The 49829-nt window shown below is 62.8% G+C and carries 48 protein-coding genes and 1 tRNA gene; 30 read left to right on the top strand and 19 right to left on the bottom strand.

The window, feature by feature from the left end; genetic code table 11:
- Positions 1 to 65: 65 nt before the first annotated feature.
- Positions 66 to 380, bottom strand: coding sequence for a MocE family 2Fe-2S type ferredoxin (locus tag EOA13_RS02790; RefSeq protein ID WP_027161041.1), 315 nt, complete (start codon positions 378 to 380; stop codon positions 66 to 68).
- A gap of 97 nt (positions 381 to 477) precedes the next feature.
- Positions 478 to 1569 carry a fatty acid desaturase family protein gene (locus EOA13_RS02785; protein ID WP_127289518.1) on the bottom strand — a complete coding sequence of 364 codons (1092 nt, stop codon included), beginning with the start codon at positions 1567 to 1569 and terminating at the stop codon, positions 478 to 480.
- Positions 1570 to 1738: 169 nt separating this feature from the next.
- Between EOA13_RS02785 and EOA13_RS02780 the strand changes: the two genes are divergently transcribed.
- The 7 genes from EOA13_RS02780 to EOA13_RS02740 all read left to right on the top strand — a co-directional run bounded on the left by EOA13_RS02780 (position 1739) and on the right by EOA13_RS02740 (position 9507).
- Entirely contained in the window at positions 1739 to 2770 is a 1032-nt protein-coding gene (locus EOA13_RS02780; protein ID WP_127289516.1) for a LacI family DNA-binding transcriptional regulator, read from the top strand.
- Between the two features lie 301 nt (positions 2771 to 3071).
- Positions 3072 to 4013: a sugar ABC transporter substrate-binding protein gene (locus EOA13_RS02775; RefSeq protein ID WP_024502009.1), complete on the top strand. Its 942-nt coding sequence runs from the start codon at positions 3072 to 3074 to the stop codon at positions 4011 to 4013.
- Positions 4014 to 4127: 114 nt separating this feature from the next.
- A complete protein-coding gene (locus tag EOA13_RS02770; RefSeq protein WP_023810654.1) occupies positions 4128 to 5204 on the top strand; it encodes an ABC transporter permease in 1077 nt (358 codons plus the stop codon).
- 2 nt (positions 5205 to 5206) lie between these two features.
- Positions 5207 to 5974 (top strand): ATP-binding cassette domain-containing protein, encoded by a 768-nt coding sequence (locus tag EOA13_RS02765; RefSeq protein WP_127289514.1) that lies wholly within the window; start codon positions 5207 to 5209, stop codon positions 5972 to 5974.
- 116 nt (positions 5975 to 6090) lie between these two features.
- Positions 6091 to 7086 carry an inositol 2-dehydrogenase gene (iolG, locus tag EOA13_RS02760; RefSeq protein ID WP_027039991.1) on the top strand — a complete coding sequence of 332 codons (996 nt, stop codon included), beginning with the start codon at positions 6091 to 6093 and terminating at the stop codon, positions 7084 to 7086.
- A gap of 33 nt (positions 7087 to 7119) precedes the next feature.
- A complete protein-coding gene (locus tag EOA13_RS02755; protein ID WP_127289512.1) occupies positions 7120 to 7914 on the top strand; it encodes an SDR family oxidoreductase in 795 nt (264 codons plus the stop codon).
- Between the two features lie 501 nt (positions 7915 to 8415).
- Positions 8416 to 9507, top strand: a complete 1092-nt coding sequence (locus EOA13_RS02740) for a 3-deoxy-7-phosphoheptulonate synthase (RefSeq protein WP_127289506.1) — start codon at positions 8416 to 8418, stop codon at positions 9505 to 9507.
- 266 nt (positions 9508 to 9773) lie between these two features.
- Here the strand turns inward: EOA13_RS02740 and EOA13_RS02735 are convergent, their stop codons facing one another.
- Positions 9774 to 10409 (bottom strand): LysE family translocator, encoded by a 636-nt coding sequence (locus EOA13_RS02735; RefSeq protein WP_127289504.1) that lies wholly within the window; start codon positions 10407 to 10409, stop codon positions 9774 to 9776.
- A gap of 129 nt (positions 10410 to 10538) precedes the next feature.
- Here EOA13_RS02735 and EOA13_RS02730 point away from each other — a divergent pair, with 129 nt between their 5' ends.
- Positions 10539 to 11237 carry a YafY family protein gene (locus tag EOA13_RS02730; RefSeq protein ID WP_127289502.1) on the top strand — a complete coding sequence of 233 codons (699 nt, stop codon included), beginning with the start codon at positions 10539 to 10541 and terminating at the stop codon, positions 11235 to 11237.
- A gap of 44 nt (positions 11238 to 11281) precedes the next feature.
- Here EOA13_RS02730 and EOA13_RS02725 read toward each other — a convergent pair whose 3' ends face one another.
- On the bottom strand, positions 11282 to 12391 hold the full coding sequence (locus EOA13_RS02725; RefSeq protein WP_127289500.1) for a Gfo/Idh/MocA family oxidoreductase: 1110 nt from the start codon (positions 12389 to 12391) through the stop codon (positions 11282 to 11284).
- Positions 12392 to 12547: 156 nt separating this feature from the next.
- Here EOA13_RS02725 and EOA13_RS02720 point away from each other — a divergent pair, with 156 nt between their 5' ends.
- From EOA13_RS02720 to phnN, 9 genes are all read left to right on the top strand, one after another.
- Entirely contained in the window at positions 12548 to 13393 is an 846-nt protein-coding gene (locus EOA13_RS02720; RefSeq protein ID WP_164779972.1) for a MurR/RpiR family transcriptional regulator, read from the top strand.
- Positions 13394 to 13534: 141 nt separating this feature from the next.
- Entirely contained in the window at positions 13535 to 15469 is a 1935-nt protein-coding gene (gene iolC / locus EOA13_RS02715; protein ID WP_127289496.1) for a 5-dehydro-2-deoxygluconokinase, read from the top strand.
- 50 nt (positions 15470 to 15519) lie between these two features.
- A complete protein-coding gene (gene iolD / locus EOA13_RS02710; protein ID WP_127289494.1) occupies positions 15520 to 17370 on the top strand; it encodes a 3D-(3,5/4)-trihydroxycyclohexane-1,2-dione acylhydrolase (decyclizing) in 1851 nt (616 codons plus the stop codon).
- Between the two features lie 113 nt (positions 17371 to 17483).
- Positions 17484 to 18401: a myo-inosose-2 dehydratase gene (iolE, locus tag EOA13_RS02705; RefSeq protein WP_127289492.1), complete on the top strand. Its 918-nt coding sequence runs from the start codon at positions 17484 to 17486 to the stop codon at positions 18399 to 18401.
- Between the two features lie 58 nt (positions 18402 to 18459).
- Positions 18460 to 18672: a DUF3329 domain-containing protein gene (locus EOA13_RS02700; protein WP_127289490.1), complete on the top strand. Its 213-nt coding sequence runs from the start codon at positions 18460 to 18462 to the stop codon at positions 18670 to 18672.
- A gap of 383 nt (positions 18673 to 19055) precedes the next feature.
- A complete protein-coding gene (iolB, locus tag EOA13_RS02695) occupies positions 19056 to 19868 on the top strand; it encodes a 5-deoxy-glucuronate isomerase (RefSeq protein WP_127289488.1) in 813 nt (270 codons plus the stop codon).
- A gap of 153 nt (positions 19869 to 20021) precedes the next feature.
- Positions 20022 to 20729: a DUF1045 domain-containing protein gene (locus EOA13_RS02690; RefSeq protein ID WP_127289486.1), complete on the top strand. Its 708-nt coding sequence runs from the start codon at positions 20022 to 20024 to the stop codon at positions 20727 to 20729.
- A 14-nt stretch (positions 20730 to 20743) separates the two neighbouring features.
- A complete protein-coding gene (locus EOA13_RS02685) occupies positions 20744 to 21883 on the top strand; it encodes an alpha-D-ribose 1-methylphosphonate 5-triphosphate diphosphatase (protein WP_127289484.1) in 1140 nt (379 codons plus the stop codon).
- Complete coding sequence (phnN, locus tag EOA13_RS02680) at positions 21880 to 22509, top strand: phosphonate metabolism protein/1,5-bisphosphokinase (PRPP-forming) PhnN (RefSeq protein WP_164779961.1); 630 nt, start codon at positions 21880 to 21882, stop codon at positions 22507 to 22509. Before EOA13_RS02685 ends, phnN begins: the two co-directional genes overlap by 4 nt.
- A 1-nt stretch (position 22510) precedes the next feature.
- Here phnN and EOA13_RS02675 read toward each other — a convergent pair whose 3' ends face one another.
- The 4 genes from EOA13_RS02675 to EOA13_RS02660 form a co-directional block, all read right to left on the bottom strand.
- Positions 22511 to 23410: an aldose 1-epimerase gene (locus EOA13_RS02675; RefSeq protein ID WP_127289482.1), complete on the bottom strand. Its 900-nt coding sequence runs from the start codon at positions 23408 to 23410 to the stop codon at positions 22511 to 22513.
- Between the two features lie 134 nt (positions 23411 to 23544).
- Entirely contained in the window at positions 23545 to 24540 is a 996-nt protein-coding gene (locus tag EOA13_RS02670; protein ID WP_127289480.1) for an ABC transporter permease, read from the bottom strand.
- A 60-nt stretch (positions 24541 to 24600) separates the two neighbouring features.
- On the bottom strand, positions 24601 to 26139 hold the full coding sequence (locus EOA13_RS02665) for a sugar ABC transporter ATP-binding protein (RefSeq protein WP_127290095.1): 1539 nt from the start codon (positions 26137 to 26139) through the stop codon (positions 24601 to 24603).
- A gap of 212 nt (positions 26140 to 26351) precedes the next feature.
- Positions 26352 to 27314 carry a sugar-binding protein gene (locus EOA13_RS02660; protein ID WP_127289478.1) on the bottom strand — a complete coding sequence of 321 codons (963 nt, stop codon included), beginning with the start codon at positions 27312 to 27314 and terminating at the stop codon, positions 26352 to 26354.
- Positions 27315 to 27873: 559 nt separating this feature from the next.
- Here EOA13_RS02660 and EOA13_RS02650 point away from each other — a divergent pair.
- A complete protein-coding gene (locus EOA13_RS02650) occupies positions 27874 to 28995 on the top strand; it encodes a LacI family DNA-binding transcriptional regulator (RefSeq protein WP_164779960.1) in 1122 nt (373 codons plus the stop codon).
- A gap of 206 nt (positions 28996 to 29201) precedes the next feature.
- Entirely contained in the window at positions 29202 to 29813 is a 612-nt protein-coding gene (locus EOA13_RS02645) for an HAD family hydrolase (protein ID WP_245490291.1), read from the top strand.
- Between the two features lie 133 nt (positions 29814 to 29946).
- Here the strand turns inward: EOA13_RS02645 and EOA13_RS02640 are convergent, their stop codons facing one another.
- The 6 genes from EOA13_RS02640 to EOA13_RS02615 form a co-directional block, all read right to left on the bottom strand.
- Positions 29947 to 30840: a BREX system ATP-binding domain-containing protein gene (locus tag EOA13_RS02640; RefSeq protein ID WP_164779959.1), complete on the bottom strand. Its 894-nt coding sequence runs from the start codon at positions 30838 to 30840 to the stop codon at positions 29947 to 29949.
- A gap of 293 nt (positions 30841 to 31133) precedes the next feature.
- Positions 31134 to 33182, bottom strand: coding sequence for a hypothetical protein (locus EOA13_RS02635; RefSeq protein WP_127289472.1), 2049 nt, complete (start codon positions 33180 to 33182; stop codon positions 31134 to 31136).
- Positions 33182 to 33550, bottom strand: coding sequence for a hypothetical protein (locus EOA13_RS02630; protein ID WP_127289470.1), 369 nt, complete (start codon positions 33548 to 33550; stop codon positions 33182 to 33184). Before EOA13_RS02630 ends, EOA13_RS02635 begins: the two co-directional genes overlap by 1 nt.
- Before the next feature lie 156 nt (positions 33551 to 33706).
- A tRNA-Arg gene (locus tag EOA13_RS02625) sits at positions 33707 to 33783 on the bottom strand.
- Between the two features lie 217 nt (positions 33784 to 34000).
- Entirely contained in the window at positions 34001 to 34921 is a 921-nt protein-coding gene (locus EOA13_RS02620; protein ID WP_127289468.1) for a DUF1003 domain-containing protein, read from the bottom strand.
- 634 nt (positions 34922 to 35555) lie between these two features.
- The gene (locus EOA13_RS02615; protein ID WP_127289466.1) at positions 35556 to 36443 is read right to left on the bottom strand and encodes a D-alanyl-D-alanine carboxypeptidase family protein; all 888 of its coding nucleotides are present in this window, start codon (positions 36441 to 36443) and stop codon (positions 35556 to 35558) included.
- Positions 36444 to 36650: 207 nt separating this feature from the next.
- Here EOA13_RS02615 and EOA13_RS02610 point away from each other — a divergent pair, with 207 nt between their 5' ends.
- From EOA13_RS02610 to EOA13_RS02590, 4 genes are all read left to right on the top strand, one after another.
- Positions 36651 to 38465 (top strand): methyl-accepting chemotaxis protein, encoded by a 1815-nt coding sequence (locus EOA13_RS02610; protein WP_127289464.1) that lies wholly within the window; start codon positions 36651 to 36653, stop codon positions 38463 to 38465.
- A gap of 346 nt (positions 38466 to 38811) precedes the next feature.
- Entirely contained in the window at positions 38812 to 39912 is a 1101-nt protein-coding gene (locus EOA13_RS02600) for a hypothetical protein (protein WP_127289462.1), read from the top strand.
- Positions 39913 to 40023: 111 nt separating this feature from the next.
- The gene (locus EOA13_RS02595) at positions 40024 to 40644 is read left to right on the top strand and encodes a nucleoside triphosphate hydrolase (protein WP_127289460.1); all 621 of its coding nucleotides are present in this window, start codon (positions 40024 to 40026) and stop codon (positions 40642 to 40644) included.
- Between the two features lie 84 nt (positions 40645 to 40728).
- A complete protein-coding gene (locus EOA13_RS02590; RefSeq protein WP_127289458.1) occupies positions 40729 to 41076 on the top strand; it encodes a hypothetical protein in 348 nt (115 codons plus the stop codon).
- 22 nt (positions 41077 to 41098) lie between these two features.
- Here EOA13_RS02590 and EOA13_RS02585 read toward each other — a convergent pair whose 3' ends face one another.
- From EOA13_RS02585 to EOA13_RS02575, 3 genes are all read right to left on the bottom strand, one after another.
- The gene (locus EOA13_RS02585) at positions 41099 to 41803 is read right to left on the bottom strand and encodes a glutathione S-transferase N-terminal domain-containing protein (RefSeq protein ID WP_127289456.1); all 705 of its coding nucleotides are present in this window, start codon (positions 41801 to 41803) and stop codon (positions 41099 to 41101) included.
- Positions 41804 to 41967: 164 nt separating this feature from the next.
- Complete coding sequence (locus tag EOA13_RS02580; protein WP_127289454.1) at positions 41968 to 43176, bottom strand: beta-ketoacyl-[acyl-carrier-protein] synthase family protein; 1209 nt, start codon at positions 43174 to 43176, stop codon at positions 41968 to 41970.
- A 5-nt stretch (positions 43177 to 43181) separates the two neighbouring features.
- Positions 43182 to 43436, bottom strand: coding sequence for an acyl carrier protein (locus EOA13_RS02575; RefSeq protein ID WP_013528393.1), 255 nt, complete (start codon positions 43434 to 43436; stop codon positions 43182 to 43184).
- A 221-nt stretch (positions 43437 to 43657) separates the two neighbouring features.
- Here EOA13_RS02575 and EOA13_RS02570 point away from each other — a divergent pair, with 221 nt between their 5' ends.
- Genes EOA13_RS02570 through EOA13_RS02550 form a run of 5 tightly spaced genes read left to right on the top strand, consistent with a single transcriptional unit; the run spans position 43658 to position 46027 of the window.
- A complete protein-coding gene (locus EOA13_RS02570) occupies positions 43658 to 44497 on the top strand; it encodes an urease accessory protein UreD (protein WP_127289452.1) in 840 nt (279 codons plus the stop codon).
- A 28-nt stretch (positions 44498 to 44525) separates the two neighbouring features.
- A complete protein-coding gene (locus tag EOA13_RS02565; RefSeq protein ID WP_015314510.1) occupies positions 44526 to 44828 on the top strand; it encodes an urease subunit gamma in 303 nt (100 codons plus the stop codon).
- A gap of 10 nt (positions 44829 to 44838) precedes the next feature.
- On the top strand, positions 44839 to 45093 hold the full coding sequence (locus EOA13_RS02560) for a DUF1272 domain-containing protein (protein ID WP_127289450.1): 255 nt from the start codon (positions 44839 to 44841) through the stop codon (positions 45091 to 45093).
- Between the two features lie 32 nt (positions 45094 to 45125).
- Complete coding sequence (locus EOA13_RS02555) at positions 45126 to 45713, top strand: HupE/UreJ family protein (protein WP_127289448.1); 588 nt, start codon at positions 45126 to 45128, stop codon at positions 45711 to 45713.
- Between the two features lie 8 nt (positions 45714 to 45721).
- On the top strand, positions 45722 to 46027 hold the full coding sequence (locus EOA13_RS02550; protein WP_127289446.1) for an urease subunit beta: 306 nt from the start codon (positions 45722 to 45724) through the stop codon (positions 46025 to 46027).
- A gap of 20 nt (positions 46028 to 46047) precedes the next feature.
- Here the strand turns inward: EOA13_RS02550 and EOA13_RS02545 are convergent, their stop codons facing one another.
- Together EOA13_RS02545 and EOA13_RS02540 are read right to left on the bottom strand one after the other, a co-directional pair.
- On the bottom strand, positions 46048 to 46536 hold the full coding sequence (locus tag EOA13_RS02545; protein WP_127289444.1) for a hypothetical protein: 489 nt from the start codon (positions 46534 to 46536) through the stop codon (positions 46048 to 46050).
- Positions 46537 to 46665: 129 nt separating this feature from the next.
- On the bottom strand, positions 46666 to 47049 hold the full coding sequence (locus tag EOA13_RS02540; RefSeq protein ID WP_127289442.1) for a hypothetical protein: 384 nt from the start codon (positions 47047 to 47049) through the stop codon (positions 46666 to 46668).
- 179 nt (positions 47050 to 47228) lie between these two features.
- Between EOA13_RS02540 and ureC the strand changes: the two genes are divergently transcribed.
- Positions 47229 to 48944 carry an urease subunit alpha gene (gene ureC, locus EOA13_RS02535; RefSeq protein WP_164779971.1) on the top strand — a complete coding sequence of 572 codons (1716 nt, stop codon included), beginning with the start codon at positions 47229 to 47231 and terminating at the stop codon, positions 48942 to 48944.
- 226 nt (positions 48945 to 49170) lie between these two features.
- Positions 49171 to 49659 carry a DUF29 domain-containing protein gene (locus tag EOA13_RS02530; RefSeq protein ID WP_127289438.1) on the top strand — a complete coding sequence of 163 codons (489 nt, stop codon included), beginning with the start codon at positions 49171 to 49173 and terminating at the stop codon, positions 49657 to 49659.
- The last annotated feature ends 170 nt before the right edge of the window (positions 49660 to 49829 follow it).

Genomic DNA, 49829 nt, shown 5'->3' with positions numbered 1-49829 from the left:
CGCCAAGCCCGCCCCCCCGCCGCATTCGCCGGCGCCGATGATGACCATTCCCCTCGCCATATCAGTCATCCGATCTGAATCAGGACTTTGCCGGCATCGACCTTGACCGGATAGGTCTTCAGGTTGACGCAGACCGGCGCGCCGCGGGCGTCACCCGTCTTGTAGTTGAAGCGGCCATTGTGCTTGGGGCATTCGATGATGTCGTCCATCACCAGCCCGTCGGCCAGGTGCACCTTTTCATGCGTGCAGAGGCCGTCGGTGGCGAAGAACTCGTCGTCGGGGCTGCGATAGATGGCGAAGGTACGGCCGCCATGATCGAAGCGCATCACATCCTCCTCGTCTATGTCGCCGGTGGCGCAGGCCTCGACCCAGTCGCTCATTCAAGTCCTCCCCAAAAGCAAATCCAGGAAAATTGCGCAGCGGTTTTCCGCCCGGAATTGCGTTAAAATAAACAGTCCAGATCTGATGGAAGCACGATCATTCCGCCGCGGCGGCGATAGTGTCGTTGTGGAATTCTTCGCGATATGGCCGTGCGGTCGGCGGCAGCTCGCGCTTGAGGAAATAGTCCTCGTTGCGCAGCTGGCGCAGGAAGACCGGGATCATCTCGCGGTAGCCGGCCAGGATCGACGGTGTCGGTTCCGGCAGATCGTGCTTGATCAGTTCGTGCAGCCTCGGCAGCGCATGGTACGGCACCATCGGGAACATGTGATGCTCGACATGGTAGTTCATGTTCCAGTAGATGAAGCGGCTGATCGGGTTCATGTAGACGGTGCGGCTGTTCAGCCTGTGGTCGGTGACGTTATCGGCCAGGCCGCCATGCTGCAGCAGCCCGACCATGACATGGTGCCAGGCGCCATAGAGCCTGGGCAGGCCGACCAGCATCAGCGGCAGGAACGAACCGGTGTAGAGCGCCAGCCCGACGGTGGCGGCATAGATCGCCGTCCAGATGTGGGCGACGCGGATCGCCTTGGGCTGTTCCTGTTCGGGAATAAAGGTCTTTTCGGCGGCGCTGACGGTGCCGGCGGCGTTGCGCAGCATGTCTGACATCGCATGCCAGGCATCGAGCACACCGACGAAGCCCAGCATGGCGCGAACCAGATCAGGCGGCCGCATGACCGAGATTTCCGGGTCGCGGCCGACGATGACGGTGTCGGTGTGGTGGCGCGTGTGGCTCCAGCGCCAGGTCACCGGATTGCGCATGATCATGAAGCAGGCGACCTGATAGACCGCATCGTTCATCCACTGCGTCCGGAAGGCGGTGCCATGACCGCATTCGTGCCAGCGCGAATCCGTCGAGGAGCCGTAGAGGACGCCATAGACGAAGAAGAACGGCACGCACCACCAACTGCCCCAGAACCAGGCGCCGCCGGCGCCGCTGACGATCAGCGCGGCGAACCAGATTGCCGTATCGCGGATCGCCGGCCCGTCGGAGCGCTGCATCAGCTCCTTCATCTGCTTGCGGGACACGTCGGTATGATACCACTCGGCGGCCGACAGGCCGGTCTCGACGGCGAGCCTGGCGTCGCGGCCGATCAGGCTGTAGTCACGCCGGGACGGCGCAGTGGACATGATTGCCTCCCTCGGCAAAGGCATCCGCCAGAGCGAATGCCATGAAATCCTTTGGCTTCGAGCATCAAAGTAACGCCGACTGATGATAGACTCAACATCACAAAGATAGTTTCTATCATTTCCCATCAGCATGATGTACGAAGGCTCAGGCAAATCCGACGAGGCAAGCATGGTGAAGCGGCCGACAATATCAGATCTGGCGCGCATCTCGGGCGTCAGTGTCGCCACCGTCGACCGCGTGCTGAACAACCGGCTGCCGGTGCGTGAAGAGACAGCGCGCCGCGTCTACGAGACCGCTACCGATATCGGCTACCACGCCGCCGGCCTTATCAAGCAGCGCATGCGCCAGGAATTGCCGGAGTACCGGCTGGGCTTCCTGCTGCTGCGGGGCAATGATGCCTTTTACGGCGACTTCGCGCGGGAACTTGAACTGGCCATCTCGCAATCGCAACGCTTCCGCGGCGTTGCGACCATCGATTTCGCCAGTTCCCTGGCTCCCGACGAAATCGCCTCCCAGATGCGCAGGCTGGCGGCGAAATCGAGGGCCATCGCCGTTGTCGGTCCGGACCATCCGACCCTGACAGCGGTCGTGGAAACCTTGAAGGCGAGAGGGCAGCCGGTCTTTTCGGTGCTGTCCGACTTTGCCGCCGGCATCCGGGAGGGCTATATCGGCCTCGACAACCGCAAGGTCGGGCGCACCGCCGCATGGATGATCTCCAAAGCAGCCAGGCGGCCCGGCAAGGTCGCCCTCTTCGTCGGCAGCCACCGCTTCCACGGCCATGAGCTGCGCGAGATCGGCTTTCGCTCCTTCTTCCGCGAGCATGCGCCGGAGTTCAGCGTGCTTGAAACGCTGGTCAATCTGGAAGCCAACCAGGTGACCCATGACGCGATGATCGATCTTCTGGCACGTTATCCGGATCTTGCCGGCTGCTACGTCGCGGGCGGCGGCATGGAAGGCGCGGTCTCGGCGCTGCGGGCAGCGAAGCCCGCGACCATGCCGGTGGTCGTCTGCAACGAGATCAACGCCGAGTCGCGCGCGGCACTCGCCGACAACATCCTCACCATGGTGATCTCGACCCCGCTCGCCGCCTTGTGCCGTGAGCTTGTCGACCTGATGGCGCATGCCATCGAAACCGGCGCCGCCAACGCTCCGGGCCAGACCTTCCTGCCCTTTGACATCTACCTGCCGGAAAACATCTAGCCCGCCGCCGCGCAAGGCCGCCGAGGCAAATGATAGAATCCATCAGAGCGATGCGTAAATCGGCCGGCAGGCCGCGGAATCGCCCTTGACGCCCCGATGTGAAATGGAATAAATATTTCATCATCTGTGTATTTTGGTTCTTTCGTTCCGGAACATCTGTTTCAAACAGAGGGTTTGACGTTCCAGCCAGGAGGCAAGCGTCATCCGGAATAGAAAAATATCAGGGAGAGATTCCCCGGGGAGATCGGGGATTCCGGATAAATCGGTGAAACCGGACACCAATATGTGGAGGAGAAACACAATGAAGAAATTGATTTTGGGCGTCGCCTTCGCGGCGCTGATGAGCTCATCCGCCCTGGCCGCCAAGGTTGGCGTGTCGATGGCCAAGTTCGACGACAACTTCCTGACCGTGCTGCGCAACGGCATGATCGAGCAGGCCAAGGGCATGAGCGGCGTCGAGCTGCAGGTCGAGGACGCGCAGAACGACGTTGCCAAGCAGCTTGACCAGATCAAGAACTTCGCCGCCTCGGGCGTCGATGCCATCATCGTCAACCCGGTCGACACTTCGGCCACGCAGGCGATGTCGGACGCAGCCGCGGCAGCCAAGATCCCGCTGGTCTATGTCAACCGCGAGCCGGTCAATGTCGACACGCTGCCCGACAACCAGGCCTTCGTCGCCTCGAACGAAGCCGATTCCGGCACGCTCGAGACCAAGGAAGTCTGCCGCCTGTTCAAGGAAGCCGGCAAGAAGGAAGCCAATGTCTATGTGATCATGGGCGAGCTTTCCAACCAGGCCGCCGTGCAGCGCACCAAGGACATCGACGATGTGATCGCGACGCCGGATTGCAGCTTCATCAAGATCATCGACAAGCAGACGTCGAACTGGAACCGCGACGAGGCGCAGAACCTGATGACCAACTGGCTGTCGACCGGCAAGCCGTTCGACGGCGTCATCGCCAACAATGACGAAAGCGCCATCGGCGCCATCCAGGCGATGAAGGCCGGCAACATCGACATGAAGGCGGTTGTCGTCGGCGGCGTCGATGCCACCCAGGACGCGCTGGCGGCAATGCAGGCGGGCGACCTCGACGTAACCGTGTTCCAGGACGCGGCCGGCCAGGGCGCCGGCGCTCTCGATGCGGCGCTCAAGCTCTCCAAGGGCGAGAAGGTCGAGCACAAGGTCTACGTGCCCTTCCAGCTGGTGACGCCGGCCAACATCGACAAGTTCCTGAAGAAGAACTGAGCCGCCAACGGTTCGATACGGAGCGGCGCTCTCGATCGCGACAGCGCCGCTCCCCTCTCTCCCTCAGCGCCGGCACGGCGCGAGGGCGACCGCGGCTGATGGAGGACAGGATACGTGGCACAGACATCTCATGGCGTCGGCGGCGTCGGCTATGATGCGAGGAAGCGCACATGGCCGGCCGAGTTCAATGTTTTCCTGGCATTGGTCATTCTCGTCGTCATCTTCGAACTGATCGGCCGCGTCTTTCTCGGCGACAGCTTCCTGTTCAACACACGCAGCGATGTCGGCGGCATCTTCAACGAAGCGCGCCTGCAGATCATCATCCTGCAGGTGTCGATCGTCGGCATCATCGCCATCGGCGTGACGCAAGTGATCATCACCGGCGGCATCGACCTGTCCTCGGGCTCGATCGTCGGCGCGACCGCCATGATCGCCATGAGCTTCGCCCAGGTGGCGACGGTCAACGGCAACCCCAATCCCAAGGCGATGTTCCTGGCGCAAGGCTGGACGGACCTGCCTGTCATCGTGCCGCTGCTGGTGGCGATCGCCTGCGGCCTGTTTGCCGGGCTGGTCAATGGCGCGCTGATCGCCTACACGCGCATTCCGCCGTTCATCGCCACGCTCGGCATGATGGTGACCGCGCGCGGCATCGCCAAATGGTGGTCCAAGGGCCAGCCGATCTCGTTTCCCACCGAGAGTTTCGCCGGCATCGGCAAAGGCCTGATGCCCGTCGTCATCTTCCTGTCGCTGGCCATCCTGTTCCAGCTGATCATGACCTACACCAGGTACGGCAAGCACTGTTACGCGATCGGCTCCAACGAAGACGCCGCGCGCATGTCCGGCATCAAGATCGCCAACCACAAGATCCTGGTCTACGTCATCGCCGGCATTCTCGCAGCGCTCGCCGCCGTGGTGCTGAGCTCCAAGAACCTGACCGCGCAGTCCGGCATGGGCGTAATGTACGAACTCGACGCCATCGCCATGGCGGTCATCGGCGGCGTCTCCCTGTCGGGCGGCCGCGGCTCGATCATCGGCACGGTGATCGGCTCGCTGATCTTCGGCGTCATCATCTCGGGCTTCACCTTCCTGCGCCTAGACGCCTACTACCAGGAGATGGTCAAGGGCGTGATCATCGTCGGTGCGGTGGTTCTCGACCAGTGGCGCCAACGCCTGCGGGCAATGAGGGCATGACCATGTCAGACATCGTCCTGAAGACCGAAAACCTGACCAAGCGCTATGGCGGCGTGCACGCGCTGGAAGGCGCGAATTTCGAGCTGCGCAAGGGCGAGCATGTCGCCATCATGGGCGACAACGGCGCCGGCAAATCGACCTTCGTGCGCCAGATCACCGGCGTCGAGCAGCGCACCAGCGGCCAGATCTGGTTCGACGGCAAGGAAGTGAATTTTGCCGGACCGATCGAGGCCCGCACGGCGGGCATCGAGACCGTGTTCCAGAACCTGGCGCTGGCCGACGATCTCGACGTGCCTTCGAACCTGTTCCTCGGCCGCGAGAAGGTTTTGTTCAACCTCGGCCCGTTCTCGATCCTCGACCGCAAATACATGCGCAAGGCGACCGAGGCGGCGCTCGTCCGCACGGCGGTGAAGATCCCCAATCTGTCCAACACCATCCGCCACATGTCGGGCGGCCAGCGCCAGTGCGTGGCGATCGCCCGGACGGCGACCTTCGCCTCCAAGCTGATCATCATGGACGAGCCAACGGCCGCCCTTGGCGTACAGGAGACCGCGCAGGTCGAAAACATCGTCCGCACGCTCAAGGACAATGGCGAGCCGCTGATCCTGATCAGCCACAATATGCGCCAGGTGTTCGATCTCTGCGACCGCATCGTCGTGTTCCGGCGCGGCCGCATCGTCGCCAATCTGCGCAGGGAGAACACCGACGGAAACGATATCGTCTCCTACATCACCGGCGCCAAGACCGGGGAGGCGGAACTCGCAGCCTAAAACAGGACGACCACCCTGTTTTAAGGACGATATGCATGCTTGAAGCAATCTTGCCCCTTCCTCAGGGAAGGTGCGGACACAACTCTCTCTAACCCATCCCCCCAGAGGAAATACCCATGACCGTTCGCTTCGCTCTCCTCGGTGCCGGCCGCATCGGCAAGGTCCACGCCCGCGCCGTCGGCTCCAATCCGCAGGCCAAACTCGTTGCCGTTGCCGATGCGTTCGAAAAGGCCGCCAAAGAGCTGGCGAGCGCCTATGGCGCCGAGGTGCGCAGCATCGAGGATATCGAGAAAGCCGGGGATATCGACGCCGTCGTCATCTGCACGCCGACCGACACCCATGCCGATCTGATCGAGCGCTTCGCCAAGGCCGGCAAGGCGATCTTCTGCGAGAAGCCGATCGACCTCAACGTCAAGCGCGTCGAGAAGTGCCTGGCCGTGGTCGAGAAGACCAAGGCGACGCTTATGGTCGGCTTCAACAGGCGCTTCGATCCGCATTTCGCCGCCGTGCGCAAGGCGATCGACGACGGCGCCATCGGCACCGTCGAGATGGTCACCATCACCTCGCGCGATCCCGGCGCGCCGCCGATCGACTACATCAAGCGCTCGGGCGGCATTTTTCGCGACATGACCATCCATGATTTCGACATGGCGCGCTTCCTGCTCGGCGAAGAGGTCGTGGCGGTCAGCGCCCATGCCTCGGTGCTGGTCGACAAGAAGATCGGTGCTGCCGGCGATTTCGATAGCGTCAGCGTCATCCTGGAAACCGCTTCCGGCAAGCAGGCCGTCATCTCCAACTCGCGCCGCGCCACCTATGGCTACGACCAGCGCATCGAGGTGCATGGCTCGAAAGGCATGGTTGCCGCCGAGAACCAGCGCCCGGTGTCGATCGAACTGGCCAACGAGAAGGGTTATACGCGCCCGCCGCTGCACGACTTCTTCATGACCCGCTACCTCGACGCCTATGCCATTGAGATCGCCGCGTTCATCACAGCCGCGACCTCGGGCAAGAAAGCGTCGCCGAGCGGCGCTGACGGCCTCGTCGCGCTGAAGCTGGCGGATGCGGCGCTGAAATCAGCAACGACCGGCAAGACCGTCCGTCTCGACAAGTAAGAAACCTTAGGAAGAAACCACAGGAGCAGAGCGATGAGCGCATCAGCCGATCGCAATTCACAGACACGCGCCATCGTCACCGGCGGCGCCCAGGGGATCGGCTTTGCCGTTGCCGAAGCGCTGGCCGACGAGGGCTGCCGGGCACTGGCGCTCATCGGCCGCTCGCAGGAGAAGGGCGACAAGGCCGTCGCCCATTTCAAGAAAGCGGGCGTCGACGCGATCTTCATCAGCGCCGACGTCTCTAAAGTGGCCGACTGCAAGCGCGCCGTTGCCAACGCGATCTCGCATTTCGGCACCATCAACGCCTTGGTCAATGCCGCCGCGACATCGGCGCGCGGTTCGCTGGTCGAAACCAGTGAAGAGCTTTTCGACACCATCTTCGATACCAATGTGCGCGGCCCGTTTTTCCTGATGCAAGGCGTGGTGGCGCATCTCTTGGAAAAGAAGGCACCCGGCTCGATGGTCAATGTGCTGTCGATGTCTGCGCATACCGGCCAGTCGTTCCTGACGCCCTATTCGACCAGCAAGGGCGCGCTGATGACGCTGACCAAGAACGTCGCCAATGCCTATCGCTACAACCGCATCCGCTGCAACGCGGTGCTGCCCGGCTGGATGGACACAGAGGGCGAGGACATCGTGCAGAAGAAGTGGCACGACGCGCCGGACGACTGGCTGGCAAAGGCCGAAGCGGCGCAGCCGATGGGCCAGTTGGTGAAGCCGGACCAGCTTGCACGGCTGATCAGCTACATGGTGAGCCCGCAGTCAGGCGTCATGACCGGATCGCTGGTCGACTACGACCAGAGCATTGCGGGAGCGTCGCCGGAATAAGGAGCCAGCGCCGCGGCCGGCCCCTTTCTCCCCGTCACTATACGGGGAGAAATGCCCGGCAGGGCAATGAGGGGCAGCACCGACTTTGACAGCTACAGGGTCGATTGAAGTCAGCGCTTTTCGCCCCTGTCCTATCCTCCGACGCAAGTGCCGCCCCTCACCTGCCTGCCGGCATCCTCTCCCCGTATAGTGACGGGGAGAGGGGCGCTCTCTCCAGCGATTTCGCCAACTCATTCATGGCACGTGACAAACGCTTCGGCTTCGACTATATGAGCCTCATGATCAACCTGACCGCCACGTATTGGTACTTTAGGAGCTCGCTGGCGGCGGGAGGATTGCGCTCGATCTGAAGATTGCAGCAACAAGTCCGAACAGCCGCCATACCTGGCGGCTTTTTTGTTTTCAGCCGGCAGGTTCCCTCTAAATCAAAGAGGAGCATGATGTCGTCCGAAAACCGCTTCACACTTTTCGGCATCATGCTCTCGACAGGAGCAGAAAGCCGTGTTGACCACCACAGACGACCTCCGGGTCAAGGAAATCCGAGAACTGAGTACGCCGGACGAGGTGATGCGGGAGATCCCGCGCACTTTGACCGCGACGCGCACCGTCAGCGCGTCTCGCAACGCAACCCATGCCATCTTGAACGGGACCGACGACCGGCTGCTCGTCATTGTCGGCCCGTGTTCGATCCACGATCCGGTCGCAGCCGTCGACTATGCCAGCCGTCTGGCGGCGCTGCGCGAGAGCCTGTCGGACCGGCTGGAGATCGTGATGCGGGTCTATTTCGAGAAACCGCGCACGACGGTCGGCTGGAAAGGCCTGATCAACGATCCCGACCTCGACGGCAGCTTCAACATCGACAAGGGGCTGCGGATGGCGCGCAACGTGCTGTCGGCCGTCAACAATCTCGGCCTCCCGGCAGCGACCGAGTTCCTCGACATGACCACGCCGCAATACATTGCCGACCTGGTTGCCTGGGGCGCGATCGGCGCGCGCACGACCGAGAGCCAGATCCACCGCGAACTGGCCTCGGGCCTCTCCTGCCCGGTCGGCTTCAAGAACGGCACCGACGGCAATCTTCGCATAGCCGCCGAGGCGGTGAAATCCGCCGCCCAGCCGCATCATTTCATGGCGGTGACCAAGGGCGGGCGCAGCGGCATCGCCACGACCACGGGCAATGAGGACTGCCACGTCATCCTGCGCGGCGGCGTTCAGTCCAACTATGATGCGGCGAGCGTCGAAGCCGCCGCTGTGGAACTCGCTCGTATCGGCGTTGCGCCCAGGCTGATGATCGATGTCAGCCACGCCAATTCGGCCAAGAAGCCCGAGAACCAGCCCAAGGTCGCGGCCGATGTCGCCGGCCAGGTCGCGGCGGGCGACGAGCGCATCATCGGCCTGATGATCGAGAGCAATCTCGTCGCCGGCCGGCAGGACGTGGTGCCAGGCAAGCCGCTGGTCTATGGCCAGAGCATCACCGATGGCTGCATCGACTGGGCGACCACCGAGACGGTGCTGCACGGCCTTGCCGGCGCCGTCGAATGGCGCCGCTCGGCACGCCGCGCCATGATCGACAACCGGCAGGGAGCCGCTTGAGCCACTATTGCCGGTCTTTACCCGGCACGACCCCCACCCTAACCCCTGCCCACAAGAGGGAGGGCAATCGCATATGGATTCTTGCGAAGAAGGACCCCCACCCTAACCCTCCCCACAAGGGGGAGGGAACGCTGCCGCGCACTCCTACTCGAACCTTTGACGCCTGCAAACGTCGGCAGTTTGCCGTTGGCAGCGCCGACTGGAGTCCCCCTCCCCCTTGTGGGGAGGGGTTAGAGGTGGGGGTCCTCTTCGCAAGAATCCATGTCCTACGCTGCTCTCAGCCCCTCCCATGCCGTGAACACCGACACGGCAAAGAGCAGCAGTCCGGCCGCCCGGCCGGCAAAAATGGTCGCCCTCGGATTGGCGATCAGAAGGTTGCGGCTGCGGCCGGCCGTGATCGCCAGTCCGCCATAGATCGCAGCCTGGGTCACCACGGTCAGCAGCCCCATGATCGTCGCCTGCATCCAGATCTGACCGTAGTCCGGTTTCAGGAACTGCGGATAGACGGCAAGCACGAACAGGTATGCCTTCGGGTTGATCAGGCAGGTCACAAAACCCTGGCGAAAGGCCTTCCATGCGGAACGGCTGCCGGCAGGCCCCTCCTGACCGACAGTGATGGAACTGCGCATCAGCGTGATGCCGATAAAGGCCATGTAGGCGGCGCCGGCAAGCAGAAGCGGCTTGAACAGGATCGGCACGAAATGCATCAGCAGGCCGACGCCGATGGCGCCGTTCAGCGTGTGCACCATGCCGCCGACCATGATGCCGCCAGTCGCGGCGAGACCCCTGTCGCGTCCGCCGGTCAGCGCATTGGCGAGCACGAAGAGCATGTCCATGCCTGGAACGGCGATGATGCCGACCAGCAGGATAAAGAAAAGCCAGAGATTTTCCATATAGCCCATGTCAGTTGCCTGCCGCCTCACTCCGCCAAGCCGCAGCGGAACCTGTTGATTTTCAATTCGATAGGGGCTCGTATAGGTCAACCCAACTGACAATGGTGTGTCAGTTGGGCTCGCAACCCGGGGGAAAAAATGCGCAAGGCGTCACGCCTGTTCGAGATCATCCAGATCGTGCGGCTGGCGCGGCAGCCGGTGACGGCGGCGACGATTGCCGAGCGGCTGGAAGTGACGGTACGCTCGATCTATCGCGACATCGCCGCCTTGCAGGCGATGCGCGTGCCGATCGAGGGCGGACGCGGCATCGGCTATATCCTGCGCCCCGGCTTCGACCTGCCGCCGCTGATGTTCTCGATCGAGGAGATGGAGGCGATCGTCTTGTCGCTGGCGCTGTTGGAGCGCACGGGCGACAGCGAGCTCAAGCAAGCGGCCAAGCGCGTCAGCGTCAAGATCGCCGGCGCGGTGCCACCACCCTTGCGCCAGATATTCGACGCCAATGCGCTGCATGCCTGGGGTTTCGCCGCGCCTTCTACCGGCGCGATCGACCTGGCGCTGGTGCGACGCGCCATACGCGATGAGGAGAAGCTCTACCTCTCCTATCGAGACGAAATGGGCCGCGCCTCCGAGCGCCTCATCCGCCCGATCGCGCTCATCTACTACGCCGAAACCGCCAACATCGTCGCCTGGTGCGATCTGCGCCAGGCGATCCGCAATTTCCGCAGCGACCGGATCGAGGATTGCCAGGCGACGGGGCTGCGGTTCAAGGGCGAAGGCGACCGCTTGCGACAGGTCTGGGTCAATGGGTGGGAGATCAATGCGGCGGTTGGCGGCTGACCCGATTTCCCTTCTCCCCTTGCGGGAGAAGGCGAGCCGCCACCTTACCTCACATCCACCCAGCGCTTTTCCTCGAACGAGCGCGCCATCGCGTGCACGGTGCGCTCGATCTCCAGCCCTTCGGCGAATTCGATGACCCGCGCCGGCTTGCCGGCCAGGCGCGTCAGCAATTCGTGGCACTCGATGATCTTGAGATCGTTGAAGCCGAGGCCATGGCCGGGCGCCGGCAGGAAAGCGTCGTAGGGCTTGTGGTGCGGTGCCACCAGGATAGTGCGGTAGCCCTGCTCGGTCGGTCGATCGGCGGTAACATAGAGCTGGATTTCATTCATCCGCTCCTGGTCGAACAGGATCGACCCCTTGGAGCCGAAGATCTGGATGGCGATGCGGCCCTTGCGGCCCCAGGCCGATCGGTTGACCAGCAGCGTGCCGGCAATGCCGTTTTCCAGATGCATCAGCACGCTGGCGATGTCGTAGGTTTCCACCGCGCGACGGCCGCCTGCGGCGAGTTTGCGATCGGCATAGGGCTTGGCCATATCGCAGATGACGCTGGCAACGCGGCCGAACAGGGCGGAAACCAGCGACAGCGGATGCACGGCGAAATCGTCGAGCGCGCCATAACCGGAGGCCGCCTCGTGCTTCCAGAAGAACAGCGCTTCCGGGTCGGCCATGAAGTCCTCGTCCATCTCGATGCGCAGATGGTTGACCTCGCCGATGATCTTCTCTTCCAGCAAAGCGCCGATATGGCGGATGGCGGGGCTCTGGATGTAGTTGTAGCCGAGCGCCGCGACCTTGCCTGACTTTTTCGCCGCCGCCGCCATCGCTTCGGCCTCGGCGAAGCTTGGCGCCATCGGCTTTTCGCACCACAGATGCTTGCCTGCTTCCAGGATGGCGATGGCCATTTCCGGATGGAACTGGTTGGGCGTGGTCAGCGAGACGATATCGACGTCGGGATCGTTGACGACGGCACGCCAGTCGCCGGACGCCTTGGCGAAACCGAACTCGCCCGCCTTGCGCCGGGCGAGCTCTTCATTGACCTCGCCGAGATGGACGAGCCGTGGCTTGGCAACGTCGGGAAAGACGGCGCTGACGGCGCTCCATGCGATGGCGTGACACTTGCCCATGAAACCCGTACCGATGAGACCGACGCCGACCATTTTCCGTTTCTCCACTGCCTGAAGCGTTGCGTGGATGAATTAGTCCATTTTTTCATGGAATGGAATGTCTGCCTCATTTTTTATGGTGTTCTTGCGCAGGCTCGCTATGATGATGCAGAGAGGGACGCTTCACGCATGAGCCTGGACAGAGCGACGATGGACGAACGGGTACCTCGCGATTTCGAGACGCTGCGCACCACCATCCTGGAGCGGCGCGAAAGCCTGCCGAAGCGCATCGCCCAGATCGCTGCCCATGCGCTCGACAATCCCGACGATATCGCCTTCGGCACCGCCGCCAGCATCGCCGCTTCGGCGGGCGTGCAGCCTTCAACCCTGATCCGATTTGCCCAGCAGCTTGGCTTCGATGGTTTCACCAGCCTGCAGCAGGTGTTTCGCGAGCGGCTGCGCGAGCGCAACTCCTCCTATGACGAAAGGCTGCAGGCGTTGCGCATCAAGGCTGAGGGCGGCGCCGGCCATCGGTCGATCTTCGACGGCTTCGTCGCCGCGGCCAGCACCTCGCTCAACGACATTTCGCGCACGCTGGACGATGCGCATCTGGAAGACGCTATTTCCCTGCTGGCAAAGGCGGAAACCATCTATGTGCTGGCCAAGCGACGCTCCTACCCGGTGGCCTCCTACATCGCCTATGCGCTGGGCAAGCTGAAGATCCGCAACCAGTTGATCGAATCGGCGGCCGGGCTGAATGCCGAGATGATCGGCTTCGCGACGCCGGCGGATGCCGTCATCGCCATCTCCTTCTCGCCCTATGCGCCTGCCACGATCGAGGAGGCGCGCAGTATTTCGGAACAGGGCGTGCCGATCGTCGCCATCACCGACAGCTCGTTTTCCCCGCTCGCCCAGTTCGCCAAGGTCTGGTTCGAGGTTGCCGAGGCCGATTTCGCCGGCTTCCGCTCGCTGTCGGCGACAATGGCGCTGGCCATGGCGCTGACCGTCGGCGTCGGCGAGAAGCGACGCGACACGGGCCGTAAGCGCAAAGCCTGATCCACCGCCGAAAGGTACCTTTTCGCTGAAGGAACGCTCATTCCATATTGACTATGGATTGGAATTATTATTTCATATTCCCGGCGCCACGCTGCCGCTCGCGCGTGTACCCCAACACAACAAGGCCGACGGGAGGTTCCAATGAGCGAAGCCGTGGACGCTGAATACGCGCCGCTCGACGTCATCACCATCGGTCGCGCGTCCGTCGACCTTTACGGCCAGCAGATCGGCTCGCGCCTGGAGGACATCACCTCCTTCGCCAAGTCGGTCGGCGGCTGCCCGGCCAATATCTCTGTCGGCACCGCCAGGCTCGGCCTGCGCTCGGCGCTGCTCACCCGCGTCGGCGACGAGCAGATGGGCCGCTTCATCCGCGAGCAGTTGACGCGTGAAGGCGTCAATGTCGACGGCCTGAAGACCGACAAGGAACGGCTTACCGCTTTGGTGCTGCTGTCGGTCGAGGACGAAGGCGTTTCGCCGATGATCTTCTACCGCTCGGATTGCGCCGACATGGCGCTGGCGCCGGAAGACATCGACGAGGCCTTCATCGCCAGGGCGCGCTCGATCGTCGTTACCGGCACGCATTTTTCCAGGCCCAACAGCGATGCCGCGCAGCGCAAGGCGATCCGCATCATGAAGGCCAAGGGCGGCAAGGTGGTGTTCGACGTCGACTACCGGCCGAACCTGTGGGGCCTTGCCGGCCATGCCGAAGGGTTCGAGCGCTATGTGAAATCGGACCGGGTCTCGGCGCAGCTGAAGACGGTGCTGCCCGACTGCGACCTCATCGTCGGCACCGAAGAAGAGATCATGATCGCGTCGGGCGCCGACGATTGCCTGAGCGCCTTGAAGACGATCCGCTCGCTGTCGTCCGCCACCATCGTCTTGAAGCGCGGCGCCATGGGCTGCATCGTCTATGACGGACCTATCAGCGACGATCTCGAGGACGGTGTCGTCGGCAAGGGCTTTCCGATCGAGATCTACAATGTGCTCGGCGCCGGCGACGCCTTCATGTCCGGCTTCCTGCGCGGCTGGCTGGGTGGCGAAGACCATGCGACGGCGGCGACCTGGGCCAACGCCTGCGGCGCCTTCGCCGTGTCGCGGCTGCTCTGCGCGCCGGAATATCCGACCTTCGAGGAACTGCGGTTCTTCCTCAAGCACGGCAGCAAGCATCTGGCGTTGCGCAAGGACGAGGCGATCAACCACATCCATTGGGCGACGACGCGCCGGCGCGACGTCGCCTCGCTGATGGCGCTCGCCTGCGACCATCGCATGCAGCTAGAGGATGTGGCGGCGAAGGCCGGTGCCGATCCGGCCCGGATCGAAGACTTCAAGGTGCTGGCAGTCAAGGCCGCGGCTAAGGTCGCCGCCGGCCGCGACGGCTACGGCATGCTGATCGACGAGAAACACGGCCGCAAGGCTATGTTCGAATTCGCTAGGCATTCCTTCGCCTGGCTCGGGCGGCCGGTGGAGCTGCCGGGTTCGCGGCCGCTGCGCTTCGAATTCTCGCAGGACATCGGCTCGCAGCTTATCGAATGGCCGGTCGACCACTGCATCAAATGCCTGTGCTTCTATCATCCCGACGATCCGGCGGCGCTGAAGGACGAACAGCAGCAGAAACTGCGCGCCCTGTTCGAAGGCGCGCGGAAGGTCGGTAGGGAACTTCTCATCGAGATCATTGCCGGCAAACATGGCAAGCTCGACGACACGACGATCCCGCGCGCGCTGGAGGAACTCTATGCGCTCGGCATCAAGCCGGACTGGTGGAAGCTCGAGCCGCAGGCGTCGAGCGGTGCCTGGGCCAAGATCGAAGCGGTGATCCTGAAGCACGATCCGTGGTGCCGTGGCGTCGTGCTGCTTGGCCTGGAGGCGCCGCAGGACGAGCTGGAAGCGGCCTTCGCCGCCACCGCCAAGGCGCCCATCGTCAAGGGCTTTGCCGTCGGCCGCACCATCTTCGTCCATGCGGCCGAACAATGGCTGGCCGGCAAGATGTCGGATGACGAGGCGATCGCCGACATGGCGTCACGCTTCGAACAGTTGACGGATGCGTGGCTTGCCGCGCGCGGCCGCAAGGCGGCATAAGAAGGCGCGGAATAGGACAAGCGGACCCAAGGACTGGGGAGGAAACCACCATGAGCAAGACGATCCGCCTGACAATGGCGCAGGCGCTGACCCGCTTCCTGTCGCGCCAGATGACCGAGATCGACGGTAGCAAAGTCCCCATCTTCGGCGGCGTCTGGGCGATCTTCGGCCACGGCAATGTCGCCGGCATCGGCGAGGCGCTCTATCAGCTGCGCGAAGAACTGGCGACCTTCCGTGCCCACAATGAGCAAGCGATGGCGCATGCGGCGATCGCCTATGCCAAGGCCAATTTCCGACGCCGCTTCATGGCCGCGACCTCTTCGATCGGCCCCGGCGCGCTCAACATGGTGACAGCCGCAGCGCTCGCCCATGTAAACAGGTTGCCCGTCCTGTTTCTGCCGGGCGACGTCTTCGCGAACCGCATTCCCGACCCGGTGCTGCAGCAGGCCGAGGATTTCTCCGACGGCACGGCGACGGTCAATGACTGCTTCCGTCCGGTTTCGCGCTATTTCGACCGCATCACCCGGCCGGAGCAGATCATTCCTGCGCTCAGCCGCGCCATGGCCGTGCTGACGGACCCGGCCGAATGCGGGCCGGTGACGCTGTCGCTATGCCAAGACGTCCAGGCCGAGGCCTATGATTATCCCGAGAGCTTCTTTGCCGAGCGGGTCTGGCACCAGCGCCGGCCGCGCCCGGACCGCCATGAGCTTGCCGCTGCAGTCGCCGCGCTCAAGAGTGCGAAAAAACCGCTGATCATCGCCGGCGGCGGCGTGCTCTATTCACAGGCGTCGGACGAACTGGCGAAATTCGCCGAGGGCGCCGGCATCCCGGTCTGCGAGACGCAAGGCGGCAAATCCTCGCTGCCGGACGACCATCCGCTCAACATGGCGGCGGTCGGCGTCACCGGCACCTCGGCCGCCAACCGGCTGGCCGAAGAAGCCGATGTCGTGCTGGCCATCGGCACGCGCCTGCAGGATTTCACCACCGGCTCGTGGGCGCTGTTCAAGAATTCGGGCAAGACCATCATCGGGCTCAACGTGCAAGCCTTCGACGCCGGCAAGCACCGGGCGCTGCCGCTGGTTGCCGATGCGGCCGAGGGTCTGGCTGAACTGGGTGCTGCACTGAAGGACTGGAAGGCGCCGTCCGCCTGGACCGACAATACGGCCACCGGCAAGAAGGCCTGGCAGGTCGAAGCGGCCAAGGTGACGGCGTCGACCAATGCCGCCTACCCTTCCGATGCGCGGGTGATCGGCGCTGTCCAAAGGGCGATGGGATCCGGCGTGACGCTGCTGCATGCCGCCGGCGGGTTGCCGGGTGAACTGCACAAGCTCTGGCAGGCCGGCGCGCCCGGCTCCTACCACGCCGAATACGGCTTCTCGACCATGGGTTACGAGATTGCCGGCGGGCTCGGCGCCAAGATGGCCAAGCCCGACGAGGAGGTCGTCGTCATGATCGGGGACGGCTCCTACCTGATGCTGAATTCGGAGATCGCCACCTCGGTGATGCTCGGCCTGAAGCTGACCATCGTGCTGCTCGACAACAGAGGTTATGGCTGCATCAACCGGCTGCAGATGGCGACCGGCGGCGCCAACTTCAACAATCTCCTGAAGGACACGCGCCACGAGGTCCTGCCCGACATCGACTTTGCCGCGCATGCGGCGAGCATGGGGGCGATCGCCGAGAAAGTGCCGTCGATTGCCGGGCTGGAAAACGCGCTGGCACAAGCCAAGAAGAATCCGCGCACCACGGTGCTCGTCATCGACACCGACCCGCTGGTTTCCACCGATGCCGGCGGCCATTGGTGGGACGTGGCGGTGCCGGAAGTGTCTGTGCGGCCGCAGGTCAACGCGGCGCGCAAGGCGTATGACGAGAAGCGGAAGATGCAGACCGTCGGCGATTGATATAGGCGCCGAAGCTCCTCCTTCTCCCCGTCTCTATACGGGAGAAGATGCCGGCAGGCAGATGAGGGGCGGCGCCAACGAGTAAGAAACTGTTTTAGGACCGGAGTGACGACTTGAAAGCCAAACTAGGCATGTCCCCCATTGCGTGGTGGAACGACGATCTTGCCGAACTCAGCGATGATGTGTCGCTGGAAGAATGCCTGCGCCAATCACGGTCGGCCGGCTTCACCGGCATGGAGATGGGCCGGCGTTTTCCCAATGACCCCGAAATCATGCTGCCGATCCTGAAGGCAGCCGACGTGACGCTGTGCGGCGGCTGGTTCTCCGGCACGCTGGTCGATGGGGAGATGGCCGACAACAAGGATCGCATCCAGCCGATGATCGACCTGTTCAAGGCCGTGAACGCGCCTTGCATCGTCTATGGCGAGGTCGGCCGCTCGATCCAGGGCGACCGCTCGAAGCCGTTGGCCACCAAGCCGAAGCTGTCGGACGACGAGATGAAGGCCTATGCAAAACGCTTGACCGCGTTTGGCGAATGGTGTGCCGAACAGGGCATGCCGCTGTCCTATCACCACCATATGGCGGCTGTGGTCGAGACGGAGCCGGAGCTCGATGCCTTCATGCGCCATTCGGGCGAAGGCATTCCCTTGCTGCTCGATGCCGGACATCTGGCCTTTGCCGGCGGCGACGTTCTGCGCGCCATCGACAACCATCACACCCGCATCAGCCATGTGCATGTGAAGGATGTGCGCATGGGCGTGATCGAGAAACTCGACCGCACGAAGCAGTCCTTCCTCGACGCGGTGGCGCTCGGCGCCTTCACCGTGCCGGGCGACGGTTCGCTGGATTTCGGCGCCATCGTGCAGCGCTTCGCCGACCATGGCTATGAGGGCTGGTTCGTGGTCGAGGCCGAGCAGGACCCGAAGAAGAACCCGCCACTCAGGATGGCGCAGGTTGGCTACAAGGAATTGATGCGCGTCATGACGGCGGCTGGATACACGGTCGAAACGCAAGGCTTTCCAAATGTCTAGTTTCCCAATGGCTGGTGCGACGGGTTCCCGGCGAGGCCGATTGCTGTAGATTGGCCCGATGAAAGATTCCGAACACCCCTTCTTCCGGCCTTTGTGGCGGCGTGTCGCCATCGTCGCGGTCTGCGTCATCTGGTCGATCATCGAGTTCGCCACCGGCACACCGTTCTGGGGTGTGATCGCGCTCGGCTTCGCCGGCTACGCCGTCTGGCAGTTTTTTTATCTCTACAAGCCTGCTGACGACGGCAAGGCAGCGGCCGAGCCGAAGGAATAAAGCGGCCCATGGCGCAGAAGGCTTACGGGTCGGGTACTGCGCGCATGACGGGTCGCGTTGTTGGAGACTCACCGCAAGGCCTCCAGCTTCGTCATCCACGGGCGGAGCAAGGAGCGTAGCGACGCGGCGCAGACCCGAGGATCCATGCCGCGACATCGAAACAGCCGCTGCGGTGCAGAATTCCGCTCCGCTGTGCCCTTCGGCCGAGGCAACGGCATGGATCCTAGGGTCTTCGCGACGGAGCTTCGCTCCTGCTTCGCCCTAGGATGACGAAGTTGGAAGGGCGCCGGCCAATTTCCGACCGTTTGCGATGGTCCTTTCAAACAAACGACTTGGCTTTAAAGGCCCGCAACCGTCAGGCCACTGGAATAGGAGAGACAAAAATGTCGAAGCTGCTCGTCAAAGCCGACAAGGGCCATGGCCGCGTTGCCCATGTGACGCCGAAAAGCGCCGGCTGGACCTATGTCGGTTTCGACCTGCATCGGCTGAAGCCGGGCGAGAGCGTCTGCGGCAAGACGGAGGATCGCGAAGTCTGCCTGGTGTTCGTTACCGGCAAGGGCAAGGCTTCAGCCGGTGGCAAGGAGCTCGGCCTGCTCGGCGAGCGCATGTCGCCCTTCGAGGGCAAGCCGTGGTCGGTCTACATTCCGCAAGGCTCCGACTGGTCGGTGACGGCGGATACCGAGTTGGAACTCGCGGTCTGCTCGGCGCCGGGCCTTGGCGGCGGTCTGCCGGTGCGGGTGATCGCACCGGACGATCTCGGCCAGGAGGTGCGCGGCAAGGGCACCAACACGCGCTATGTCACCAACATCCTGCCGGAGGGAAAGCCGGCCGATTCGTTGCTGGTGGTCGAGGTCATCACGCCCGGCGGGCATACGTCGAGCTATCCGCCGCACAAGCACGACCAGGACAATCTGCCCGCCGAATCCTATCTCGAGGAAACTTACTATCACCGTCTCAACCCGCCGCAGGGCTTTGCCTTCCAGCGCGTCTATACCGACGCCGACAAGAATGGCCATCGCGCGCTCGACGAAGCGATGGCGATCGAGGACGGCGATGTCGTGCTGGTGCCCCGGGGCTATCACCCCTGCGCCGCCTGCCACGGCTACGACCTCTATTATCTCAACGTCATGGCCGGACCGAAGCGGACGTGGAAATTCCACAACGCGCCCGAGCACGAATGGCTGATGAAGGCCTGACCGGTCGCTGCGTGAGCACTCGCTCCCTGGTCCAGCACGAAAAAATCGTCGGCTAATGACCCCGCCACAGCGTTTTGTTACCTGAAAGCCGGCAAGGCTTCGTCAATTCGTCATGGAAATCACCTATGGCAGCGAAGCTGACAAGGACTTTCCATGCGCTACGCCCTCTATTTCACCCCCCGGCAGGACGAGCCACTGGCGCGGATCGCCGCCGACTGGCTCGGCCGCGACCCGTTTGGCGCCGCGACGAGGCCGGTCGAAGCGGTGGCAGACCTGTCGGCGGCGGAAGTCGCTTTCCACACCGCTTCGGCGCGCCGTTATGGTTTCCACGCGACGCTGAAAGCGCCTTTCCGCCTGGCTGCCAACGAGACCGAAGCCTCTCTGCGCGCCGCACTCGACCATTTTGCCGAGGCGACGCCGGTGGTGACCATCCCGCGTCTCGTGGTCAGCCAGATCGACGGCTTCTTCGCACTGGTGCCGGAAGGGCCAGTGCCTGCGCTCAACCGGTTCGCCGATGACGTGGTGCGCGATTTCGACCGGTTTCGCGCACCGCTGAGCGAGGCGGAAATCGAGCGGCGCAGCCCGGATTCGCTGAAGCCGGCCGAGTTCCGCAACCTCTGCCAATGGGGTTACCCCTATGTCTTCGAAACCTTTCGCTTCCACATGACGCTGTCCGGCCGGGCGGGGTCACAGGAAAGCCCTCGTTTGCGCGCAGCGATCGACGGCCTGTTCGCGGACGTGCTGCAACAGCCGGTGCTGGTGGATGCGCTGACCTTGTTTGTCGAAACCGAACCGGGTGCACCGTTCATGGTGCTCTCGCATCACGCGCTCGGGCGCCGCCCGGCCAGAAAAACCGCCTGAAGGACTGCCTGAAAATGACCGCCGAGACTGTTCTCCACAATGCCCGCATCGTGCTTGCCGACGAGATCGTCGAGGGTTCGCTGGTGCTGCGCGACGGCTTTATCGCCGGCATCGAATCCGGCATCAGCCGCATCGGCGAGGATATGGGCGGCGACTATGTCATTCCCGGGCTGGTCGAATTGCACACCGACCATCTCGAAGGCCACTACGCGCCGCGGCCCAAGGTGCGCTGGAATCCGATCGCCGCCGTGCTCGCCCATGACGCGCAGGTGGCGACCGCCGGTATCACCACCGTGCTCGACGCCTTGCGCGTCGGCATGGACGAAGACGCCGACCTGACATCGGCCGACATCCGCAAGCTGGCCGACGCAATCGAGGACAGTGTGAAGCAGGACCGTCTGCGCGCCGATCATTTCATCCATCTGCGCTGCGAGGTTTCGGCGCCGGACTGCCTCAGGGCTTTCGCCAATTTCGACGGCGACGAACGGGTCAGACTGGCATCGCTGATGGACCACGCACCAGGCCAGCGCCAGTTCGTCAATCTCGAGACCTATGCCTACTATTACCAGCGCAAGCTGAAGCTGACCGATCGCGACTTTAAGCTGTTCTGCGAAAAACGGATGGCCGAATCGGCGCGCAATTCGGCGCCGAACCGGGCGGCGATCGCCGCCGCCTGCCAGGAGCGCGGCATCGTGCTGGCCAGCCACGACGACGCCACACCAGGCCATGTCGACGAGGCGATCGAGCAGGGCGTGCGCGTCGCCGAATTCCCGACCACGGAAGAGGCCGCCAGGGCCTCGAAAGAGGCCGGGATGGGTGTGCTGATGGGCGCGCCCAACGTCATGCGCGGCGCCTCGCATTCGGGCAATGTCTCGGCCCGCACGCTGGCCAGCGACGGCCTGCTCGACATCTTGTCGTCCGACTACATTCCCTTCAGCCTGATCCAGTCGGCGTTCTTCCTCGGCGATGTCGTCGAAGGCATTTCCCTGCCGCAGGCCGTCGCCATGGTCTCAAAGAACCCGGCCGATGCGATTGGCCTGACCGACCGCGGCGTCATCGAACAGGGCCGCCGCGCCGACCTGGTGCGCGTGCGCGTCGACGACCATGTCCCGGTCGTGCGCACCGTGTGGCGGCAGGGAAGCCGGGTCGCATGATGGTGTCGGCATCGATCGAGCGGGAATTGTCGGCCGAGACGTTTCCGATCCGCGATGGCGTTTTCGTCGCCGTCGTCGGCCCAAGCGGCGCCGGCAAGGACACAGTGATCGGCTACGCCCGCGCCCGCTTTGCCGATGAGACAAGGCTGGAGTTCGTCCGCCGCGTCATCACCAGGCCGAGCGATGTCGCCAGCGAGGACCACGACACGCTGGCCGATGCCGCCTTCGTCGAGGCCGAAGCCGATGGCGCCTTCGCCATCTCCTGGGAAGCGCACGGCTTGCGCTACGGCATCCCCGCCGATGTCGACTGGTCCGTCGCCAATGGCCGTGTCGCTGTCGCCAATGTGTCGCGCGCGATCATCCCCTCCTTGCGCGAACGCTATGCCAATCTGGCCATCGTCGAGATCACCGCCTCGCCTGAAGTGCTGGCCGAGCGTCTGGCGATGCGCGGCCGCGAGTCGCGCGGCGAAGTGCTGGCGCGGCTGGCGCGCAGCGCCAATGTGAGCCTGTCGGGACCTGGCGTCACCTCGATCGACAACAGCGGCCCGCGCGAAGCCGCCGGCGAACGCTTCGCCGAGGTGCTGCGCAAGGCGATGGCTTTTTCCGACATGTCGGGCCTGATCTAGGCTAGCCTTCAAGCGCGAAGGGCACGAACGAGACGGTGCCGGCGATGCTTTCGCCCGGGGCAAGCACGATGATGCCCCCGTCCGGATCGTTCCATCCGTCGCGGTGGAAGGCGCCGGAGGCATTGGTCTGCGGCTCGACGCAGAAATACGGTTTCGCAGGATCGGCATAAAGCATCAGGTGCCTGAACATCGGATCGGCCTTGATGCGCAGCCCGACGCCGCGTGTCGGGAAGCGGATCTCCGCCTCGCCGCTCCAGCCGCCATAATGATTGTTGCGCCAGCCGCCCGGCAAAGGCCGGCCATCGGCGAAGTCGAGTTCGGGGGCAAGCGTGATCGGATCGCCGGCAATGCCTTGCGGTTCTTCCAGATAGAACCGCGTGGCGTTGAACCGCAGCGTCACGTCCGGGTCGCGGTCGAACCAGGGATGCAGTCCGAACCCGAATGGCATCGAAACTGGCCCGGTGTTGATCATCGTCATTCGGACCGCGAGGCTTTCGTCGGAGGCTTCGAAAACCTGCGTCGCGCGATAGGAATAAGGCTCGAGACCGGCGGTAATTTCGAGCGACAATCCGGCGCTGTCGGCGGTCGCGTCGATGACAGTCCAGGGATGCTTCCAGCCGCTGCCATGCACATTGATTGTTTCGGGGAGATTGTTCGGCTGGACCTGCCAGCGTTTCCCTCCGAACATGAAGGCATTTCCGGCGATGCGGTTGGCGTAAGGCATCATCGGGAACATGGCGACGCCAAGCACGTTGCCGGCTTCGCGATCATGGTCGCAAAGCCGGCGCATGAGATCGATGCCGCGCCAGCGCAGCGCGCCCAGGCTGCCGCCGATTTGCGGCACCAGTTCGGCTTCAAGCGCGCCCGCCTTCAGCATCAACAGTTCAGGTTTCGCGCTCATGGCCTGCCATCCGTCCGCCACCGACATCCGGCATGATGTGGAGACGTCCCGCAATTGCAGAAGGGCGGCAAGGCCGCAACCATCTCATTCATGCCGCCAGGCGCCGACAAACGCGCGGCGCGTCCAGGCTGGCGCTATTCCGCGGCCGCGCCGGCAGCGCTTTTGCGGGTGGCGTCGACCATCAGCCGCCGTTCCCGGAACACGCCCCATTGCTGGTCGACCAGCACGCCGATGAGGATGACGCCGCCCATCACCGCGAAGTTGAGCGAGGACGGGATGCCGAGCAGATTGACCAGGTTCTGCAGTTCCTGCAGCAGCACCGTGCCGAGGATGACGCCGATCAGCGAGCCCTCGCCGCCGCGCAGCGAGAAGCCGCCGAGCACGGCGGCGGCGATGGCGTAGAGTTCGTAGAACTGGCCGTGGCTGGCCGGCGAGATCGAGCGCGTGTACATGGCGAAATAGATCGCCGACAGCGCCGTCAGCACACCGCAGATGACGTAGGCGGCGATGACGACACGGCCGGTGCGGATGCCGGAATATTTCGCCGCCTCCTCGTTCTTGCCGATGGCGTAGAGATAGCGGCCGAACACCGAGCGGTGCAGCACCACCCACATGACGATCGAAATAACGATCAGCGCGATGAAGCTGTTCGGCACGCCATAGGAGCGCCCGGCAGTGAGGAATTCGAGGTCGGGGAAATTCTGGCCGAACGCAAAACCCGCCGTGCCGTCGCCAGTGTAGAAGCGGGCGACGCCGCGGTAGATCAAAAGGCCGCACAGGGTGACGACGAAGGGCTGCAATTTCAGTCTTGTGATCAGCCAGCCATGCGCCAGCCCGATGATGGCGCCAAGCACCAGGATGAGCACGAAGGCCAGCGGCCATTCCATGCCACGCACGGCGATGAAGTCGATGAACAGCGTGCCCAGCAGCGCGACCACCGAGCCGACCGACAGTTCGATGCCGCCGGTGATGATGACGAAGGCCTGGCCGATCGACAGGATACCGAACAGGCCGATCAGGTTCGAGGTGTTGGCGAGGTTGATCGGCAACAGGAAGCGCGGATTGATGATCGCGACGATGGCTCCGACCACCAGGATCAGGATCAGCAGGCCGAGATCTTTCTTGCTCATCGTCTTCTCCCCAATGCCCGCCTTGGAAGGTTCCGGACCGGAACCCGTGGCAAACAAAAACTATTTCGGCTGCTTGCCCACTGCCAGCAGCAGCACGTTTTCCTGGCTGAACCGGTCCTTGTCGAGAATGCCGGAGATCTGGCCCTCATGCATGACGGCGATGCGGTCGGACACGCCGATCACCTCTTCCATGTCCGACGAGATCATCAGCACGGCGACGCCGGCATCGGCCAGAGCGCGCATCAGGCCATAGATTTCCGCCTTGGCGCCGATGTCGATGCCGCGCGTCGGCTCGTCGAGGATCATCACCTTGGGGTTCATGGCCAGCCATTTGCCGAGCACGACCTTCTGCTGGTTGCCGCCCGACAGCGTGCCGGTGCGCGTCTGCACCGACGGCGCCTTGATGCCGAGATCTTTCTTCTGCTTCTCGGCGGTGGCGGCCTCGGCGCTTGAGGACACCAGGGAGTGGCGCGCATGCGCAGGCAGATTGGGCAGCGAAATGTTTTGCGCGATCGACAGGTCGAGCAGGATGCCGGTGAGCTTGCGGTCTTCCGGGACCAGGAAGATGCCTTGCGCGACGGCATCCGCCGCGGAAGCCAGCGCAAGCGGCTTGCCGTCGAGCTCGAGCGCGCCGCCGAGCTTCGAGTCAATGCCGAAGAACACCCGCGCCAACTCGGTGCGGCCGGAACCGACAAGGCCGGCAAGACCGAGGATTTCGCCGCGCCTGACATCGAGATCGACCGGGCGGCCGGGATAGGCAGGGGTGCGGATGGCCTTGGCCGCAAGCGCCGTGGCGCCGGGCGCACGCGCCGCCTCCGAGGCTTTCTCGCGCTCCTTCAGCATGCGGCCGATCATCAGCTTGACCATCTGGTCGTGGCCGATGTCGTGCTTGCCCAGCGTGCCGGCAAGCATGCCGTCGCGCAGCACCACGACGCGGTCGGCGACGCGCTCGACCTCGTGCAGGCGGTGCGAAATGAAGATGACGCTGATGCCGTCGGCCTTCAGCGCCTTGATGACGTCGAGCAATTTGTCGGTCTCGGCGAGCGGCAGGCTCGATGTCGGCTCGTCGAGGATGACCAGCCGCGCCTCGATCGACAGCGCCTTGGCGATCTCGACCATCTGCTGCTGGGCCAGAGACAGGGTCGCAACCGGCGTGTCGGCGGAAAAATTGGCGCCGACGCGCTTCAACAGCGGCGCCACCATGGTGCGCAGTTTTGCGCGGTCAACGAGCCTGAGCGGCCCGGCGCGCAACGGCTCGCGGCCGAAGAAGATGTTGGCGGCGACATCGAGATTGTCGAACAGGTTGAGTTCCTGGTGGACGAAGGCGATGCCCGAACCCAGGCTGCCTTCGACGGAGAGCCTTTCATGTGCGGTGCCGTCGACGGTGATCGTGCCGCTGTCCGGCTTGGTGACGCCGCCGAGGATCTTCATCAAGGTCGATTTGCCGGCGCCGTTTTCACCGACGAGGCCGATGACCTCGCCCGGCCTGACCTCCATGGAGAAGCCGTCGAGCGCGACGACGCCCGGATAGGTCTTGCGCACGTTCTCGAGGCTGAGGAACGGCGTCGTTGCTGCGATGGATGTGTCGGAATAATTCATCATGCCTGACAGCGATTGGCGATCTCGCAGACTGACTGGCCTGATCGAACCCGTCAATAAAAAGCGAGGCGTTGGCGCTGCCCCTCACCCTTACCCTCTCCCCGTGAAGAACGGGGAGAGGGGGATTGCCAGCGTTGGAGCGCATCCCTTCTCCCCGTCACTATACGGGGAGAAGGTGCCGGCAGGCGGATGAGGGGCAGCGCCGCAGACGATCAGTTTCCGGCCATCGCCTTCAAATTGGCGGCGTAGGCGTCGACGTCATCCTTGCCGATGATCTTGGTCGGGATGATGATGAGGTTGCCTTCCGGGATGCCCGACTTGTCGCCTTTGAGATAGGCAGCCATCAGCTTCATGCCCTGATAGGCCCATTCGAAGGGCTGCTGCACGACGGTGGCGGCAATGGTGCCTTCCTTGACGCCGCCCAGCGTGATCGGATCGTCATCGAAGCCGACGACGGTGATCGAGCCGAGCTTGCCGGCGTCGCGCAGCGCTTCATAGATGCGCGGCGTGTTGTAGGAGTAGAAGCCGACCATGCAGGTGACGTCGGGGCTGGCAACCAGCGCGTCCTCGACGTTCTTCTTGGCGCGCGCCTGGTCGATGTCGTCGCCGCGCACGTCGATCAGCTCGATCTTGGTGCCGGCGAGGCCGTCCTTCATGCCCTGGATGCGCTCCTTGGCATTGTCGGCGCCGAGCAGGCCAACGAAGCCGAGGCACTTGCCGCCATTGGGCATCGCCTTCTTGGCGATTTCGGCCGCCTGCTTGCCGGCATCGACATTGGACGAGCCGATATAGGCGACGCGCTTGGTCTGCGGGGCGTCCGAGTCGGTGGTGAACAGCGCGGTCTCGGAAGCGATCTTGTTCAACCCATCGGTCGAGGTCTTGGGATCGACGGCCGAGACCATGATGCCCTTGACGCCGGCGGTGACCAGATCGTCCATCAGCCGCTGCTGGATGGCGACCGAGGACTGCTCGGGATATTTGAGCTCGAGCGTATAGTCGGGCAGTTCGCCCTGCGCCTTCTTGACGCCGGCTTCGGCGGCCTTCCAGAAATCGGAAGCGCCGTTGACGACGAAGGCCAGCGTCGGCTTGTCTTGGGCGCGCGCGATTGCCGTGGCCGACAGGCCAAGCAGCAGCGCGGCCGCGGCTACGGATGCATTTCGTATCAAGGATTTCATGTTCAACCTCCCGTTTGGCTCAGTCGTTGGACCGGCCGATCTTGCACTGACCTGATTTGCCGTTTGCAGCGTGGACGCCCTCCTCCTCAAAGGGGTTCCCGGCACCGAAAGAATGGCGTCGTTCCAGCCACGATCATGGACCTTAGAGACTCATCCTTCGTTCGTAAATAGTCCGATTTGTCTGACATATCACATATCCGAGACAAGGCTTGCGGAGGTAGTATCCGCTCGCCACCGGGCCATTTTCGTACTCTCCCGCCGCCCCGGGCGTGACCGGCCGGACGCGACGGATTGACGGTACAGGGCATTTTTGTATTAGTAAACAGTATTAGTTTCGGTGCCATGCCAGCGGTTTCGCGGCATATCCGTGGGCGAGCCGCCGCCACGGCTGCGCCGCGGCCCAAGCCTTTTGTCATTTGAGCTTTGGCTTGTATGGAGATGCATGGCGGATGGACCTCCGGTATACTAATAGTTATAAACGATCTTGACGATATCTCTATAAATCGACGGCGTCACGCCATCTTGCCGGCCTGACCGGCCTGCCAGACTGGGATTTGCCATGAGCGAGACGACGGATCGGGCCAGCGACACGGCGAGGCGGCGCAAGGCGCCGGCCAAGGGCGCCAAGGGCCGCGTCACCATGACCGATATCGCCAGGGCGGCGGGCTGCTCGCAGGCGACCGTTTCCTTCGTGCTCAACAATTCGCCCGGCATCAAGCTGTCGCAGCAGACCCGCGATCGGGTGATCGAGGCCGCGCGCACGCTTGGCTACACCGCGCCCGCCTTCGAGGCCCTTCACCCGGCGTTGCCTGCCTTCGAGGGGCCCGCCTTCGAAGGACTCGACGGCGTGATCGGCTTTGCCGTCGACCAGCTCGCCACCAGCCCGGAAGCCGTGGTCGCCATCGAGGGCGCGCGCCAGGCCTCGTGGAATGCCGGCAACGTGCTCTTGGTGGCGCAAACGCTGGGCGATTCCGTCATGGAGCCGCGCGCCATCGCCGCACTCACCAAGCGGGGCATTTCGGCGCTGATCTACATGACCATCTTCACCCGCGAGATCACGGCGCCCGACTATCTCTACGGCCTCGACATCCCGGTGATCCTGCTCAACTGCTACACGGCGGACTATGCCTTCCCGGCCGTGGTGCCGAGCGAGATCGCCGGCGGCCAGAGCTCCACCCGCCACCTGATCAGCCACGGCCACCGCCGCATCGCCACCATCACCGGCGAGCCGTGGATGCAGGCCGCACAGGACCGGCTGAAAGGCTACCGCCGCGCGCTCGCCACCGCCGACATCCCGTTCGATCCGGAGTTGGTGGTCGAAGGCGACTGGTCGGCCAGCGCCGGCTACGCCGCGACCGTCAAGCTCCTGGCGCTGAAAGACCGCCCGACCGCCATCTTCTGCCAGAACGACCGCACCGCGATCGGCTGCTACGAAGCGCTGAAGGAAGCCGGCCTGCACATTCCCGGGGATATTTCCGTGGTCGGTTACGACGACGAGGAAATCGCCCGCCATCTCTTCCCGCCACTGACGACCTCGATCCTGCCGCACATGGCGATGGGCCAATGGGCGATCGAACAGCTGGAAGCGCCGGCGGCGCCTGGACGGGGGCGGTATCCGATCACGAAGCTGGAGTGCCCGCTGGTGGAGCGGGAGAGCGTGAGGGGGGTGGGGGCCGGCTGACGACGGCGCGGCTGATCAGCAAGCACCTATCCGGGAGCCATGGACAGGATAAAAGGTCGGCGTGGAATATTTCATTCCTCGACAGATTACTCAGTGATCGCCCAGCCGGTCTCCGGAAAGGTTCCTGACATGGCACTCTACGGGCCGCGCCCGACCTGGCTACCTTCGACTGCTACGGAACGCTGATCCAGTGGGACGAAGGGCTGATGGCGGCAATGGAGACGATCCTTGCGCGCAAGGGCCGCAAGATCGAAGCGGGGACATTCATTCTCGTCTATGACCGGCACGAACACCAGCTGGAGCATACCAAGCCGCACCTCTCCTTCGCCGACGTCACGGCAAAGGCGCTGCAGCTGGCGATGCGCGATTTTTCGCTGGAAGCGGATGCCGGCGACGCGGAGCTGCTGACGTCGTCGATCGGACGGATGCCGCCTTTCCCGGAAGTGGCCGCAACGCTGCGCAAGCTGAAAGAAGCCGGCTTCAAGCTGGCGATCATCTCGAACACCGATGATGCGATCATCGCCGGCAATGTCGCGCAGCTGGGCGGCGCCATCGACCGGGTCATCACGGCACAGCAGGCGCCATCGCGGCAGATATTCGAACATGCGTGGCAATCGCTCGACGTGACAAAGGATGAGCTCGCGCACATCTGCGCCAGTCCACACCTGGACCTAACCGCAGCGCGCGACCTCTGCTTTCGCGCGGTTTGGGTCGATCGTGGGACTGGGCGACGACCGCCAGCGGATTATGAACCGGACGCGGTTGCGCATGGGCTGGATGATGTGCCGGGGTTTTTTGAGGCGGCTGGATGGGTTTAGGGATAGCCGGGATGGGTTAGACGCAAGGTTTTTGGTGCTCGGCCACTCGACGGCACTAATCCTTAGAGTCAACCAGATCGAAAGATCGGCGCTTCCCACCCAGAATTTCTGAGGACTACATGCGGCTTTGAGCCTATTTGGCTGCTGCCTTCTTTGCTTCGATAATCCGATGCAGGCCTTCGAGGAGTCGAGCCTGATTCCGTGTATCCCCTGATTTAAGATCACCAAGGAGAGCCGATTTCAGATCGTCGTCAGTTATCAGTGACCGTGCTCGCTCTGCCGACACCTGCGATTTTTTTTCTGTGTTATAGCGCTGCCTTTCGAACTCGATATAAACCTCTGCGAAGCTGCGCGCCTCATCGAGGTCCTTGACTTCGTGCAATTGGATACGTGTTTCGGTATCGAAACCGAGTCGCTGGAACAGTGGGTAGTTGTATTCGCGCAGGTCTTGCGCCCCACGCGAAGTTGAGCCCGCCACGACCAAAAGCGAATATCCAGAATGTTGGCCGTGAGCCTCGTCAAAGAGATATCGAAGATCCTGTAAGAAAGCTTGAATACGAGAAGCCGAGACCCCGCTGAAAAAAAGTGCTTCGACCTCGTCTAAGCAGAGCATAACACCCTTGAAGAAACCCTGCTGCCTCGCCAGCGCAAACAGCTCAGTCATAACTCGAATCATGAGCGAAGCCGTTGCAAGTCGACCCGAGACACGAAGATAACGCTTTTCTGTTTGAGATAACGTCTCACCGACGATCCAACGCCGGCAGACGTCGAGCAGCACCTCTGCGGTAAAACGCTGATGCATATCTTCCGCTCTGAAGCCTTGTTGTTGAGAGCGGACGAGGGTCGACAAGGCGTTCTTCAGGTCAGTTTGGCGAACCGGCCCCACTTCTCCAGGTTTAATTCTGCTTACTACCGCCGACAGTAGATCTTGCTCGCCCAATTCTCGGACGTGCTCATCTGCCGCTCTGAAAATTTCGCGCACTAAATTGGCCGCTGAGCTCGTTCCAGCGAGAAATTCAACGGACACGATAGGCAGCCTAAGGCGTTTTACCTCGTATTGGCAGTGCCGTTGAAAATGGGATTTCCCTTGGCCCGTTCCGCCTAGGACCGCCATAGTGCGTCGCGCGATTTCTGACCCTACGATCGCCTTCACCCCGTTCGCGAATACGTGAACCGCTTTCTCTTGATTGTATATTACCTCAGGATAAATAGTTCGGGCGGGAGGAAATGGATTCCTAAGCATGCCATAGTGAGCAAGGAAAGCGCCGCCATCCTCACGTCGCTCAGCCACTTCCTGGAGAAGTCCGCCAAGAATGGATGTCACCTTGAAGGCCCTCCGATCGTGAAGACAGGCCGTTCACCGATATGTAACCGATCGATAATGACTGGCCTAGTGGTAAGATCTTCAAGCTGCCCGCTGAGGATTTCGTCCCTAGAGACGGGCTTTCCACCAGCAGACGGTTCGAAACGATACTCCGGTAGAAGTCCCTCAGCTATGAACCGTTCTATCTGTTTTTTTACGGCCCAAGGACTGATGTGTTCCGTTTTGCATAGGAGGGGTAGGAGTTCAATCACTTTCGCAAGACCGTCGACGGAGGTCGCCGCATACGCACGATCAAACGCCTCCCCGGCATCTCTATCCGTCAGCCGGCGCGAACCATCTCTAATTACGTCCCCATCAGTCCATGCTTGTCCTAACAATGAGTGAAACCGCGGCAGGCGCCCCCCCTCTTCAGCCCCGATGGAACCAAATCGTTGCTGCAGTAAAGGAACCACTCCGCCCCGTTGTATCTCCCCAAGGCTCTGTAACAATTCAAGAAAGGCGGCATAGGGTTCGAAGCGCTGAATAATAAGGCTTACAGCGTCGAGATCTTCTCGTCCGAGCGCTTTTTCAACCGCATCAGCATCCCGAGTCGCCCTGAAAGTTCCAGCGTCGTCGTCCAACAGGCCAATGCGCCGCAGTAGCTCGAACGCACGGCGTACCGTATCAGGGGTAGTTCCGGGACTTAGCTCTGCTATCTGTGCTGGCTTAGCGCCATTCAGACGTCTGACCGTCCCTAAAAACTTGAACGCTTGAGGTAGGGATGCTCGCGGCAAAATTGTTCCAAGCCGTACCGAAACTGTTGGCGTCTTCAGTGTATCGGTTGATAGTCCGGCACGCATAGTAACCTTCTCGCGAGTACGTTCGCCACGGGCCACTCGAAATGGCGCGTTTTTCCTATCCTCTCTGCGTTCTGTTTCTGGCTTGCCATCTGGCTCCGACTCGTCTTGGTTTCCGCCTCGCCGTAGACTGGGTGGCTTCGGCCTATCAGAGAATGTGCACGACAACGACTCGCTGGACCAATCAGCAGGCGACTTCCCTGGCCAAAAGCAATCGAAGGTCGCGATCGGGGTTGGTTCCTTCATGAGACGTATCGATCCGAACGCATGAACCAGTTCCCAGATGACCGAACACAACGGCGCGCCTAGGAACCTGCAGGCTAGGGCATCATACCTGATGCAGTCGATCGGGGCGCTACCCATGCTAATCGACGGGACAAAAAGCGTGTCGATTCCCTCAGCCTCTAGTACGCGCGCCATATTCACATCGGAGGTTATCACTCGACGCGTACTGCGGGTTCTCATTGTGCGCAGAACGCCATGTATGCCTTCGATAATTAGTCGATCTTCCAAAACATCGCTGTTGTCTGGGTCAGATCCACTATTGGACCCGGTTTTCTGGTAGCGGAGAAGTGAATGGTCTAGTTCTACAACTTGGCTACGGCTCCGATTCCGGAGAAGAAGTCCTAGTGCACCGTTTACTAGCCCGCGAGAACGAAGCGCTTTTGTCAGATTGCCTAAATTGGCTTTCCCGACGAGCGACTTCACCATGGCATCGCGCTGCTGTACCGTCGTCAAGGACGCCGCTAAAGGCAAGATCCACACCGCTGGGCGTTTCAGCACCTGCAAAAGCCAATGTAAGGCTCCGTTATGCAGAGCATTGGTATCCGGAACAACAATGACGCCATCCTCTTCACCAAGTGTAAGAAGCTCGATGAATAGCTCGTTTGGGATGTCTGGCGCCAAAATCCCAGCGCGTGCTAGTGCAAGCGAAAGGGTGTCGTGCAAAATTCGAGCATTGCGCTTGGACGCATCGTCGGCTTTCTCAGCCGGCAGGGGCCCGATGTCCTTGCGAATAGTATAGAATTGCTCTGTATCTTCCTCCCCCATTGGTATAGCTGCGGCTCGAACGTCGACTTCCGCAAGCCGTACCCATTGGTCCTGACTAAGGTGTGTCGAGTCATTATACTCGATAACATATTTGCCCTTGGCTAACCCATGAAGCTTGCCCTGCCTTCGACACTGGTCGAGCGTGAAATGCTGTGCCATTAATCCACTCGTATCCAACGCAGCCCAGCTTTGCGTCGCCTTACGGCGTGATCACATACCGACTTGCAAACCATCAAGGCCGCCTGGCTTTGCCCTATTTCCATCCATGCTTGCCAGGTTCCATCAACACCATGCTGCTCGGCTAACACAGTGCTCAAAACCTCATCTTGACCGGATACCGGTTTCATGATGCCCACGATACGGACGAAATCATCCATCGCGTACCAAGTACCTGGTTCAAATTCATTGCTCATTGATGCAAGCACGGCAGCAGGGAGATCATCCGCGCCGCCAGCCCAAAGTTCTTGACCGGCTGGTTGAAGATCATTTTCATACGAAAATTCGCCATCCCGAATTATGATACGCATTTCGCTCCCCCATATAAGAATGATGGATCATTATTGAAGTTTTGCCAAGATCGGCGCTAGTCTTATCGGAAATTGTCGGACTATCATGCAGCCGAGTGGTCGCAGCTAGCGAATTGTCGCGCTGGTACTAACGGATCAAAAACTTGGGCAAATGTCTGGCGCACCCGACAGGATTCGAACCTGTGACCTCTGCCTTCGGAGGGCAGCGCTCTATCCAGCTGAGCTACGGGTGCTTTCCGGAATCCGGAAAACGAACCAGCCGGTGAACCGGCAAGTCACGGCTTCTTAGCGGAAGCACGCGCGGGCTTCAACGGGCAATTGGAGATTGGCGCAGCGACTTGGCTTGAGCGCTGAACAGCACTGCATCGCATTCAGCCCTTCGCAGGCTCAGGGCGTTCGTAGTTCGAAAAGCCAAGCAATTGGCTTTTCGTCCGCTGCGCGGACCACTCCTCACCCCGCCTCACTCCGCACCGTCCGCCTCCTCCGCACCGCTCGCTTCGGTTTCTTCGCCCCGGTCAGCTCATGCATCGCATCCAGCTGCATCTGCTGCATTTCGGCCAGGCGCGTCCACTGGCGCGAGATGAGGTAGTCGAGTTTTTCGTGCAGATGGCGCACTTCGAGCTCGGCCTTGAGGTTGACGCGGTAGTCGTTGAAGGAGCGCAGGCGGTCCTTGGACTCCTGCCGCCTCTGGCTCATCATGATGATCGGCGCCTGGATGGCGGCGATGCAGGAGAGCAGCAGGTTGAGCAGGATGAAGGGATAGGGATCGAAGGCGCTCGACATGCCCGCGATCAGGTTGATGCCGATCCACACCAGCAGCACGCTGCCGAACGAGATCAGGAACCACCAGCTGCCGCCGAAGGCCGCCATGTTGTCGGAGACGCGGTCGGCAAAGGTGCGGTGCTCCTCGAACTCCTCCTCCGAGTTTTCGGAAATCGTGTCCTGCCTGGCGATCGATTCGACCACCTGGCGGTCGAGCTCGGAGAATTCGCCGTGCTCCTGCTGCAGCAGCTCCTCCATGTAGCGCATGCGGTAGCGGCCGAGCTCGGCGCGGCTGATGCGGGCGCCGGCCGGCAGGTCCGGATGATCGGCGTGGATGCGGTCGGCGAGGCTCGGGCGCAGCGTGTCGATGCGCACCAGATCGCGCTTGCGGAATTTGCGGCCCGATATCGCCGACGGTTTTTTCTTGGGCTTGCCGCGCGATGCGCCCGGAGCGGATGGCTCGGAGTCCGGCACGTCAGGCGTCTCAAAGTGCTCGTCCGAACCCGGATCGGCCTCGTGCTCACTGATGATCGGCGCCTCGAAATATTCGCCGCCGCTGTCGTGCTGGTTGTCGGCCGGTTGCTCGGGTGTTTTGGGGACGGTGCTCATGGTGGGCTCCTGATGCTGGGCGACGATAGACAGAGGTGGCGGCGCATAGCCAGCGCCGGGCACGGATTTCGCAGGCCGGACAAGTGGTTTTGATCGGAGAAGGCGATGTGGCTGCTGGCGGCTCGCCCTTCAGGGCGGGTGGAGACGTTTCGAAATTGGCCGAAGCCTCAACTACGTCATCCACGGGCGGAGCAGGAAGAACTTGCCCGATGTTTGCGCCAATCACCCCCCTCTGTCCTGCCGGACATCTCCCCCGCAAGGAGGGAGATTGGCTGTCATCCCGGCTTTCGCCAATTTCCACCGTCACATGAGTGAGCGTAGCGCCGAAGCCGCTGATCTCCCCCCTTGCGGGGGTTGAGGAGCGGTCCGCGCAGCGGGCGGAAAGCCAATTGCTTGGCTTTCCGAGCGACGAACATCCGACAGGACAGAGGGGGGTGCTGTCCCACCAACGTGTACAAGGTTCTGCAGGGCGGCGGGCAACAAAAAACCCGCCTTGCGGCGGGTCACGTTTCCAGTGGGTCAATTGGCGCGACTCAGCACCCTACCCAAAACAGTAGCGTAGCTGCCCTCACCGAGTCAAGAAAAAATTCCTATCCGTCACCGTGCGCCCAGACGCGAACCGCGCCGCGGCCTACTACTGCTCGGCGAACATCAGCCTGGTCTTGGCGCCGTCCATGGTCGGCGACAGGCTCCGCTGGATCAGCGCTTCGACATGGTCGTTGCGCTGGCGGGCTGAGTCGGCGCCCATCACCACGACGATCAAATTGCGGCCGTCGGCATTGTAGGAGGTGACGATGTTGAAGCCCGAGGCCCTGATGTAGCCGGTCTTGATGCCGTCGACGCCGCGCACGCGGCCGAGCATGTCGTTGTGGCCGCGCACCAGCCGGCCGCGGAACATGAAGTCGCTTTCGGAGAAATAATGGAACTGCTGGGGAAAGCGCTGACGCAGCGCCATGCCGAGCACCGCCATGTCGCGCGCCGTCGTCATCTGGCCATCATCGGGCAGGCCCGACGCATTGCGGAAGCTGGTGCTGGTCATGCCGAGCTGGCGGGCTTTGGATGTCATCATGGCGGCGAACTGATCTTCACTGCCGCCGAGATATTCGCCGACCGCCACCGCCACGTCGTTGGCCGATTTGACGACGATGGCGCGGATCGCCGAATCGACATCGATGCTTTCGCCGCGCCGGAAGCGCAGCTTGGTCGGCGGCTGCGAGGCGGCATGGTCCGAAACCGGGATCTGCGTTTCCTTGGTGACGCGGCCGGACTCCAGCGCCTCGAACAAAAGGTACAGCGTCATCATCTTGGTCAGCGAGGCCGGATAGCGCTGCGCTGTCGAGCTGACCTCGAACAGCTGCTTGCCGGTCCTGGCGTCGACGACGATTGCCGCATATTTCTGCGCCGGCGCCGGCACGGCCAGCACGCTGTCGGGCGGCGTCGTGGCGCAGCCGGCAAGCAGCACCAGCAGGGCGAGTGCCACAAAAACTCTGTGGATGAGCGGAAGGGGACGCAGGTTGGACAAGGGCAGGACTGTTCTGGGTCGGCTGTTGCTGAGATAAGGCGAAGCTAACGTAACGCGGCTGTTGCGTCCATTTGGTTAATGGCTGACAGTCCCAGGATTGTCGAGGCCTGAAGCCGCCCCGAAAACGCCCGTTTCCCGTGTCTTTCCTTGCCAGGGCCGCGTTTCCCGTGGGAAGGGGCGTGGTATCTCAGGGCTTGGGGGCTTGGCATGACGAATATCGGGGCCGGGGGCGCTGCGCCCTCGCTTATCAGGGCATCGCTCAGCCGCACCGGCAAATGGGCCGGCAGCGTCGCCTTTATCGGGGGTGCCGTATCCGACATCCTCAATCCGCTGGCGCCGTTCGCCGCCTATATCGCGCTGATCGCCGCGGTGGCCGCAATCATCATCGCCATTGCCATCGTGCTCAGGCTGGTGCTGGCGGCCAAGGCGCTGCCGGCCTTGATCTTCGCCACCACAGCGGCGGCCGTTGCCGGCGGCGTCTACGGCCTGCAGCAGCAGACCAACGCCCAGAGCGGGGTGATCGCCAGCCTGGTGCCGGCCATTGCCGGGCTGCAGCAGTCGATGGGCATCGTGTCCGAAAAAGTGGCCAAGATCGAGCAGACCGTCACGCAAACGCAGAAGACGGTCGAACAGGTCAAGCAGACGACCGACACGGTGGAGAAGAAGGCCGATGAGATCGCTAACGCCCAGCAGCAGCAGGCGCAGCAGACGGCGGAAGTGCAAAAGACCACCGAAGAGGTGAAGAAGCAGACCGAGACGCTGGCCGCCGGCCAGGCGCAGCAGCAGGCCCAGACCGAGAAGCTGCAAGAAACGACGCAGCAAATCGCGGCCTCGATCGACACCATCGCCAAGGGCTTTGCCGCCCTTGCCGCGCAGGGCGGGGCGATTGCCGAGCCCAAACGGCCGGACGAGTTCTACCACAATGCCCGCGTCTACGAGCTGTCCGGCGACATGCTCAATGCACGGCGCTCCTACCTCGCCTTTGCCGGCTTCGATGTCGACGCCATCGATCCCTACACGCGCTTTGCCACGCTGCTTCGGGTGCAGGACGGCAAGGCCGGGGCCCGCGAGGTGTTCGGCGCGCTTGCCGACAAGGGCAAGGCGCTGTCGATCAGGCTGGTGCATATCCAGCAGTTCGACGACGCCCAGCGTCTCGACAAGCTCAACGCCTTCATATCAGCCCATGCGGATTTCGCGCCGGCCTATTTCCTGTTGGCGCAGGAGTTTTCCGAAGACCGCCTCGGCGCCCAGACGCTGGCCGACAAGCGCAACGAGGCCAAGGCGCTGACCAAGTTCACGTCCTACGAGAAGGATGGCGGGCTGCTGAAATATTTCGTCGACCAGACGCAGTTGGCCGACTGGCTGGACCGCAGCCGCAGCCGGCTGGCAGCGCTTGCCGACGTGCTCGATCCCGCCCGCTTCGTGCCTTCGCTGACGCCGATGCGCTCCAACCAGGGCTGGTCGATGACCATCTCGCTGCCGGAGCCGGCGACCGCCATCTCCTGGCGCATGGGCGACAGCGGTCCGTTCACCGACACCGGTTTCCTGGCCATGAACGACCAGACCACCGGCAAGCCGATGGCAAATCCGAGCTTCGAGATGCCCGACAGCACCGTGGCCGGCATCATCGCCATCAAATATCTCGACATCAGGGGCCGCGAGACCGGCCCGTTCGGCATCCGCTTCGACCCGGAGGCGGCACTCCAGCAGGGCAACAAGCAGATCCTCGACCAGTTCTGGACCTCGTGGATCGCCTTCGATGCCAGCGGCAATCACGGGCTGGTCTATTTCACCCAGATGCTGTCCTACCGCTGCGCCATCAAACAGGTGCATTACAGCCTGAACGGCGCGGCACTCGACAAGGAGATCAAGATGCCGCCTTGCGACAAGAAGGACCCTTACGCCATCCCCTACGACTACCAGCCCTATTTCAAGGTCGCCGACAGCGTGAAATCGATCTCGGTGCAGGTCACCTACACCGACGACACCAAGTCGCCGGTGCGGGAATACAAGCGGCAGTAGCTGCGCTCACCCTCCCCTTGTGGGCAGGGCTATCGCACGTGGAATTCTTGAGATGTCTGCCCGGCACGGACCCCCACCCCTAACCCCTCCCCACAAGGGGGAGGGAGACTTCCGTTGGCGCCGACCCAGACTAGTCGCCTGTCTTTTCGGCGCCAAAGAAAGAACAATTAAGGCACGCGGCAGCGTTCCCTCCCCCTTGTGGGGAGGGTTAGGGTGGGGGTCCTCTTCGAAAGAATCCATATGCGATGTGGGAGAGGGTGAGAACTGATGCAAATTGCCAATCCCGGTGCTTGCGCAAGTGCCGCCGAACAGGCCAGTTTGCGCCTGCAGAATCGGTGAGAGCGCAATGACCATCCATACGATCAAGGCCAGAGGCATTTCGGTTTCGCTCGACCTCACGGTCGGCCATATCGCCGACATGGTCGTCGAGGGCGGCGGGCGGCAGCTGAAGCCGCTGCACCGCGCGCCCTGGGTCGATGCGAACGAGACGCTGCCGGACAATCTGCCGGAAGGCACGGTTCGGCTGTCCGGCGATTTTCTCTGCGCGCCGTTTTCGCGCAGCGATGTCGAGGAAGCGCCGCTGCATGGCTGGCCGGCCAACAGCGCTTGGGATGTCACCGAAAGTGCCGCAACGGAGGATGGCTGGCGCGCGGTCTACCGCCTGCGCCACAAGGTGATGGGCGCAACGGTCGACAAGATCCTGACGCTGCGCGACGGCCATCCCTTCCTCTACCAGGAGCATGTGTTTTCCGGCGGCCACGGTGCGATCTCGGTCGCGCATCACCCGATGACGGCGATGACGGGCGGCGGCAGGCTGGCCTTTTCGCCGAAGCGGTTTGCGGCGACGCTGGACGATCCGCTGGAGCCGGATCCCGCACGCGGCCGCTTCCTGCTGGCCTATCCGGCACGATCCGCCGATCTCAGCCAATTCCTCGCCGCCGGCGGCGGTACGCTTGATCTCACGGAATACCGCATGGATGACCGCCGCGAGGATTTCCTCACGCTGGTCGAGGCCGATCATGGCGGGCCGGGCTGGACCGCGCTGGCGCGCCAGGCCGAGGACGATTTGGTGCTGGTGCTGAAGAACCCGGCCGAACTGCCGATCACCATGCTGTGGCTCAGTAACGGCGGGCGCGACTACGCGCCCTGGAGCGGTCGCCACCTGGGCGTGCTCGGCATCGAGGATGGCCGCGCCGCCGTCGGCCATGCCGCCTCGATCGGCGACAACTGGCTGAAGCGCGAAGGGGTCGCGACCGCCTTTGCACTGGGCGAAGGCCAAAGCGTGTCCTTTCGCCATGTCATCGGCGCCATTCCGCTGGCCGGCGGCGAGCCGCCACAGGCGATCACGACGGCGGATGGCCGCATACGACTGGTGACGGGTGGCGCGACGCGGGAGGTTCCCTTCGACAGCGATTTCCTGCGTATTGGCCAGCCAGCGGCCTCATAGGTGGGATTGCGCGGCCGCAGGGTTTGAAATTTCCACGAACTGCCGCCAAGATGTGGCCGAAATCATCATGCGGAACATGGTGGATTTGAAGCTCCTGCCAGAGAGGCTCCAATGTCCGAAATCGCCCATCTCGCCGCCACCATCTTCAAGCGTGCCGGCAAGGCAAACCGCTTCATCGTGGCCATTGCCGGGCCACCAGGCTCCGGCAAGTCGACGCTGTCGGCGCGGCTGCATGAACTGCTGCCCGAAGGTGCTTCGGAAGTCGTGCCGATGGACGGCTTCCACTATGACGACGCCGTGCTTGAGCGGCGCGGCTTGCGCACCCGAAAGGGTGCGCCGGAAACCTTCGACTTTGCCGGTTTTGAGGCCCTGCTGAAGCGTATCCGTGCCGGTGAACCCGATATCGCCATCCCGGTCTTCGACCGCAGCATGGAGCTGTCGCGCGCCGCCGCCTCGATCGTCGCCACGCAAACCAAGTTCATCCTGGTCGAGGGCAACTATCTGCTGCTCGACGAAGAGCCGTGGTCGCGGCTGGCGCCGCTGTTCGATTTCTCGATCTTCGTCGACGTCCCGCGCAACGAGCTCGAGCGCCGCCTGATGGAGCGCTGGCACGGACATGGCCGCTCCGATGAAGATGCGCGCGCCTGGATCGCGTCCAACGACCTGCCCAACATCGAACGCGTGCTCGCGCGGCGCCGGGCTGCCGATCTGGTGATCGGCCTTTCCGCTTGATTCGACGGATTGCGCAAGGGGAACCTTAAGACTTTCAGGCCGTTATCCCGACAGGCAATTGTGCCAAAAGAGGGATTCGGTCCAATGGCAACCAAGGCAAGAAAGCCCGCGCCCGCCAAGGGCAAGGCGACCCAATCCAAGGCCGGCGCCGGCCCGGCGATGACAGCCCGTTCGAAGGACGCCAAGCCGGCCTTCGGCAAGGCAGCGCCGAAGAAAGTGGTGCCGGCCGCAGCGAAAGCCGCGCCAAAAGCCGCAAAGCCGAAGAAGCCCGCGAGTTCCAGCGACTCCCTGAGCGGCAGTGCGGTGCGCACGGCCAAGGCGACGGCGAACGTCGCTGCCGGCGCCGTCATGGTTGCCGCCCGAGGTGCTGCGTCGCTCGCCGCTTCCGTCATGGGCAAAGGCGGTTCGAAGGCCAAAGCGAAGGCGAAATAGACGCGCTTCGGAGGCTGGTCGGCTATCCCTTGGCCGGGATGGTCAGCCCTTTTTGCACCGCCGGCCGCGCCAGGCCGCGCTCCAGCCATGTCGAGACATTGACGAAATCGTCGAAGCCGACGAGTTCGCGCGCTTCGTAGAATCCGATCAGGTTGCGCACCCAGCCGAGCAGCGAGATGTCGGCGATGGTGTAGTCATTGCCCATGATCCACTTGCGCCCCTTCAGCCTGCCGTCGAGCACGCCGAGCAGTCGCTTTGACTCGTCGCGATAGCGCTCCAGAGGGCGTTTGTCGGCGATCTCGCGACCGGCGAATTTGTGGAAGAAGCCGACCTGGCCGAACATCGGCCCGACCGAGGCCATCTGGAAGAACACCCACTGGATGGTCTCGTAGCGGCGCGCAGCATCGATAGGCATGAGCAGGCCGGTCTTTTCAGCGAGGTAGAGCAGAATGGCGCCGGATTCGAACAGGCCGATCGGCTTGCCGTCCGGACCGTTCGGATCGATGATCGCCGGTATCTTGCCGTTGGGGTTGAGCGACAGGAATTCCAGTGTCCAGCTTTCGTTCTGGCCGATGTTGACCCAATGCGGCTCGTAAGGCAGGCCGAGTTCCTCCAGGGCGATCGAAATCTTCACGCCGTTCGGCGTTGTCGCCGAATAGAGCTGGAGCTGATCCGGACGCTTGGCCGGCCAACGCGTTGCGATCGGAAAGGCGGACAGGTCGGCCATGGAAACTCCTGTATGGGGATCCGCGCCGAGCGGCGCGGTCCTGGCGGGTCGGCCAAGGATTAGACGCGACGCAAGGCACGATCAATATGGCGGTGAAGGGATCGTCGTGCACGAACAGTCAACGGAATGGTTTGCTGGGGCAGAGCGCGCGCCCGGCCTTGGGTTCAGACAGCCTTGAAGGCCAGCACGGCATTGGTGCCGCCGAACGCGAAACCGTTGCTGATCGCGGCGCGCACCTTGCGCTCGCGCGGCACATTCGGCGTGACGTCGAGGTCGCAATCCGGATCGGCCTCACGAAAATTGGCCGTCGGCGGCACGATGCCTTGGCGGATCGCCATCACGCAGGCGATCATCTCCAGCGCCCCCGATGCGCCCAGGCAATGGGCGTGCATCGACTTGGTCGACGACACCGAAAGCTTGTAGGCATGGTCGCCGAAGACGCGCTTGATCGCTGCCGTCTCGATCTGGTCGTTGGCCTTGGTGCCAGTGCCATGGGCATTGAGGTAGTCGACATCCTCGGGATTGAAGCCGGCATCGGCCAGGCAGGCGCGCATGGCCGCTGTCGGCCCTTCGACGGTCGGAGCGACAATGTCGGAGGCGTCGGCGGAGAGGCCGGCGCCGGCGACCTCGGCAAGGATGGTGGCGCCGCGCGCCATGGCGTGCTCGTACGTCTCAAGGACCGCCATGCCGGCGCCCTCGCCGAGCGACAGTCCCTGGCGGTCGGCCGAGAATGGCCGGCAGGTGTCGGGCGCCAGCACGCGCAATGCTTCCCAGCCCTTCAGGATGCCCCAGACCAGCGGCGCATCGGTGCCGCCGGCGACCATCACGTCGGCGCGGCCAAGCCTGATCTGGTCGACGGCCGAGGCGATGGCGTGGTTGGATGAGGAGCAGGCCGAGGTGACACCGAAGACCGGGCCGCGCAGGCCCAGACTCATGCTGACGTGGCCGGAGGCCGCGCTTGGCATAACCTTTGGCACGGTGAAGATACCGGCGCGGTTCTTGCCCTCGACCAGGATGGCACGATAGCTCTCTTCGATCGCCTCCCAGCCGCAGACGCCGACACCGACGACAGTGCCCATCCGATAGGTGGTGGCTTCATTCGAAACCAGGCCGGCCTGCTGCATGGCCTCCCTGGCTGCGATCGTCGCCAGCAGGCTGAAGCGGTCCATCGACACGGTCTGCTTGCGGTCGATGCCGTGATCTGGAAGCGCCTTGATTTCGCAGCCGACCTTGACCTTCAAATCATGCAGTTGGGGACTTGTGATCTGGCCGATGGCCGAGCGGCCGGCGCGCATCTCGTTCCAGATCGCGGACGCGCTGGTGCCGAGCCCGCAAATGCCGCCCATGCCGGTGATGACAACGCGCTGCCGCATTCAGTTCAGGCTTTTTTCGCGATCAGCGCGCGCACAGCTTCGACCATGTCGCCGACGTTCTTCAGATTGCTCCACGCGTCGACCGTGTTCATCTCGATCTCGATGCCATACTCTTCCTCAAGATCGAAGATAATCTCCGTCAGCTCGAGCGAATGGATGCCAAGCGAGGTCAATTCGGTGGTGGTGGTGATTTCTTCGCCGCCCGGCTCGGCATGAGCCTTGATCTTCGCGATGATATCCGTTGCCAGCTGGTCGGCCATTCGGTTCCTTCCCCACTATCTCGCGTTTCCCGACGCCAACTGAGCAGCGCCCCTTTTTCTCCTGGTATCAAGCCGCCGTCGTCGTTTAATACCCCCGCCAAGCGCAGCATGACCGTACCAAGGTGGTTCCCTCTATAGAAACCGAAACGTTGTCAAGCAACAAGCTATATCGATCTCCATATCGACAAAGCCGACGGAGTGCTTAACGTGCAGGCATGGATATGGGCGAACCTAGCGGCGAACATGACGGGATTTCGACGCAGCGCGTTGCGGGCGTCGCGCGGCTTTCCTGCGCGCTCAGTGAGGGCCGAACGCGCCTGCGGCGCCTCTATCAGGACGGCGCCGCCAAGATAAGAATGCCGGCTGTCTCGACCGATCCGCTCGAAGCGGTGCTGATCAACACCGCCGGCGGGATGACCGGCGGCGACCGTATCGCCTGGGAGGTGGATGTCGGCGCGGCCGCTTCGGCATCGATCACCACCCAGGCCTGCGAGAAGATCTACCGGGCGGCATCCGACCGTGCCGAAGTGCGGGTCAATTTGTCGGTCGGCGAAAACGGGCGCATCGCCTGGCTGCCGCAGGAAACCATCGTCTTCGACCGGGCGGCCTTTGCCCGCACGCTCGACGTCGAGCTTGCCGTCGGCGCCGAGGCGCTGGTGCTGGAAGCCGCCGTCTTCGGTCGCCTGGCGATGGGCGAACGCGCCACCCAGGGCAACTTCCATGACCGCTGGCGCGTGCGCCAGGATGGCGCCCTCATTCATGCCGAGGATTTCCGCATCGGACCCGATATCGCCGCTACGCTCGATCGCCCGGCGGTTGCCGGCGGCGCGATCGCGGTGGCGACGCTGCTTCTGGTGTCGCCGCGCGCCGAAGCCCTGCTCGACCGGGTTCTTGAGATCGTCGGCGACCAAGGCAGCGCCAGTGTCTGGAGCGTGAAGAAATCTGGCAAGCTTCTTGCGAGGCTCTACGCCGGGGACGGCTACCGGCTGCGCCAGCGGCTGGTTCCACTCGTCGAATTGCTCAACGGAAGGGCGGGATTGCCCAAATTATGGTCACTATAGGCCTGTCTCTACCAATCCAGGGAAACGCATGAACCTGACGCCGAGGGAAAAGGACAAGCTGCTGATCGCCATGGCGGCGATCGTGGCGCGCAAGCGGCTCGAACGCGGCGTCAAGCTCAACCATCCGGAAGCGATCGCGCTGATCACCGACTTCGTCGTCGAAGGCGCCCGCGACGGCCGTCCGGTCGCCGAACTGATGGAAGCCGGCGCCCATGTCGTCAGCCGCGCGCAAGTCATGGAAGGCATCGCCGAGATGATCCATGACGTGCAGGTCGAGGCGACTTTTCCCGACGGCACCAAGCTGGTGACCGTGCACGAACCGATCCGTTGAGGAGGACAGGATGCTGGAGCTGCGTCCCAACTGCGAATGCTGCGACAAGGACCTGCCGCCCGAGGCGACGGATGCGCTGATCTGCACCTTCGAGTGCACCTTTTGCGCCGGATGCGTGGAACAGGTGTTGGGCGGCATCTGCCCCAATTGCGGCGGTGGTTTTTCGGCGCGGCCGATCCGCCCGGCAGCGATGCTGAAGACATACCCGGCGTCGAGTAAACGCGTTCTCAAGGCCGAAGGCTGCGGCCCCCGCAAGGCGGCGTAAACACCAGACCGAGCAAAACGAAAGGCAATAGAATGATCCCTGCCAAACGCCTCTCCCTGTCGGCGACCCTGCTGCTGGCCGCTGCCATGCCGGCCTATGCCCATGTCGGCATCGGCACGGCCTCCTCCTTCACGGCCGGCTTCATGCACCCGCTTTCCGGGCTCGATCACATGACGGTGATGATCGCGGTCGGACTGTGGGCGGCGATCAAGGGCGGCAAGGCGGTTCTTGCCTGGCCGGCGGCCTTTGTCGGTGTCATGCTGGTCGGCGGCGCGCTGGGCATGCTGCATATGCCGCTGCCTTTTGTCGAACCGGGCATACTGGCATCGGTCGTGACGCTCGGGCTGCTGGTGGCGCTGGCGATCGATCTGCCAGTCTCGGTCGGCGTCGCCATCATCGGCCTGTTCGCACTGTTCCACGGCCACGCGCATGGCACCGAGGTGCCGGAGAATGCCGGCGGGCTTGAATACATGGCCGGCTTTGCCATTGCCACGCTGTTGCTGCATGGCACCGGCATCGCCGCCGGTCTCGGTCTCGGCATCCGGTTCCGCGGCCTGGCCCGTACTGCCGGTGCCGCCTGCGCGGCGATCGGCATCGGCCTCGCCTTCGGCATCGTGTGAGGGTGACCATGATCCCCGGTGAGATCATCACGGTGGACGGCGACATCGAGCTCAACAAGGGCCTGCCGACCGTCACCCTGAAAGTCGCCAACAGCGGCGACCGGCCGATCCAGGTCGGCAGCCACTACCATTTCTTCGAGACCAATGAGGGGCTGAAATTCGACCGCGAGCGCGCCAGGGGCATGCGCCTCGACATTGCCGCCGGCACGGCCATGCGTTTCGAGCCGGGCCAGGAGCGCGACGTCACGCTGGTGCCGCTCGGCGGCAAGCGCGAGGCCGACGGATTTCAGCAGAAGGTGATGGGCAAGCTGTGAGATTTCCCAGCGCGCTCGGCTCAGTTCGACGGCTTGGCCGCGGCGTAGATGACGACCTTTCCGGGATCGTCGAATTCGACGGCGAGGACATCCTGCACAAGCACGCGCCGCGACTCGATGGCGTTGAACAGCAGCGCGTTGGCCTCGATCTCCTTGCGCAGTTCCGCAATGTCGTCTTGATGCTGCTTGACCTTGCTTTCTATCTCCGGCGGCGGGCCGCCTTCGCTGCGCGCGGCGTCGGTGAGGAACACGATGTCGACCTTGTCGAGCTTGGACGTCTTGCGCACCGTACCGATGTTTTCACGCGTGCGATCGATCGCCGTGTTGACGCTGCGGGCTTCGGCGGTGGCCTTGGCCTCTTCCTGCTTGACCTGCGAGCCGACGATGCGGTTGACGGTCTCCGTGCTTTCCAGCCCTTGCGCTTTCAAATCGGCAACAGAACCTGCCGCCGCCAGGAATGCCGTGGCGGCGACTGCCTGCATTCTGGTCGAGAAAGAAGTGATCGCCATCGCTCGCTCCTGAGAGAAGTCGTTTCGGGGCGCGGGTTAGCGCGAAAAGAACAAAACGAATCCCGCCCGGCGAAGGTTCCTTTCCCGATGCGGCCGGCAGGCCGGATGCCGGCCCGCCGTGCCGTCTCGTCAGCTCGCCTTCTTGGTGATCAGGGTCAGTGCGCCATTGGGTTCCATGCTGGCGGCGACGACTTGCGCCGAACTGAGCCCCTTGGCTTCCAGCGCCGACTTCACCTTGGGCGTGGCGTCGATCGAGCTGCGCAGTTTCTTCAGGCCGTCATCGCCACGCTGGGCGATCACCTGGTTGACCTGCGTCTGGGTGTCCTTCGGCAGCTCGGTGATGTCGACGATGTTGACGCTCTGGATCGTCGGCACCGCCGGCTGAGCCTGGGGCGTGGCTGGAGCAGGCGTTGCCGGCGCTGGGGCGGGCTGTGGCGCGGGTTGCTGCTGGGCACTGGCGGCGCCCGCCAGCATCAGGCTGGCAGCGGCGGCAAGAATTATTGTTTTGCGCATGGATTTTCCTTTCCATCGATTGGCAAACGGTCGGTCTGGGGTGACCCCCTAACCTCAACCGCCAAATGGGATCAGAAGGTGTCGCCCAGCGGGTCATTGCGTGACTATAGGATGGCAGCAATGTGCAGCCGCGCTTCAATCCCACCGCATTTCGGCAAACCGCATTTCAGGAGCAATCGCTGATGGCTAGAATTACCCGCGCCGCGTATGCGCAGATGTATGGCCCGACGGTCGGCGACAGAGTGCGCCTTGCCGACACCGAACTGTTCATCGAGGTCGAGAAGGATCTCACCATCCATGGCGAAGAGGTGAAATTCGGCGGCGGCAAGGTAATCCGCGACGGCATGGGCCAGAGCCAGGTTTCCAGGGCGCAAGGCGCCGTCGATACCGTCATCACCAACGCGCTGGTGATCGATGCCAGCGCAGGCATCTTCAAGGCCGACGTCGGCCTCAGGGACGGGCGCATCACGGCCATCGGCAAGGCCGGCAATCCGGACACGCAGGATGGCGTCACCATCATCATTGGTCCCGGCACCGAGATCATCGCCGGCGAGGGCAAGATCCTGACCGCAGGCGGCTTCGATGCGCATATCCACTTCATCTGTCCGCAGCAGATCGAAGAGGCGCTGATGTCAGGTATCACCACCATGCTCGGCGGCGGCACCGGTCCGGCGCACGGCACGCTGGCCACCACCTGTACGCCGGGGCCATGGCACATGGCCCGCATGATCCAGTCCTTCGATGCCTTCCCGATGAACATCGGCCTGTCGGGCAAGGGCAATGCCTCGCTGCCCGCAGCCCTCGAGGAAATGGTGCTGGGCGGCGCCTGCTCGCTGAAGCTGCACGAGGACTGGGGCACGACGCCGGCGGCGATAGACTGCTGCCTGTCGGTCGCCGACGACTATGACGTGCAGGTGATGATCCACACCGACACGCTGAACGAATCCGGCTTTGTCGAGAACACCGTCGCGGCTATCAAGGGCCGCACCATCCACGCCTTCCACACCGAGGGCGCCGGCGGCGGCCACGCGCCCGACATCATCAAGGTCTGCGGCCTGCCCAACGTCATTCCGTCCTCGACCAACCCGACGCGGCCCTACACGGTCAACACGCTGGCCGAGCATCTCGACATGCTGATGGTCTGCCATCATTTGTCGCCGTCGATCCCCGAAGACATCGCCTTTGCCGAAAGCCGCATCCGCAAGGAGACCATCGCGGCGGAAGACATTTTGCACGACATCGGCGCCTTCTCGATCATCTCATCGGACAGCCAAGCCATGGGCCGCGTCGGCGAAGTGGCGATCCGTACCTGGCAGACCGCCGACAAGATGAAGCGCCAGCGCGGCTCGCTGCCGCAGGAGACCGGCAACAACGACAATTTCCGCGTCCGCCGCTACATCGCCAAATACACGATCAACCCGGCCATCGCGCATGGGCTGTCCAGGGATATCGGCTCGATCGCGGTGGGCAAACGCGCCGACCTGGTGCTGTGGAACCCTGCCTTCTTCGGCGTCAAGCCGGACATGGTGCTGATCGGCGGCATGATCGCCGCCGCCCCGATGGGCGACCCCAACGCCTCGATCCCGACGCCGCAGCCGATGCACTACCGGCCCATGTTCGGCGCCTATGGCAAGGCAAGGACCAACTCGTCGGTGACCTTTGTTTCGAAAGCCGCGCTCGAGTCAGGCCTGCACGGCAGGCTTGGCGTCGACAAGCAGTTCGTCGCTGTTGAAAACACCCGCGGCGGCATCGGCAAGCATTCGATGGTGCTCAACGACGCCACGCCGCATGTCGAGGTTGACCCCGAAACCTATGAGGTCCGCGCCGACGGTGAATTGCTCACCTGCGAACCGGCGACGGTGCTGCCGATGGCGCAGAGGTATTTTCTGTTTTGATGCCAATCTGTCGACCGAGACTCGTGAACTTGGTCAAATGTGCCTGAGGAGACGCGCTTCTCACCCGTGCGCCCAGAAAAGCGCACGCACTTTGTCAGCTGTCGGCACAAAACCGTACACGGTTTGTCAACACCGAGATCGAGACGTGTCGTTGGATGGCCTTGATCGACCTGCATCCTCTGCTTCCAACTTGGAAATCTGGCGCCTTTGGCGCAATATAAGCTGCATGAACAAGATTTTTCGCAAACAGCAATTGACGCCCTATGAGGCCGATTATGCTCAGTGGTGCGCCGAACAGGGCGCGCTGTTGCGCGAAGGTCGTCTGTCCGACCTCGACCGCGAGAATCTTGCCGAGGAGATCGAGAGCTTGGGGCGGAGCGACAAAAGGGAAATTGCGAGCAGGCTTGGCACCTTGATCCTTCATTTGCTCAAATGGGGTTTTCAGCCTGAGCAGCGCAAAACTGGATGGCTGCTCACAATCCGTGAGCAGCGACATCGGATTGAAAACCTGCTCGATGAAAGTCCGAGTCTGAAGGCGTATCCGGGGCAGATGCTCGGACGAGAGTTCAAGATAGCAAGATTAAAGGCGCTAGACGAAACCGGCTTGAGAGATCGCGATTTCCCTGTTGATTGTCCATACGCGATCAGGGAAATTCTAGACCATGACTATTTTCCAGGTACGCCGTGGTCTTCGGATAAACTTATTCGCGAGTAGCCGAGAAGTGGCCGTCGCAGATATTTCATCGCGTCGTGAGCATTAGGTCGTGAACTCATAAATGCTGGATGATTGAGACGCTGGAAAGCAATCACCCGTCGGCCTACAATCTGACTATGCCGTTCGCCCGCAAATTAATTCTTCATGTTCCGGTATCGGATGAGACCTTG

It is taken from the genome of Mesorhizobium sp. M7A.F.Ca.US.011.01.1.1 (assembly GCF_003998295.1).
Lineage (GTDB): Bacteria > Pseudomonadota > Alphaproteobacteria > Rhizobiales > Rhizobiaceae > Mesorhizobium.
This window is presented reverse-complemented; position numbering and strand designations above follow the sequence as displayed.

Bases quoted from the DNA above. Each gene is read 5' to 3' on its own strand.
- EOA13_RS02790 (WP_027161041.1), bottom strand. From the start codon at position 380: ATGAGCGACTGGGTCGAGGCCTGCGCCACCGGCGACATAGACGAGGAG.
- EOA13_RS02785 (WP_127289518.1), bottom strand. From the start codon at position 1,569: ATGTCCACTGCGCCGTCCCGGCGTGACTACAGCCTGATCGGCCGCGAC.
- EOA13_RS02780 (WP_127289516.1), top strand. From the start codon at position 1,739: ATGGTGAAGCGGCCGACAATATCAGATCTGGCGCGCATCTCGGGCGTC.
- EOA13_RS02775 (WP_024502009.1), top strand. From the start codon at position 3,072: ATGAAGAAATTGATTTTGGGCGTCGCCTTCGCGGCGCTGATGAGCTCA.
- EOA13_RS02765 (WP_127289514.1), top strand. From the start codon at position 5,207: ATGTCAGACATCGTCCTGAAGACCGAAAACCTGACCAAGCGCTATGGC.
- iolG (WP_027039991.1), top strand. From the start codon at position 6,091: ATGACCGTTCGCTTCGCTCTCCTCGGTGCCGGCCGCATCGGCAAGGTC.
- EOA13_RS02755 (WP_127289512.1), top strand. From the start codon at position 7,120: ATGAGCGCATCAGCCGATCGCAATTCACAGACACGCGCCATCGTCACC.
- EOA13_RS02735 (WP_127289504.1), bottom strand. From the start codon at position 10,409: ATGGGCTATATGGAAAATCTCTGGCTTTTCTTTATCCTGCTGGTCGGC.
- EOA13_RS02730 (WP_127289502.1), top strand. From the start codon at position 10,539: ATGCGCAAGGCGTCACGCCTGTTCGAGATCATCCAGATCGTGCGGCTG.
- EOA13_RS02725 (WP_127289500.1), bottom strand. From the start codon at position 12,391: ATGGTCGGCGTCGGTCTCATCGGTACGGGTTTCATGGGCAAGTGTCAC.
- EOA13_RS02720 (WP_164779972.1), top strand. From the start codon at position 12,548: ATGGACGAACGGGTACCTCGCGATTTCGAGACGCTGCGCACCACCATC.
- iolC (WP_127289496.1), top strand. From the start codon at position 13,535: ATGAGCGAAGCCGTGGACGCTGAATACGCGCCGCTCGACGTCATCACC.
- iolD (WP_127289494.1), top strand. From the start codon at position 15,520: ATGAGCAAGACGATCCGCCTGACAATGGCGCAGGCGCTGACCCGCTTC.
- EOA13_RS02700 (WP_127289490.1), top strand. From the start codon at position 18,460: ATGAAAGATTCCGAACACCCCTTCTTCCGGCCTTTGTGGCGGCGTGTC.
- iolB (WP_127289488.1), top strand. From the start codon at position 19,056: ATGTCGAAGCTGCTCGTCAAAGCCGACAAGGGCCATGGCCGCGTTGCC.
- EOA13_RS02690 (WP_127289486.1), top strand. From the start codon at position 20,022: ATGCGCTACGCCCTCTATTTCACCCCCCGGCAGGACGAGCCACTGGCG.
- EOA13_RS02685 (WP_127289484.1), top strand. From the start codon at position 20,744: ATGACCGCCGAGACTGTTCTCCACAATGCCCGCATCGTGCTTGCCGAC.
- phnN (WP_164779961.1), top strand. From the start codon at position 21,880: ATGATGGTGTCGGCATCGATCGAGCGGGAATTGTCGGCCGAGACGTTT.
- EOA13_RS02675 (WP_127289482.1), bottom strand. From the start codon at position 23,410: ATGAGCGCGAAACCTGAACTGTTGATGCTGAAGGCGGGCGCGCTTGAA.
- EOA13_RS02670 (WP_127289480.1), bottom strand. From the start codon at position 24,540: ATGAGCAAGAAAGATCTCGGCCTGCTGATCCTGATCCTGGTGGTCGGA.
- EOA13_RS02665 (WP_127290095.1), bottom strand. From the start codon at position 26,139: ATGAATTATTCCGACACATCCATCGCAGCAACGACGCCGTTCCTCAGC.
- EOA13_RS02660 (WP_127289478.1), bottom strand. From the start codon at position 27,314: ATGAAATCCTTGATACGAAATGCATCCGTAGCCGCGGCCGCGCTGCTG.
- EOA13_RS02650 (WP_164779960.1), top strand. From the start codon at position 27,874: ATGAGCGAGACGACGGATCGGGCCAGCGACACGGCGAGGCGGCGCAAG.
- EOA13_RS02645 (WP_245490291.1), top strand. From the start codon at position 29,202: ATGGCGGCAATGGAGACGATCCTTGCGCGCAAGGGCCGCAAGATCGAA.
- EOA13_RS02635 (WP_127289472.1), bottom strand. From the start codon at position 33,182: ATGGCACAGCATTTCACGCTCGACCAGTGTCGAAGGCAGGGCAAGCTT.
- EOA13_RS02630 (WP_127289470.1), bottom strand. From the start codon at position 33,550: ATGCGTATCATAATTCGGGATGGCGAATTTTCGTATGAAAATGATCTT.
- EOA13_RS02620 (WP_127289468.1), bottom strand. From the start codon at position 34,921: ATGAGCACCGTCCCCAAAACACCCGAGCAACCGGCCGACAACCAGCAC.
- EOA13_RS02610 (WP_127289464.1), top strand. From the start codon at position 36,651: ATGACGAATATCGGGGCCGGGGGCGCTGCGCCCTCGCTTATCAGGGCA.
- EOA13_RS02600 (WP_127289462.1), top strand. From the start codon at position 38,812: ATGACCATCCATACGATCAAGGCCAGAGGCATTTCGGTTTCGCTCGAC.
- EOA13_RS02595 (WP_127289460.1), top strand. From the start codon at position 40,024: ATGTCCGAAATCGCCCATCTCGCCGCCACCATCTTCAAGCGTGCCGGC.
- EOA13_RS02590 (WP_127289458.1), top strand. From the start codon at position 40,729: ATGGCAACCAAGGCAAGAAAGCCCGCGCCCGCCAAGGGCAAGGCGACC.
- EOA13_RS02585 (WP_127289456.1), bottom strand. From the start codon at position 41,803: ATGGCCGACCTGTCCGCCTTTCCGATCGCAACGCGTTGGCCGGCCAAG.
- EOA13_RS02580 (WP_127289454.1), bottom strand. From the start codon at position 43,176: ATGCGGCAGCGCGTTGTCATCACCGGCATGGGCGGCATTTGCGGGCTC.
- EOA13_RS02575 (WP_013528393.1), bottom strand. From the start codon at position 43,436: ATGGCCGACCAGCTGGCAACGGATATCATCGCGAAGATCAAGGCTCAT.
- EOA13_RS02570 (WP_127289452.1), top strand. From the start codon at position 43,658: ATGGGCGAACCTAGCGGCGAACATGACGGGATTTCGACGCAGCGCGTT.
- EOA13_RS02565 (WP_015314510.1), top strand. From the start codon at position 44,526: ATGAACCTGACGCCGAGGGAAAAGGACAAGCTGCTGATCGCCATGGCG.
- EOA13_RS02560 (WP_127289450.1), top strand. From the start codon at position 44,839: ATGCTGGAGCTGCGTCCCAACTGCGAATGCTGCGACAAGGACCTGCCG.
- EOA13_RS02555 (WP_127289448.1), top strand. From the start codon at position 45,126: ATGATCCCTGCCAAACGCCTCTCCCTGTCGGCGACCCTGCTGCTGGCC.
- EOA13_RS02550 (WP_127289446.1), top strand. From the start codon at position 45,722: ATGATCCCCGGTGAGATCATCACGGTGGACGGCGACATCGAGCTCAAC.
- EOA13_RS02545 (WP_127289444.1), bottom strand. From the start codon at position 46,536: ATGGCGATCACTTCTTTCTCGACCAGAATGCAGGCAGTCGCCGCCACG.
- EOA13_RS02540 (WP_127289442.1), bottom strand. From the start codon at position 47,049: ATGCGCAAAACAATAATTCTTGCCGCCGCTGCCAGCCTGATGCTGGCG.
- EOA13_RS02530 (WP_127289438.1), top strand. From the start codon at position 49,171: ATGAACAAGATTTTTCGCAAACAGCAATTGACGCCCTATGAGGCCGAT.